Source organism: uncultured Ralstonia sp. (assembly GCA_913056305.1).
GTDB lineage: Bacteria > Pseudomonadota > Gammaproteobacteria > Burkholderiales > Burkholderiaceae > Ralstonia.
The window spans coordinates 1-57,671 of record CAJXMR010000001.1 but is presented as its reverse complement, the minus strand read 5'-3'; the positions used below and the strand labels follow the sequence as shown (position 1 = coordinate 57,671).

The window sequence follows — 57,671 nt, the reverse complement described above, 5'->3', positions numbered from 1 at the left end:
ATCAGCAGGCCGAAGAAGAAAAGCGCACCGAACGCGACGCACGGCAGGCTGAAGCCGTTGCCACGAAAGCACGCAACAAGGCAGCAGACGCGTTGCGGGCCACGTTGCCGGCCCCTGTGTCGGAGCAGGAGTCCGCGGGGCAGGCTGTCCCGGTGGAAGATGCAGCTGCAGTGGCTCGCGTCGAGGCCGAATTCGTTGCGCCGCTGGCACCGCGGGGTGTCCCTGAGGATGTCGGTGCGATATTGCCGCGCCAGGGGCCTGCGGATGGATTGTTTCTCTCGCGGCCTTCGGCGCTCGGTCTGCTGTTGGCGCGCCCTGGCCCTCAGGAAGCGTCGCCCGAGGTGGTCGCAGCCTGGACACTGTGCGATGCCGAATACATGGGACAGGTCATGGAGCCTGGTGCAGCTTGGCACGATGGGGCGGGCCGGCAACTGGTCGCCGCGCTCGGAAAGCAACCCGTGGTCAGCGTGACCGACCTGGCCACCGGCGTGGAACTGGGCATGTACAGGATGCCGGGTGATCCGGATCAGGTGCGGTTCAGCACAGACGGCAAGCGGTTGCTGGTGGGGTCGCATGACAGCGATGGTCATCTCTACTTGAATATGGTGGACATCGCCCGCCGCATGCGTGAGGCGGATGCCCGGCGCTACATTCCGAATGCACTCATCTGCGGTTGGGAGGAGGGCAGCGGTGCGCGCCAGGCGGAGTAATCGTTCCCCATCCGCGAGCCTTTGAGAACCGACATGACCGTGACGCCCGAAACGACCGAGTCTGCCGAGCCGGCCGATCGCCCTCTCAGCGAAATCGGCTTCGTCGGCCTGGTGCTGACCTTGCTGATCATCTTCGCCGCGATGATTCTGATCGGGGTGGGCGTTGCCGACCCCTACCCGTTGGGCGGCGAGCAGAGCGCACGGTGGTGGTGGTTGCGTTATCCGCTGGTGTTCGCCGGCTTGATGGTGTGCGTGATCGTGCAGACCATCACTATCAAGAACATTGACGATCCGGACTTTGCGAAGGAGGTTGAGAAGACGGCAGACGCAATGAATGCGATGCTGTTTGCGGCAGCGCTTGTCATCGTGACGCTCTCCGGCGGCACCGTGAAGAACCTGTACAACGCCGCGTGCGGCGAGCGGTCGATCGTGAAGGCCAAGCGCGCGTACACGATCCTTTCTCCCAAAGGTCCTCGCCGCGTCGGCTCCACCACAATTAAGTATGAAATTCTGGAGGGCCCATTGGCGGGCAAATCCGTCTCGCTCCATTGGAGTGGCACAGGTGAGCACGGAACCGGCGCCGACGACGGCAAGCTCGCCTTGGTTTCACTGCGGACGAGCTGGATGGGGATCTCAGTGCTGGGGGCGTACGATCAGGCGCAGCGAGTGCCTGGAGACGGCTAACGGGCGCCGCCCAGATTTGCGCTGCGTGAAGCTGGGCTTTGCTAGGCGCGATATGAAGATTTAGAAACAATCCCCCCAAATGCACCCGCCCTGAGTAGCATCACCACCGTCCGATCCAATCGATCTTGGGCGCGGAGGACTCCACCTCACGCTCGCTTGCGCAATGCATCACGCCATGACCTCTCTCCCGTTCGACCAACTGCTGGCCCCACTGCCCGGCACACACCCCTGCGGCGAAGACATGCTCTTCTCCACCGAATTCGACAGCATCCAGGAAGCCCGCCGCTTCGACGACCCGTCGCTCGACCAGGGTGAGTGGGTGACCGAGATCAAGGAGGCCAACTGGCGCGCGGTGATCAGCGAGGGGTCGTCGCTGCTGCAGAACCGCACGAAGGATTTGCGCCTGGCCGCGTGGCTGGCGGAAGGCCTGTCGAAAGATCGCGGCTTCGCTGGCCTGCGCGAGGGCTACGAGCTGATCGCCGGCCTGTGCGAACAGTTCTGGGAGCACCTGTATCCGCTGCCCGAGGCGGATGACCCCGAGGCGCGGATGGGCAGCATGGCGTGGCTGGCCGCACGCTCGAGCCAGCTGATCCGCGAAGTGCCGCTGGTGGAGGCAGGCAAGGGCGGCTTTAACTACGTCGACTGGGAAGTCGCAACGGCGCTGGTTGAATCCATCCGCCGCGATCCGGATCAGGCCGATGAGTTGTCACGCGGCAAGATCACGCAGGAGCAATTCGAGGCGGCACGCCGGGCTACGCCGGCTGCGTTCTATACGGCGCTGTACGACGATGTGGTGGGTTGCGGGGCAGCGCTGCTGCGACTGGACAACGTACTGAATACACGCGCCGGCGACTATGCGCCAAGCTTCCGCGCGGCCCGAGAAGCGCTGCAAGCGGTCCGTGCGCTGGTGGAGCGCTTTGGCGGCAAGACCGAGCCCAAGCCTGCGGCGGTGGAAACCAATGCCGCCGCTACCCAGCAGCAAGCCGGAGCAGCTGCGGCAGAGCCCGTTGTCGCAACGGTGCTCGGCCCGATCCGCACACGCGCCCAGGCACTGAACCAGCTGCGTGAAGTCGCCGAATTCTTCCGCCAGACCGAGCCGCATAGCCCGGTTGCTTACCTCGCCGCGCGCGCCGCCAAGTGGGGCGACATGCCGCTACACGCCTGGCTGCGTACGGTGGTCAAGGACGATGCGACGCTCTCGCAGATCGAAGAGCTGCTCGGCCTGGGGGATCCGTCACCGGACAACGCCGGATGACGCGTGGCGCGACCGCCGCGTGAGCGGTCGCGCAGCCGTTTTACGCAGGCTTACTGACTCGCCCGAAACTCAATCCGCCGATTGCGCGAACGCCCCTCATCGGTGTTGTTGGCCGCCACCGGCTGATCCGGCCCCACCCCAATCGCCGTGAGCGTGCCTTGCTCCGCACCCTTCGCAATCAGGTAGTTCTTCACCGTCTCCGCCCGTGTCTGGCTCAGGTTGAGGTTCATCGCGCGGCTGCCCGAGTTGTCGGTGTGGCCGACGATCTCGATCTTGCGGCCGTTCAAGCGCGGCAGCACCGCAGACATCTCATCCAGAATGGCGCGGCCCTTGGGTGTGAGCGTGGCGCTGCCGGTCTCGAACTCGATGATGCGGTTGGCCAGCGTCTGGTCCAGCAGGCCTTGCTCCGACACCGCGGCCACGCGCAGGCCGTTCTTGATGGTGTAGCTCGAGCCGAGCGTGGTCGCCATGTCGCTGGTGAGCTGCTGGCGCTGCGCTTCGTTGCCCACGTCGCCGTGCAGTGCGACCTGTGTGCCGTCGACCGTGAGCTGGCCGCGGTTGACCTGCTTGATTTGCGGTGACAGGATCTTCTGCACATTGGCCGACCAGTTGGGCGGCGACACCACGTTGCCGACCTCGATCTGGTCGACCACGCTGGCGCTGCCGTACAGCTCGCGCAGCTTGGCGAGCACGCTGGCCTTGGTGGCCTCATCCGGGACCATGCCGCCGGCCACGACCTGGCCCGGTGTGGGGTTTGCCGCCGGAGCTGCATCGCCGGCCGCGCCGTAAGCGGGCAGGGTGGCGCCCAGGCAGGCCGCCATGGCAGCACCCGCCAGCAGCGTTGCAGGCCGGAAGCCGCGCTTGTTTGCATCCAGACCCATGTTCATTCTCCGATGAAGACTTCGCGGAAGGTATCGACCGCCACGCGCAGTGAGAGCTGCGGCTGATCCAGGTAACTCACGAATTTGGCCAAACCGTACTCTCCGCTGACGTGCTGGTCGACCCATTCCGGGTCGTCGATGTTGATGTTCTGCTCGGTATAGGCCAGCGGCGACATGATGCTGTGCAGGGTGCGTGAGGACGCACCGTTGAAACCGATCACCAACCGCTCGTGGCCGTTGATCTCGCCCAGGAAGAGCGAAAGCTCGAAATCGGCGCGCTGCAGGAAGCCCGACACCAGCTCCAGCCAGAAGCTCGCCACCAGGCTGCGGTACAGCGGGTCGGCCGGCAGCGGCAGCGTGAGCCCCTTCTCCAGCCGCGACGAGCCGTTGGCCATGACCGGCTGCAGCAGCGTGCCGAGCGCCAGCAGCGTGCGGCGCAGGCGGATGTTGTGGCCCTCCGCGCGCAGCATGTGCTCCAGGCCGGCAACGGTCTGGAAGTCGATGAAATCGGAGAAGCTGGCATCGTAGCCCTGCGTGCCGGCGGTCTCCACGCCGTGTTGGCCGTCGGCCAGCAGGCGCAGGCCTTCGGTCGCGTCTGCGGCCTGGCCGAGCGAGAGCATCTGCTGCCCCGCGCGCGTCCACAGCCGCGCCAGCGCGATCGGGCTGCGGGCGATGAAGTTCAGCGGGCGCTCGACCTCCATCGCCGTCGCCGTCAGGAACGGAAAGCGGCGCGACGACAGGTCGCTGCTGGCCATCAGCGTGCCGGCAATCGCCAGCTTGCTCTGCGAGCCCAGGAAGGCAAATTGCACCGGCTTCCAGGTGTCGTAGGTGGCCTTCCAGTCGGGCGCCTCGGCCAGCAGTTCCATGCCCTGGGCGAGCCACCGGTCCAGCGTGTCGAGCAGCTGCACGTTGTTGGCGCTCTTGACGAAGTCGCCGCGCGACGGAAGCTTGCCGAAGTAGGAAAGCTGCAACTGGGTCTGACTCATTGCGGCGTTCCCCCTTGCTCGTCCGTTACCGCCGGGCGGTTGGCGGCCTGCGTCGTCGAGGGTGTCTGCGCGGGCGCCGGTGTGCTGGGCGGCGACCCTGCCGGGGCGGGCGGGGTCGACGTGCTCGCAGGGGCGTTCACGTCGGCAATGGAGGTCGGCAGGCGCAGGCCGCGCAGGCCCTGGCCCTGTGGCGAATCCGACGCCGTGCTGCCGCCCGATTGCGGGCTGCTGATGATGCGCAGGCTGATGGACACCGAGATGCCGTCACGCGTCCACGTCAGGTCGAAGGCGCCATCCGGGCGACGTTTGCGGGTGGCGGTCGCGATCAGGCGCTCCAGGCCAAAGCGGCCCGGCTCGTTGAGCAGCTCCACCGAGCGGCCGTCGAACGTGGTGGCCGTGACTTTCGCACCCGGCGTGCCTTGCGGATTCGGCCACACGAAGTTGGTCCACTGCGGCGGCGTATTGCGATAGCGCAGTTGCTGCCCGTCGATCTCGATCGTGTACTCGGTCGCCCCCTGCGACGGCACCGGCAGGATCTGGAACACCGTCTGCGGCGCCGCTGCGGCCGCACCGCCGGCGCCACCCGCCGCTCCGCCCGTGAGCGGCGCGATCCAGCGCGTGAAGCCGGTGGTGAACTCGGGCACGAAGGCCAGGCCCAGGTCGCCCCAGGTGCGGGCGGCCAGCATGTCGCCGCGGCGCACCGACAGCGGGCCGATGGTCGTGCTGGCGAACTTGGCAACGGCGCCGTCCGGGCCGAACACCTGGCCGATCTCAGCCGCGCTGGCCTCGATCTTGGCGTTGGCGGTAAACGGATACTTGTCGGCCAGCGTCGTCGCAAACGGCTGGTAGACCTGCGCGTTCCACACCTTGTTGATTTCGACCGTGGCCGGGCGGATCACCACTGCATACGACTGCAGCAGCGGACGCACCAGCAGCGGGCGCAGCGTTGCGCGCTCACTGTCGGTCATGCCGGTCAGCATCTGCTCGTCCACATACTTGAGCGTGTCGGCCAGCTCCGAGCCGTTGCCGTCCAGCGTCTGCTGCATCAGCTGGCGCGCGCCGGGGCCGGGGTCGCCCTGGTTCTTGATCAGGTTGAAGCGCGTGCGCACCTTGGACAGCGCATCCATGTAGCCGCGCAGCAGCGACTTGTCGTCGTGCATCACCACCACGCGCGCCAGGCCGGAGAACTCCTTGCCCACCGGGCCCATCGGGATGGTGCCGGCATCGGCATTGCCGCCCACGTCCAGGTTGACGTTCACCTGCGACGGCGTCTGCCGCGCAAACAGCTGCTTGAACCAGCCCAGCACGCCGGTCTTGGCCTGCTTGAGGCCCGCGTTCAGCATCGACGGGTTGTCCCACGAGGTCTGGTCGTACGCGGTGTCGAGCACCTTGCGGATCGGCGAGTTGGTCGGGTCGCCCAGCAGGTTCATGCCGGTGACGGCCTGGTCGAAGCTGCTGAAGTCTTGGATGGCGACGCCCTGCATGAAGCGCTGCCACTCGCGCGCGTACTCGGTCTTGTACATCGTCACGAGCGCCTTCTGGATCTGCTCGGGGCTGCCTTCGAGCGTGAGGTCGTCACGCGCGGCCACGTTGAGCACCCAGTCCTTGGTCTGCAGCTCCTTGCTGGCGGCCTCGCGGATGGCGGGCTGCACGTAGCCGAGCCAGGCTTCCTTGGTGAAGGTGCCGGGCACGGCGTAGCTGCCGGCCACCACGCCGGCGCCGGTCTCGCCGACGATGCGGGCGACCGTCATCGGTGCGTAGCGGGTGGAGGCACGCGCCTTGATCTCGGCGTAGGCCCGCTCGCGGGCAGGCATGCCACGCACCACGCGACGCAGGTTCTCGCGGGTCTGGTCGACCAGCGAGAGGTTGCCTTCCACCAGCGGCCAGTTGTCGTCATTGACGCGTGCGAGGAAGAACGACAGGTTGCGCTCGGCCGAGCGGATCATCTGCTCGCGCGGCATGTTGCCCCGGTTGTCTTCCAGCCAGCCGCGCCAGAAGCGCGTGATCTGGTCGGTCAGGTGCGCGACTTCCACGTGGCGCTTGTCCGACAGCATCAGGTAGGTCTTGAGCGCGTTGTAGCCGTCTTCCACGTTGGTGGGCGAGGCGTCGGTATAGCGCTTGCCGCCTGCCGAGGCGGTGGCCGCGGGGGAGGTACCCTGCGTGCCGGCGGCCGCGCCCGAGGCGCCGACCGTGGCCGTCGCCGAGCTCACGGACGTGGTCATCACCGCGCCGGTCTCGGGCGGGCGCACCATCGGCGCGAGCTGGTCGGGGTGCGCGTTGACTTCGGCCAGGAAGGTTTCGAGCGCGCCGCCCACTGGCTTGAGCATGACCTGGCGCAGACCGTTGTAGTACTCGTCGAGCAGCTTGTGCTGCAGCGTGTCGCCCTGGTACAGGCCCAGCGACAGTGCCAGCGGGTGATCGTTGCGGAAGCGGTCGAGCTGCTCGATGCGGTCCTGCAGGATGTCGAGCGCTTCCAGGCGCGCCTGCAGATCCATGCGGTTCTGCTGCATCTTGACGATCTTGTCGAGGTCCGCCTGCACGTTGGCCGTGAGCGTGCGGTTGCCCATGTACGACCACGTCCAGCCGCCCAGCAGCACGCCCAGCGCCAGCACCAGCGCGAAGAAGGTGGCGATGCGCAGGCGCGTCTTGGCGGGGCTGGCAAACTGGCGCACCGTCTGCCGGTCGGCAAAGATCACCTTGGAGAACAGGTCGCGCAGGAAGAAGCCGTTCTTGGAGAACACCTCACGGCTGCGCGCAGCGCCATCGGTGGACAGGCCAAAACGGCGCGCGATGCGCTCGGCCGAGGCGCTGTTGGTGGCGCCTTCCTGCAGCGCGCTGGTGAAGTAGAAACCGCGGAAGACGGGCTTGTACTGGAACGGGTTCTCGTCGAACAACGTGACCAGGAACGAACGCAGGGTCGGCTTGATCGACGCGAACTCCAGCGGAAAGCTCAACAACCCCGGCGACAGCTTGTGGTTCCGGTGCCGCGAGATTTGCGCCACGCTGATCTCCTTCAAGCCGTCGCACAGCTCGTCAAAGCGCTGGTCGAACAGCGCCGCCACGTCCGGCTTGGCCTCCGGCTCGAAGGGCAGGGAGGCGCCCCACACGCGGTCGCGCTCCTGCTTCTCGCTGTCCCCAAAGAATTCCGTAAAGCCAGTGATCAGGTCGGCCTTGGTGAACATCACGTAGACCGGGGCAAACACCTCCAGCCGCTCGGTCAGCTCCTGCACGCGCTGGCGCAGGTTCTTGGCCAGGTTGATGGCGAACTCGGGGCGGTTCTGCGTCAGCTCCGACACGCTCACCGTCACCACGATGCCGTTGATCGGGGCCTTGGGGCGGTAGCGCTTGAGCAGGTCGAGGAAGCCGAGCCATTCGCGGCGGTCTTCGTCGTGCACCGAGTAGCGGCCGGCGGTGTCGAGCAGGATGCCTTCGGTGGTGAAGAACCAGTCGCAGTTACGCGTGCCGCCGATGCCCTGGATGACCGCGCCGCCCTTGTCGGCAAACGGAAACTGCAGGCCCGAGTTCAGCACCGCCGTGCTCTTGCCGGCAGCCGGGTTGCCGATCACGATGTACCACGGCAGCTCGTATAGCGCGGCGTCGCCGGACAGCTGCCCAAGCTTGGAGCGCTTGATGGTCTTGACCGCCTCGGCCAAGCGCACGCGCAGGGCTTCGACCTCTTCGCGCTTGTCGGGCGCGACGGTCTTGTCGGCGGCGGCCTGTTCAAGCACGCCTTCGAGCTTGTTGCTGGCCCGGCGCGCACGCCAGCGCTTCCAGATGTATGCCGCTAGCCACAGCGCCAGCAGCACGCCGAGCACGACCCCGGCCCAGACCAAGCCAATCTCGAAGGTCTGTGCCATCAGCAGCAGGAAGATGGTCAGCACGATCACGCCCAGGATCGACAGCGTGCGTGAGTTGGTCAGGAAGTTCAGGAAGCGTTGCATGTTGCCTTCGGCTCGTGAGCTCGGGTTCGGAGGATCGGGGTCAGGTCAGGCTCGGCACCACGGCGATGGCGCCGCGCTGCTGGATGTCGTTGGCGGTGACGGCCAGCACGGGCTTGCCGGTCTCCAGGCTCAACTGATGCGCCACCACCACGGGCAGCAGCGCGCCGGCGGCGCCCACGTAGCCGCAGGGCGTGCCCAGGGGCAGCAGGTCGGCGGCGACGTCCAGCGCCGGAAAACGTTCGGAGAACACGCGCGCGACTTCCACCGTGCGCACCGGGTGCATGCCGGTATCGGTGACTACGCTGGCGATGGCGGGCTCGGCTGAGGCGGGCGCGTCATCGGCGGGTTTGGCTTTGCTGTCCTTGGCGGCCGGTGTGGCGGCCAGCGTGTCCAGCACCTGGCGCACCACGCCGCCCAGGGTTTCCAGGCGCGGCTGGCCTTTGTTGGGCGTCGGCGCTTCCAACCGGGCCACGCTGGCGCGGGTGATCGTGGTCGGCGCCGCAGTCGGTTCGTCGTCGGTCGCTTCGGCTGGCTGGGCGGCCTGGGCCAGCGCGTCGGTCGGCGCGCACAGCAGTACGCCGGCGGCCGCCTCGCCCGGTATGCGGCCATGTTGGCGGTTGGCGTCGAACAGCTGCTCCTGCTGCATGAGCTGTTCCACCGCGTTGGGGCCGACCAGCGAATCGGCCACCACCAGCATGCGCAGCGCGCGCTCGTCGCTGGGGCGGTTGAGTGCTTGCGTGGCGCGATCGAGCAGGAGCAGCGCATCGGCATCGCCCCTGGCGGCGATGGGCTCCAGCGTCAGCCGTTCGGCCGGCCAGATCAGGCCGATGCGTTGGCGCAACCAGGTGTCGGCGGCGGCTTGCTGCGGCGGCGTCCACTCGCGCGGCAGCAGGGCGGTGACAACCATCCGTGCCGGCTCCACGCCGGTTTCCACGGGTTGCTGCGCGACCGCCTGTGCGGCGAGTTCTTCGGCCACCTGCCCGGCCAGCGTCAAGGCGCGCAGGTTTTCATCGGGCCAGTCGAGGTCGGGATGGCGTTCGGCCAGTTCAGTGCGCAGGTCTTCGATGTCGAGCCCCTCCACTGGCGCCGCGAAGATCGGCTGGCCGAAGCCTTGCACGTCCGCCAGGCCGGGCTGCGTGCTGGCCTGCACGGCGTCGACCAGCGCCATGGCGTCAGCCCCGGCCGGCGCGCGCAGGGCGCTGCCCAGCAGCACGGCGCGCCACTGGCGCGTGGCGTCTTGCGGGTCGGTGGGCATGGCATCGCCGGCTGCAACGGCGGCGGGTGTGGCGGCGGCCAATTCACGGCCCGCCACCACGTTGGAGCGGATGCCGTCCAGCGCGCGCTTCATCACCCAATAGCCGATCACCATGCCCATCGGCAGCAGGAACAGGTAGGTGACGATGTCGGCGGTGGTCGGCATGCGGTTGACGGCCTGCCACCACACGATGACGGCGATCCACACCACCACGAACACCGCCAGCAGCGTCAACCCGGAGCGGAACAGTCTTGCAACCATGTCGTCTTCTTCAGATGCTGCCGGTGTTGCCCTGGCTGGACAGGAGGGTGGCGCCGCAGGCGGTCTTGTCGCCATGGCGCGCAGCCTGGCGGCCGTCGATGATGACGTTCGGGTCTCCGGTGACGATGACGGTGGTGCCGCCATGGCCCTGCTGCGGGCAGGTCACCTTGTCGCCCACGCAGGCAACGCCCTTGCCGCCGGTGGACGTGTTGCCCGACGCGCTGATCACCACGCCGCCGTGGTCGGTCTTGTCACCCAGCAGGATGAAGGGACGTGTCATTGCGTGCACCCCAAGCGTTCTTGATCCATCGGTTCATCGATCCGTCATTGGCCCGGGCGTTTGCCGAGCACGCCCTTGCGGCGCAGCTCCACGTGGCCCAGGTCCATCATCTTCCAGCGGCCGCCCCACACCAGGCCGACCGATTCGGCCGCCTGGCCGTACAGCTCGTAGCCGCGCATCGCCCACGGGTCTTTCTCGCTGATCACCAGCTTGCCGTCGCGGAAGAACGCGCTGTCCGCCGCCAGGCCGTACTGGTGATAGCTCTGGAACGCGGTGGCCTGCGTGACGTTGCTGCCCATCGCCGCCAGCTTGGCCTGCCGATCGGGGCTGCGATAGCCTTCGAGCAGCGCCATGTCGTAGCCGTGTTCGTCGTGCATGATCTTGTAGACCAGCAGCAGGCGCTGGCGGAAATCGGCATCGAGCAGGTTCCAGTCGCGGCTTGCATCGCGGATGGCTGGCCGGACCTGTTCCACCTCCTGCGTGGTGAACACCTCGGGCGGCAGCGGCGGCGGCGGGATCAACCGCTCGCCGTTGAGCAACGCCGAGATGTGCGGGTCCGGCTCGCGCACGGTGTCATCGTCAAACTCGAACGTCTGCCGCTCGCGCAGGGCCAGCGCCAGCAGGGGCGGCACCGACAGCACGCCCAACGCGCCCAGCAGCAGCCCCCGCCGCCGCACCACGAACTGCTTGATCGCCGAGGCATTCGACGTGGCGCTATCCACCGACTCGCGCAGCGACCCCGCCGAACGCGTGCCAACCACCGCCGCACCCGCGCTCAGGCGGCGCCACTGCGCGCGCACGGCGGCGGCGGCGCGCTGCCGCACGGACGGCAGCAACAGCACGGCGGCCACCGCCACCATGGCGATGAAGTAGAGAACGAGAGCGGCAAAAACCATACTGACTTGCGAGGCGTAGGCGGTTACGTCAATTCACCCTGATTTATATCTGTATTGCGAAGCTGAAAATATTAAGAAACGGTAAAGATTCCGCTGAATTTGCGTCGCACGTTTATTAAGAAACGGTAAAGAAAAAACATTCCGGCGCCAACAATTTGTCTTTCGTGAAGCCCAGACTTAGAATCAGCAGCCACCAGCGGAATCGGCATGTTTTGTTGTACCTGATGCTCGGACGTCGTTTTGAACCACATACGCTCGCCGCGCATTCTATTTCAATTCTGGACCCGTGATGAGTAATAACGGCGATTTGAAAAAAGAAGGGCCTCCAACGCTCTTCAACTCCCAGTCCGAAGCCGACGAGGCTGCGCACACGCGCATCCTGGCGAGCCTCGAGGGCAAGGTCAGCGCGAACGGCAAGGCGCCGAGAAAGGCAGGCCCCCGCTACGCCATTGGTGCTGCCGTTGCGGTGCTGGCCGTGGGCATTGGGTCATGGATCATGCTCAACCCATCGGACGAGCCGGCGCCCGCACAGGTTGCGGAACACGCCGCTCCGGTCGTGCCAAAAGCCGCTCAGCCGGCTTCGGCAGCCGTGGTGGCACCGGTTGTGGCGGCTGCCCCTGCCAGCGCGCCTGCCGTGGCGCCGGCGGCCACCATCGTCAACGTCGAGCCCACGGACGAGCACGCGCTGGACAAACTCGGCAAGGCACCACCGCCCGAGAAGGCTGTCGCCAAGGCGCCCGCCGATGCGGTGCACAGCGAGACTTCCACCGAGCACGCAGCGACGGTCAAATCGACTAATACGGCGGCCAATACGGCGCAAGGCAAGGCGGAAACCGCCAAGCTGGTTGCAAAATCGACTGGGCTGCCGGTCAAGGATGCACAAAATACAAAAGCCAAGCCGCAGGCGGTCGCCAAATCGGCGCGACACCGTAAAGGCGGATTGACCGCGGATGATCCGGATGCCGATCTGCTGGCGGCATTGCTGTCACCGCATACTAACAATGCCAAAAAACCGGCTGACCAGCCCAATTACAAGGGGCAATAGCCGGCGGCATTCGCCGCCCGTGTGGGGGATTGCCGGGCGAGGATGAGGCCGTTGGCGCAGTTTTGTGAATGCGCCGTTAACACAGCGCATGCGCGCCGGCCTCACAATTCCGCCTTTGATGCGCCCGCAGTTGTCATATCGGACAGCGAATGGAAGTAACAACCCTTCTTCAGAATCTCTTCGCCCCCGCGCACCGGCTGTACGCCCTGGAGGGCGACGGGCCGTTGGCGGACCTGGCGGTGGAAGCGTGGCTTGGCCGCGAGGCGCTGTCCGAATTGTTCGAGTGGCGTGTGGTGGCGGTCAGCCCTAACGCGCGCAGTGCGCTCAAATCGCTGCTTGGTCAGCGCGTGACGCTGGTGACGACGCTTGCCAACGGCACGCAAACCAAGCGTACCGGGTTGATCCGCCTGGCAGAGAAGCTCGGCGCCGACGGCAGCCTCACGCGCTATCGCCTGACCGTGGTGCCATGGTTCTGGCTGACCACGCAGCAGCGCCACAGCCAGGTGTTCCAGAATCGGCCGCTGGCGGACATCATCGAGCAGGTGCTGACGCCGTACTCGCCGTACGCCTCGTGGCGCTACGCCGCCGGTGCCGAGGCGCGCATGGGCGAGTTCGGCATGCGCAGCCACATCGCACAGTTTCGCGAGACCGACTACCACTTCATCACGCGCCTGCTGGCCGAGGCCGGGCTGGGTTTCACCACCGTTGAAGACGACCAGGCGCACGGCGGCCACACGCTGGTGATCTTTGCCGACAGCGCGCAACTGGCCGAAGACACCGAATCCGCCGCCGAGGGTGGCATCCACTACCACCGCGCGCACAGCATGGAAGAGCGCGATGCGATCCAGCAACTGGTGTGTCATAGCCGCACGACGGTGGGCGGCGTGGCGGTGGCCGCGTGGGACCCGGAGGGCAAGCGCAGTGTGCGCGGCCACGCGCCGGCCCGCTTTGGCGGTGGCTCGGGTAGCCCGGATGCCTACCTGTCGATCAGCCCCTCGCTGGCGCCGGACGCCGGCAACGCCCAGCGCATCGCCGAGCAGGTCATGGAGAGCATCGAGGCCCGCGCGCTGCTGTTCACCGGGCGCGGCACCGTGCGCACGCTGCGCAGCGGTACGCGCCTGCAACTGCGCGATTGCCCGCACCTGCCCCATGACGCCAATGCCGACCCCAACGCCGACGCCAGCGCGCCCACTCCGCTGCTGATGGACGGCGTCGAGCATTGCGGCATCAACAACCTGACCGCCGACACGCATCTCGCGCTCGGGCACCGCCTGGGCGGGCTCGATGCCGCGCTGGTGTTCGACATGCCGCCGACGGCACCCGAATCCGGCCCCGGCGTCTTCGGCTTCCAGGAGGCCGACGAACCCGTCGAGCGGAACACGCCAACCGAAGACCTGCTGGCTGCCGCACGCGCCCACGGCTATGCGGGCCTGTTCCGCGCCAGCGACGCGCGCCGCCCGTGGCGCCCAGGCGTGACCGAGCCTGACACCGGTCGCCTCTATTCCGTGCCCACCGCGCAGGGCGTACACAGCGCCATCGTGGTCGGCCCCGACGGCCAGACCCAGGCCGGCGCGGGTGGACAACAAAGCGGCGAACACCACGCCACCCCCGCCGGCGAGATCCGCATCCGCTTCCCCTGGCAACAAGGCGAGCGCCCCGACGACCGCAGCAGCCGCTGGGTGCGCGTAGCACAACGGCAAGCCGGCGCCGGCATGGGCTGGCAGTGGCTGCCGCGCATCGGCCAGGAAGTGCTGGTGAAGTTCAGCGAAGATGACATCGACCAGCCGGTGGTGATCGGCGCGCTGTACAACGGCCAGGGCGAAGCTGGCGTCGCGCCCACGCCGGGCGGACAAGGCGCTGCCGGCGAAGGCGATGCGACCGCGCTCTACAAGCAAGGCAACGACAGCGCCGGCAGTGCGCAAGGCAACACCGCCGGCGGCCACGGCCCTGCGTGGCACGGTATGGGCACCGAAGCCGAAGGCCACCGCAACGCCGCCGCGCACAGCGGTTTCAAGAGCGCGGAGCACGGCGGCAGTGGCTACAACCAGCTCGTCTTCGACGACAGCGACGGCCAGTTGCGCACGCAGCTTGCCACCACGCAGCAGGCCACCCAGCTCAACCTCGGCCACCTCGTCCACCAGCAGGACAACCGGCGTGGCAGCTTCCGTGGTCAGGGCTTCGAGCTGCGCACAGACGGCCACGCGGCCGTGCGTGGCCAGGCCGGCCTGCTCCTCACGACCTACCGTGATGCGGGCAGCGGCAAAGCCGTGCCCACTGGCGACAACGCTGCCGGCATCGCATTGATCAAGCAGGCCAAGGAATTGACGTCATCGCTGGGGCAGGGCGCCGTTACGCACCAGACCGCAGCGTTGGCGACGGCCAAGGACGACAAGGCGCCGCTGGCCAAGCAGGCGAAGGCTGTCGCGGGCATGGTCGACGGCAAGGCGCTCGATGCGGCCAAGCAAGACGCCGGTGCGGGCAACACGTCGACGCAAGGCAAGGTGCCGCACCAGGGCGAAGCCATGGCACATCTCGCTGGCCGTGCGGGCTTGGTGATGGTGGCGGGTCAGGATCTGCAGATTGCCAACGGCGAGAGCATTGCGCTGGGCAGCGGGCAGGACACCAACCTCGCCGTGGGCAAGCAGGCGCGGGTGCATGCCGGGCTGGCGATCGGTATGGCGGCAGGGTTGTCCAAGGCTGGGGACAACAACGTTGGGCTGCAGCTCACCGCCGGTCAGGACAATATCGATGTGCAGGCCCAACACGATGTGCTCAAGCTGAAGGCCAAGCAGGACCTGAAGCTGGTGTCGGCCAATATGCATGTGGACTTTGCGGCGGCCAAGCGGATTCGGATTGCTACGGCGGGCGGGGCGTCGATCACGATCGAAGGCGGGAATATTACCGTGGAGTGCGCGGGGCCGATTACGTATAAGGCGGCGCAGCGGCAGTTTCAGGGGCCCACGCACGCATCCATTGAGATGAACTCGTGGCCGCATACGGCTTTTGACGACAGATACCTTTTGCGAGACCAGGTCACGCACGAACCGCTTCGCAACACGCACGTTGAGTTGCGGCGTGGTGATGGTGCTGTGCTCAAGCTCGTCACTGACGCAGAGGGCCGCCTGCCCATGCAGAAGGGGATCTCCATGGAGCAGATTCAATTGCGCGTGTTGGGAAAACTCGCCAGCAACACCTAAGAGAACGACGCACTGATGAGCAGCGAAGAACCTAACCAGTCCAACGAAGAAGTTGTCATCGGCAAGACGCGTGATCTGGACGGGAAGCCGATCTATGAGACGCAGCTGACGCCAACCGACGATACACGCTGCAAGGTGCTTGAGACCAAATTGCCGGCGGTGATTCCGATCGTCTTCATCCCGGGCATCATGGGGAGCAACCTTAAGAACAAGAAGACTAACGACCCTGTCTGGCGGCCGCCTAATAAGAGCCTGAACCTGGCAGACATTCTTGGTGTTGTTACCGCGCTGGTGAGCTGGGGTTTTAAGGGGCCGGCGGAACGACAGGAGATACTGAAAGCGAAAGACCTGACCGTGGATGATGGCGGCTCCATCGATACGGGCAAATCGGGCCTGCATAAGGAAACAGCTCGCAAGCGTGGGTGGGGCAGTGCAATGCGGACCTCGTATAACCCCGTGATGGCGCTTCTTCAAGCGCGTACGGACCACATTGTGGCCGGGTGCAAATTGCAGCCATGGTGGGCCGAAGAAGCCTTGCGCGCGCCAGCTGATTTTGGCGAGGAAACCGGCAAGCCAACAGCGCTGACCGAGACGGAACTGACCAAAGCGGCTCGCTACGACTACGAAGTCTGGTGTGCCGGCTACAACTGGCTGCAGTCGAACCTCCAATCTGCCGAAGACATCAAGCAGTACATCGAGAACACTGTGCTGCGGCACTATAAGGAGCAAAAGCCGCCGGTGCCAGCGGATAAGGTCATCTTGGTCACCCATTCCATGGGTGGGCTGGTCGCCCGCGCGCTGACTAAGCTCCTCAATTACGAGAATGTCTTGGGCGTGGTGCATGGCGTGCAGCCCGCAACAGGGGCGCCAGCTATCTACCACCACATGCGCTCAGGGTATGAAGGAGTCGAAAAGCTGGTGCTGGGAGCCAACGCCGGAGAGGTGACGGCGGTGGTTGCCAACTCGGCGGGAGCCTTGGAGCTTTGCCCGACGTTTGACCACCGTGGTGGGAAGCCATGGTTGTTTCTGCAGGACGAGGGCGGCAATGTCGTGAGGGATGAGGCTGGTCAGGATTGTGCTTATCCGCGCAATGGCAATCCTTATGAGGAAATCTATAAGAACCCAGCATGGTATGGGTTGGTGCCGGAACAGAATACAGGGTTGTTGGATTTGTCTGGTGACAAAACCAAGGGAATGGGTGACTCGCGGAGCGAATTTTACGAGCGAATCGGAAAGGTCGAGGATTTTCATCGTGATGTTTCGGGTAAGTATCATTTGAACACCTACGCGCACTATGGGGCCGATGGTTCAAAGAGCATGCATAGTTGGCAAGATATTGTCTGGCGAGGGGATATTTCAAAATTTTCTCAATCAGCTTCGCCGGCAAAAGACGACGGAAGGGGTAGTTACCGCAATCGAGCGATGCGCAATGGTCCCGCACTAACACCAGTTACTGGCAGGGGGGATGGAACAGTATCCGTCTTCTCAGGTGAAGCTCCTCGCGACGCTGGGGTCAAGGCAAGTTTTCGGCAGGGGGCGGATGGCAAGGGGGAGGCAAACATGGGCCACAAGGGCTACGATCACCAAGGCAGCTACAACGACGCGCGCGCGCAGTGGGCAACGCTGTATGGCATCATGAAAGTTGCCCAATTGGCCGACTGGCACCCCAACGACCAATCATGAATCACCGCTCATTTCTTCTTGCTCTCACAATTTTCTCAGTTTCGCTGTTTGCCGCTAGCGGCACTGCACAGACAACGTCCAGGAAAAATTCGATGGATAAGACTGGTTGGAAAACCTATTGCTTTGGACGCTATCTGGTCGATCTGCCTCAGGAGGCCAAGGTTCGTTCCGCATACAAGATCTGGGGTATAGAGATCGAGAATATGCCGGCCGAAAATGCGACAACGCTTAAGGCGCTAGTTGATAAGCGTGAGGCAGATCTGAAGGTGGGCAAGCATGAATCCGGTGAGAGTATGTTTGTTCGTCGTGTTGATCATAAAAATGGCTCTGTGATCTTGTTTTCATGGAATAGTCCTCGTCGAAAGTACATGATGAACGAGGAGTCTTATCTGGTAACAAATAATCCATGGCGTGCTTATAAGTATATCGGCGAAATTTCAGCTAACAAACAAGATCATGCAGTCTCACTCATTAGTGCGCTAGCAGCCAATATTCGAGCGCGAGATGACAGTGAGATCCCCGCGGGTCCCGGATTCTGCATTGATGAGGGATTAATCACAGGTAGCGAATATCAATCGGAGCGATTCGAAGTTGGCATCACGTTGCCGCAGCATCCCAACGCCTTGATTACTATTCGAGCGAATACAGGAGCGGAGCATGACCGGCTGTTGGAGCGCGTCGATAAGTTCTTTGCGACGGCCGTCGTTGGCTCTCTTGCGGGTCTGAAGGTGCTTCGCAAGCAGGAGCGCGATGTCGGTCCTATTCAGGCGGAGGAGTACGCCACCGCTGCAAGTGGAAACGGGCAGCGCGTGTATGCGTTCGCATGGGAATCTCAAGGAAAGGACACGTCCCTTTCCGAGCAGAATGTTGCCGCCGCGCTGAAAGTGTTGGAGCAGCCCGTGGTCACAGAGCACACGCCCTATCGCCCCGCATTCAAATCAGACGATGAGGCGTTGCAACTATGGGATGCGATCATCGATTCGATTCGGCTGCGTCCGGGGGCTGTGTAGTTTTCGCGCCTAAGTGACTTATCTTTGATAGATAAGCGAGGAGCACCTTTCGGAGAGAAGTAGTCGTGCTTCATCACACCAGCAGGGCCATTTGACTAGGATGATTCGACGACGTTTGCTACTCGCGCTCACCGCCTGCCTAGCAGCTGCGGGCTGCGCGCTTACCACGCCGAAGATAGAGCCGATGGACAAGACAGGATGGACGACGTATTGCTTTGGACGTTATCTTGTGGATTTGCCGCCGCAGGCCAAGATCAATGGATCCTACAAGATGTGGGGTCGTGGTATTGAGTACGTTCCTGGGGCGGATCTAAGTACACTCAATACGGAAGTCAATAAACGACAGGCAGAGTTGACTGCGAGTCGGCATGAGAAGCTAGGCAGCAGTATGTTTGTGCGTCGTCAGGAGCTTAAAGGTGGTTCGGTCAGCATCGTTTCATGGAAAGCTCCATACAGTAAGGAAATGATGTGGATGGACTCCTATTTTGTAACCAAGGGTCCGATGCGTGTTTTTCGCTACTCCATTGACGTTGATCCGGAGAAACTGGACCTAGCCTTATCCCTTTCAGGGTCTCTCGCCGCCAACATCCGCTCGCGAGACGATAGTGAGATTCCGACCGGTCCAGGATTCTGCATCGACAAGGCATTTGTCGCTGGTAGCGAGTACCGTTCGGAGGGATTCAAGGTTGGCATCACGTTGCCACAGCATCCCAATGCTTTGATCACACTTGCCGCGAGCACTGGAGCGGAGCAAGACCGGCTGTTGGAGCGTGTGGACAAGTTCTTCGCGACCGCTGTTGTTGGATCTGTGACAGGTCTGAAAGTCCTTCGCAAGCGAGAGCGAAATGTCGGCCCCATTCCGGCAGAGGAATACGCCACGGCCGCTAGCGGCAAGGGGCAACGCGTGTACGCGTTCGCATGGGAGTCACAGGGCAAGGACGAATCTCTGTCCGAGCAGAATATTGCCGCCGCGCTGAAGGTGTTGGAGCAGCCCGTGGTCACAAAGCACACCCCGTACCGTCCTGCGTTTCAGTCTGATGATGAAGCGCTGCGATTGTGGGACGCGATTATCGACTCGATCCGGCTGCGGCCGGGGGCGGTGTAGTTTTCGTGCATGAGTGATTTTATTGGATAGACAGGCGAGCAACCTTTGGCGATAGGTAGTCGTGTTTCATGACATCAGCAGGACCATTTGACTAGGATGACTCGACTACGTTTGTTACCTCTGTTTTCCGTCTGCGCGGTGGCAGCGGGCTGCGCGCTTATCACGCCAAAAATCGAGCCGATGGACAAGACAGGCTGGAAGACGTATTGCTTTGGAAGATATCTCGTAGACCTCCCGCCGCAAGCAAAGGTAAATGCAATGTACAAGGTCCGAGGGAATAAGATTCAGCCCATGCCCGGTGAAGTGCCTTCAACGTTGAAATCGAGGGTTGACAGGCGCGAAGCAGAACTAAGGGGGGCGAAGCATGAGACGCAGGGCTCTATGTTTGTTCGCCGAGTTCCTTTAGTCAACGGATCAGAAATATTATTTTCATGGTCTTTACCTTATAGTGAAGTCATGCTGCAAAGTGATGTCTATTTGGTTGCGGATAAATCAGACGACGTGTTCCAGTATGGTGGTGATGTCTCTCCAGATAGAGTAGAGATCGCGCTTCGACACGCCACTGGTCTTGCCGATAACATTCGTTCGCGCAGCGACGACGAGATTCCGAGCGGCCCCGGATTCTGCATCGACAAGGGATTCATCGCAGGTAGCGAATACCGTTCCGAAAGGTTCGAGGTTGGCGTTACATTGCCCGAGCATCCCAATGCCTTTATCAACATCGACGCAAGCACCGGGGCGGAGCAAGACCGGCTGCTGGAGCGCGTGGACAGGTTTCTTCTACTGGCCGTAGGTCAACGCCTGACGGGGCTGGATGTGCTTCGGAAGAGGGAGCGCGATGTCGGCCCTATCCAAGCGGAAGAGTACGCAACGGCCGCCAGCGGCAACGGGCAGCGCGTGTACGCGTTTGCGTGGGAGTCGCAGGGCAAGAACAAGTCGTTGTCGGAGCAGAACATTTCTGCTGACCTGCACGTGCTGGAACAGTCCGTGGTCACCGAGCGCACCCCCTACCTCCCAGCGTTTCAGTCGGATGAGGAGGCGCTGCAACTGTGGGATGCGATTATCGAGTCGATCCGGCTGCGGCCGGGGGCCGTGTAGCGGCCGATGAGACGAGCAGGACGATCTAGCTCAATCTCGCCCATACCTTGATCAGCAACGTGCGCCTTGACCCTGCTGGCCATCGCGGAACTGTGCTTTCTCCTGTTTGGTCGAGGCTTCTAAATCAATCAATCTCTCTCGGGTGAACTGATGCAATACAAACTCGCTGTAACGCTGTTGGCTACGGTTTGGGCAACGACGGGCCTGTGCGCGGAACGCGGTCTGCCGTCTCAAACCGCAGCGAACACCACTCATCTGTCCGCCAAGAACACACATTCTGGCAAGGCTAAGGGCAAACGCAAGTCGACGGCCAGGGCTTCCCGGTTGAGCAGGGAGGGCATGGTTGCCCGCGATCCCGATGCGGACGTGTTGGCGCAGGTGCTCGCCTCTGACAAGAGGAACCCGCTCTGGAGCGGTCGCCCGAGTCAGTAATCGTTGATAGGTTGATATAGGCACGGTGCTTCATCCAGCAGAAAGTTCAGGCATCGTGAGCATTCACAGGGGTAAGGACATGGCGCTTAGGGGGTGGGTGCGAAACACACTGGCGGCGGCCGTGTTCGGTCTGGCGACAACCGCATGGGCAACCGCCGCCACCCCAACCCCCGCCCCTGGCCAATACACCTACACCGAAGGCGGCAACGGCCACGGCACCCTGACCATCAAGGGCACCAGCTTCACCCTCACCACCATCGGCGGAAACTGCCACACCTGCGCCCTGGAGGGCACGATCGAGGGCGGCGTCGGCGTGGCGAAAGACAGCAACGGGGCGTGCCGCATCACCATGTCCGGCACCGGCAGTATGCTCACACTGGATTCAACCGGCACAGTCGATGCTTGCCGCGACTTCTGCGGCGCACGTGCCGGATTCGACGGCGAATACCTCCGCCCGCCCGCCGCCTGCACGGACCGCCAACGCGCGGCACGCATCGAGCAATCGCACAAGCAATACGCCGCCAAGGACTACGACGTCGCCCGCACGACGCTCACGTCGTTGCTCTCCGAATGCGGCACCTTCATGGATTGGATCGAGCGCGACAAGGCCAAGAGCGATCTCGCGTTGACGGAATACCACCGAGGCGACAGCGCGCAATGCCTGGCCGTGCTGTCCGACACGGTTGCCGTGCGCGCGCAGAAGTCCAATTTCAACTTCATGCCGCCGTGCGATGCAGAAAACTATGCGCCGACGGGCAAGGCCATTCTGCACAACCAGGCGTTATGCCAGGCGCCGGCCAAGCGTTGAGCACGTAGGCCGGCGATAGCCGGCGCGCTACGCGATAGTGGAGCCACGCGACAGGAACGCGCGCAGCCGCTCCACGCCCGCATCCAGCCGCGCCGTGTCGCACGCATAGCACCACCGCACAAAGCCTTCGCCCTCATCGCCAAACGCGCTGCCGGGCGCAAGCCCGAGCCTCGCCTCGCGCACGAGTTGCTTGCACAGCGCCAGGCTGTCTTCCGCCCCCGGCACGCGAAAGAACACATACATCGCCCCTTCCGGCGTATGCACGTCCACGCCGGGCACCGCAGACAGCGCCCCGACCAGATGATCGCGCGCCGCACGCAGCCGTGCGGTCTCGCTGCGGATGAAGCCCTCCCCATCGCGCACCGCCACCACGCCGGCTTCCTGCACGAAGGACGGCGCGCACGACGTGTTGTATTCGATCAGCTTGCTCAGGTCATCGGTGAGGGTGGTGGGCAGCACCATCCAGCCCAGCCGCCATCCTGTTATCAGCCACGACTTGGAGAACGAGTTGACGCAGATGACGCGCTCGTCGCGCTCGGCGATATCGAGGAATGAGGGGGCGGTGGGGCGGTCGCCGTAGTACAGGCGCTCGTAGACCTCATCGGCGAGGAGCCAGATGCCGTGCCGTCGGCAGTGGGCGAGCACGGCTTGTTGTGCCTCGCGCGGCATCACCCAGCCGGTCGGGTTGCTGGGGGAATTGATGGTCAGCAGCCGCGTGCCGGGCGTGAGGGCGGCGAGCAGTTTGTCGACGTCGAGCGTCCAGCCATGCGCACCGTAGTCGAGCGAGACGGTTTCGACGTGGGCACCGAGGATCTTCGGAATCTCCACCACGTTCGGCCACAGCGGCGTGACGGCGACGGCGCGATCACCGGGGCCCACCACCAGCTGCGCGGCCAGCATCAGCGCGTTGACGCCGGCGCTGGTGACGGCCACGTGGTCCATCGACGCGGCGCCGTGCAGCCGGCTCACATAGTCGGCCAGCGCGCTGCGCAGCGGCGCAATGCCCAGGTTGTGCGTATAGAACGTCGCGCCGCGCGACAGCGCTTGTGCCGCAGCTTCGCGGATGAAGTCGGGCGTGACGCGGTCCGATTCGCCAAACCAGAATGGCAGCACGTCGGGCAGGCCGAAGCCGGCGTTGGCCACCTCGCGGATGCGGGAGGCGCGCAGCCCGCGGATGGCGTCACGGGCGGCAATGGGGCGGTTCGATTCGGGCGGAAGGCTGGCGTTCATGCGGCGTTCAATCCTTCTAGATCGGCGGGGAGGGCGGATACGTTCATGCGCAGCGGCATTGAGATCCCATCATAAGGCAGGGATTCAGCCGCCGCTGACGGACGACGCGCCATCGCTAGCCTTGCTTGAGAGCCCACAGCGCATCCAGCACGTGCTGCGTGGCGGGCTCGGGCGTGCCGGTGCGATGCGCGATTCCAAGCGGGCGCCACAGCGCCGGCCGCAGCGGCAGCATGGCGATGCGTGGGTCGGGTGGCGGCGCCATGCCGCCCTCGTGCGGCAGCAGCGTGGCGCCATAGCCCGCGGCCACCAGGCTCTTGATCGCATCGTTGTAGTTGAGGTGGATGCGTGCGCGCGGCTGCTTGCCCGCCGCCGCAAACCACTCCGCGCTCAGCCGTGACAACCGCGTGCTCGCGTCGTTGAGGATCAGCGGTTGCGCGGCCAGCCACTCCGGTGTCACGCGTTTGGGCGCGGGCCAGTGCGCAGGTACGAAGGCCATCACCGGGTCGCGCCGCCACGCGCGTATGACCAGGCCTTCCGCTGCCGTTTGCGGCAGGGCTACCAGGCCGACATCCAGCGTGCCGCCCACCAGGCGCGCCAGCGTCTCCTGTGAAGTCAGCACCGCCACCTGCACATCGATGCCGGGGTGCGTTCGCCCAAGAGTCTCGAGCGCCTGCGGCAGCAGGTGCGCGATCGCCCCGGTGGAGGCGCCCAGCCTGACGCGCCCCTCCAGCCCCTGCACCTGCCGCTGCACGTCGTCGAGCGCCTGTTCGGCATCGGTCAGCAGGCGGCGCGCGCGGGCCACCAGCGTCTCGCCCACGCCGGATGGGCGTACCTGCCCGCGTCGGCGTAGCAGCAATGGCGCACCAATACGCTGCTCCAGCTCGGCGATATGCAGGCTCACCGTGGGCGGCGCCAGGTGCAGCGCTTGCGCGGCGGCAGCAAAGGAGCCGAGGTCGGCGATGGTGACCAGGGTACGCAGGCGGTCCAGGCTCAGTTCACGCATGGCGGCATACAGTCCGGTGGTGGAGACTCAGTTCAGGAAAACTGAATCCTAGGTTTGCGAAAACAAACTTTTCTAATTCCAACGCTGCAGCGATCATGGGCCATCGCGCCACCGGTGTCTACGTGGATCGGCGCCCACAACGAGGCAGGAGCCCGCCCCATGCACACGACCCCCTTGATCTTCATCGACGGTGACCAAGGCACGACCGGCCTGCAGATCCACGAACGCCTGCACGGCCGCACCGACCTGCGCCTGCTCACGCTGCCAGAAGCCGAGCGCAAGGACGCCCGTCGCCGCGCGGAAGCCATCAACGCCTGCGACGTCGCGCTGCTGTGCCTGCCCGATGCTGCGGCGCGCGAAGCCGTGGCCGCCATCGTCAACCCGGCGGTGCGGGTGATCGACGCCAGCTCCGCGCATCGGACCGATGCGCAGTGGGTCTACGGGCTTCCCGAGATGGACGCTGCGCAGGCACGGCGCATCGCCGGGGCGCGGCGCGTGACCAATCCGGGGTGCTATCCGACCGGGGCGATTGCGCTGCTGCGGCCGTTGGTGATGGCGGGGCTGGTGCCAGCGGACTACCCGCTGGCCATCCACGCCATCTCCGGCTATTCCGGCGGCGGTCGCGCCAAGGTGCAGGAATACGAGGGCGAAGAGGCAGATGCTCCGGCACTCCAGGTCTACGGCCTGCGCCTGATGCACAAGCACACGCCGGAGATCGCGTTGCATGCCGGATTGGCCGCACGCCCTGTCTTTGTCCCCGCCTACGGGGCCTTCCGCCAGGGCATCGTGCTGACGATTGCGCTGCAGTTGCAGCACCTGCCTGCGGGCGCCACCGCTGCCGGGCTGCACGCCTGTCTGCAGCAGCACTATGCGCAGGCCCGCCATGTGCGTGTGATGTCGATGGCTGAAGCCGAATCACTTGAGGTGCTGGACCCTCAGGCGCTCAACGGCACCAACGATCTGTGCCTGGGGGTGTTCGCCAACGCCTCGCACGGCCAGGTGCTGTTGAGTGCTGTGTTCGACAACCTCGGCAAGGGGGCATCGGGCGCGGCTGTGCAGAATCTGGATCTGATGTTGGGAAGCAATGCGGTCTGACGCGGCAGGCGCCGCGCTTTGCCCGGCTTGGCACGCTGCTGCCATCGCCCGCCCGTCCACCATGCTCTGGGTCTATACATAAGGGAAGTACAAAGACGCGCGGCGAGAGTACAGCAGGGCACGCGCAAAGCGGGCGGAGCCAGGTATCCACAACTGCACTCTGGTGGTGTCCACATGACGTCCCATGACGGTCCGCCAAAATGGCGCCGCTTCTACATCCTGGATGAGAAGAACCGGCCGGTACAAGTCTCCGACAGCGATGCGTGGTCGCGCTGGATGGAGGAGAACGACCCGGTATTCCGCCGCACGCTGCTGGAGCAGTCCGGCGGTGTGGTGACGACCCGTTTCCGGGGCGTGTCGGAAGCCGCGCCGACGGACACACCCTTGTTCATCACACGCGTGACGGGGCTGGCCGCTCGGGACAATGCAAGCTATGGCGCGCAGACACTCGAAGCGGCGTTGGAGCAGCATGAGCAGATCGTGCAGAAGCTGCTCGGCAAGCTTTCTGGACGGTAACGACTACAAGCAATGCTTCGATCATGTGGCCGATCGAGCGCGATTGTGGCCGCCCGATCGGTGTGCTGCTCGACCTGCAAGGTATGGCGTTGCCGTCCTGCGCTAGTGTCTTGTTCCGTACGCGTTGTCAGATGGATTCCAAAGGGTTTCGTCCAGCGTTGTCTCCAGAAACGGATGCAGCAGGGCGAGTACCTGGTCGCGTGCGCCTTGAAAGGAGCGGGTCATGATGTCCCGCTCGTTGAACTGCCTGGCATTGTGCAGGAACTGGAATGACAGCCAGTACGTCGCCACGATGACTGCGCAGCGACAGGCACTGTCCAATTGAGCCAGCCGTTGCTCGCTTTGATGCTCGGGCTGGTCTGCGCAGATGGCAGCTTTCAGGGATTGCGCACTCAGGTTGATCAGCTCCCGGAACCCGTGCTCGAGCAAACGGCTGGATGCAATCAAGCCGTTCATGTCCCGATAGAGAAACCGATATTCCCAGGCGCAATCAAGAAACTTGAGTATGCGTTCGGACAATCGCTCCCCAGACAGCGGGCGCTCTGGGCGTGTGCTCAGCTGCGCCTGCATCTCGCGTTTGAAGCGAGCGAAGAGGTGCGCCACGATCGCTTCCTTGCCACGAAAGTAATAGTAGAGATGGCCCGGACTCATCTCGAGTCCGGCGCACAGGCTGGTTGTTGTGACGTGCGCCACGCCGACCTCGTTGAACGCCTTCAAGGCGTAGGCCACGATCCGCTCGCGTGCCTGGCTGGCTTGGTCTGCGGAAATCAGTCCGCCGCGCCGAGGTTTCAGGGTGATGTGCCCCATGCGCGTTCATCCGAGCGGCGGCACGCTGGCACGTCCCACGCTCGCCCCGCTGGCTACACGCTCGCGGGCAAACTCCGCGAGTGTGCGCAGCGCCTCCACCGCCGAGCGGAGATAGAACGACTGCAGGTGAAACACATGCCAGCGTGCGGCGTGGATTTCAATGCGGCATGGCACGCCGCAGTCAGCCGCGTGGTCGGCCAGCCGGGTGGCATCGGACCGCAGCACTTCGTGTTCACCCACCTGGATCAGCATGGGCGGAAGGCCGCGCAGATCCGCCTCGAGCGGTGCATGCTCTGCTTCGGTCGGCGCCTGGTACCAGCGCAACCCTTGTTCGAGCCAACCCCGACGGATCATCGGATCCTGGGTGCGCTGAGACACCAGCGTGTCACCGCGCAGCGTGGCATCGGTCACGGGCGAGATCAGCAGCAGGCCGGCCGGCGCCGTATCGCCACGCTCGCGCAGCGCAAGTGCCAGTGCCAAGGCCAGTGCGCCACCGGCCGAATCGCCTGCGACGACGATCTTCTCTGCCGCGTAGCCTTGGCCGCGCAGCGCGTCGTAGCACGCCAGTGCATCGTGGAGCGCGGCAGGGTACGGGTGCTCTGGCGCCAGCCGATAGTCGGGCGCGCTGACTGACATGCCGGACTCCACCGCCAGGCGGGTCGTGATGCTGCGGTGTGTGCCGGAGCTGCCCAGGCAAAAGGCACCGCCGTGCAGGTAGAGCATGGCGCCGCCCGTCTCGCCGTGCTTGGGTGCCACCACTTCAACGCGTACGTTGTTGACTGAGGTGCGATAGCGGATCACCCCGCCGACGCCCGGCATGAGCGGGGAGAGCAGGCGCACGATGCCCCGCTGGATGGCGATGCCGAACGGCGGACCGATGAGCGAGCGAAAACCTGCTCGCAGGAAGTTGCGCAGGAACCATGCATTGGCCGCTTCCCACCACCCATGGGGTTCTGCCACCGCCACGCCACCGGCCAGACCCACCGGCCCCGGCAGCGTGCGCGTCAGGCGGTATGCCTGCAGGCTCGAGAACCGCGTCAGCCAGCGGTAGGTCAACGTGAAGCCCGGCCAGTTGGTGCTGTTGTGCCCGCTCGCATCCACGTACCAGCTCTTGCAACCGCTCCAGACCGATTGGGCCAGACGCTGCTGGATATGCGCGTTGAAGCGCCGGTAGCGGCGTGCATCCGTTTCGATGCGGGTCGCATGCGCCGCTGTCATCGCCTTGCAGCAGCGGATGACATGGGCGATCTGGCTCTCCAGCATGTAGACGATGGAGTTGTGGCCAAGATTCGTGTTGGGGCCGTAGAGCATGAAGAAGTTGGGGAAGCCCGGCACGGTCAGGCCGAGGTAGGCCTGCGCCCCGCGCCGCCACGCATCGTTCAGGTCCAGCCCCGCGCGTCCGGTGATGCGCATGGGCGTGAGGAATTCGGTGGCGGCAAAGCCCGTGCCGTAGATGATCGCGTCGACCGGATGATGCGTGCCGTCCACCGTCTCGATGCCGCCCGGGGTCACGCGGTGGATGCCCTCGGTCACCAGGCGGACATTGGGCTTGCTCATGGCCGCAAGGTACTCGCTTGAGAGCAGGATGCGCTTGCAGCCGATCGGGTAATCGGGCGTGAGCTTGGCGCGCAGCGCGGCATCCGGCACCTGTTTCGAGAGCAGCCGCCGGAAGGGCACGCCCACCGCCAACTGCATGAGCCCCTTGAAGCGCGTGAACGCCAACGCGCGGGACTCGTAGCGTGTGTAGATCATGGCGCGATGCAGCTTCATCGTCCATGGCAGCCACCGGAACAAGGCCTTCTCCCAAGGCCGATAAGCGCGGTCCGGGCGGGGCATGAGGTAGGCGGGCGAGCGCTGGAATACCGTGAGTTGCCCAACGGCATCGGCAATGGCCGGCACGAACTGGATGGCCGAAGCCCCCGTGCCCACCACCGCCACGCGCTTGCCGGATAGCGCATAGCCGTGGTCCCAGTGCGCGGAGTGGAAGGTGTGGCCCTTGAAGGTCTCCATGCCGGGCAAGTTCGGGAAAGCGGGGCGGCTCAACTGTCCGGTGCCGCTGATGAGCAGCGCGGCGCTGAGCGTTGTCCCATCCGCGAGCGTGACGCGCCAGACCGAATGCGGTTCGTCGTACTGTGCGTGCGCGACTTCGGCGCCAAATCGGATGTGCGGCGCCAGGGCGTATTTGCGCGCGCAATGCCGCAGATAGGCGTGGATCTCCGCTTGGGGCGCGAAGGTGCGCGACCAGTTCGGGTTGGGTTCGAAGGAAAAGGAATACAGATGCGAAGGCACGTCGCAGGCCGCGCCCGGATAGCTGTTGTCGCGCCAGACGCCGCCAACGTCCTGTGCCCGCTCGAGGATGACGAAGTCATGCAGCCCGGCTTGCTTGAAGGCCACGGCCATGCCGATGCCAGCAAAGCCCGAGCCGATGATGATGGCCGCGTGCGGTGTTACCGCGTCCGTGCGGCGGTCGGGGTTAGCTGAATGCATGGCTGGCTTCCTCAGAGGCGTCGGCGTGAACGTGTGTGGGCATCGAGACCGCTTCGCGTGGCGCCGGCTGAACCCGGCTGCGGCCTCGCATCAGATCGACGGCCTTCTCGGCAATCATGATCGTCGGCGCGTTGGTGTTGCCGCCGATGAGCGTTGGCATGACGGAAGCGTCGACGATGCGCAGTCCCTCCACACCCCGCACGCGCAATTGCGGGTCCACCACGGCGTGCGGGTCGGTTCCCATCCGGCAGGTGCCGACCGGGTGGTAGACGGTGTCGGTGCGCTGCCGCAGGACCGCGCGAATCTCGTCGTCGGTCCGCACGTTGGCGGTGAACACATCCTTCGTGATCCATTCGGCCAGCGCCGGCGCTTGCATCAGCCTGCGTGTCAGCGTGAAGCCGGCCACCATGTCTTCGAGATCCTGCGGGTCCTGGAAGAACGCGGGGTCGATCAGCGGCGCATCGTGGGGGTGCTTGCTCTGCAGGGTCACGGACCCGCGGCTGCGTGGGCGCAACAGGCAGACGTGACACGACAGCCCATGCCCCAGATGAAAGCGCCGCGCATGGTCGTCCACCAGCGCGACGACAAAATGGAGCTGGATATCGGGCATCGCGAGATCAGCGCGCGTCTTGAGAAAGCCGCCGCCTTCCGCAAAATTGGACGTGAGCGCACCGCGCCTTTCCTGCCGGAAACGTCGGATGGCTTGCAACATGCGCGCCCCGCCCCCGATCGACACGCCTATCGTGTCGAGGCTGCGTGCGCGATAGCCGAAGATGAAGTCGGGATGGTCTTGCAGGTTCTTGCCCACCCCGGGCAGGTGCACGCGTGTCTGAATGCCGAGGCGCTCCAGATCTTGGGCGGGGCCGACGCCGGAGAGCATCAGCAGCTGGGGCGTCTGGAATGCGCCGGCCGCCAGCACCACTTCACGGCGTGCCCGGATGGTGCGCAGGCGGCCGCCTTGCAGCACTTCAACGCCCACGGCCCGTGTGCCCTCGAACAGGATGCGCTGCACCTGGGCATGCGTCTCGACGCTCAGGTTGTCGCGCCGTCCGAGGTGCGGCAGCAGGTATGCACGTGCCGCGCTCCACCGCTCGCCGTGTTTTTGCGTCACCTGGTAGATGCCGACGCCTTCCTGTTCCGCCCCGTTGAAGTCATCCGTCACCGGCAGCCCGGCCTGATGTGCGGCCGCCAGGTAGCGCGCCTGGAAAGGGTTGTCGGAGCGCAGGTCGCTGACCCAAAGCGGGCCGCCCTGGCCATGCCATGCGTTGTCGAGCCGCTCGTTGTGCTCGCTGAGCCGGAAATACGGCAACACGTCCTCGTAAGACCAGCCGATGTTGCCGCGCGCGGCCCAGTCGTCGTAGTCATTGCGATGCCCGCGGATGTAGACCATCGCGTTGATCGCCGATGAGCCTCCCAAGGCCTTGCCGCGCGGCTGGTATCCCTTGCGCCCGCCCAGTCCCGGCTGGGGCACCGTCTCGAATGCCCAGTTGTTGAGCCGGGTCGGCAGCATCGCGACGGCGCCGGTCGGGATACGGATGACGGCGTCAGTCCCTTTGCCGCCTGCCTCCAGCACGCAGACCGTCACCGCCGGGTCTTCGGTGAGTCGACCCGCCACGACGCAGCCGGCGGAGCCGCCGCCCACAACGACGTAGTCGAAGATGTTGCCCATGTTGTTGTCTCCGATATGGTTTTTTAGGCCGAGCGCTGCGAGCCGACAGTCACTGGGCGATCCGACGCGCGTGGCGGGCGCGGCAGGCTCGCGAAGCACTGTGTCTTCGCTTGAGCCTGCATTGCAACGCCGCCGGGGCGGCGCTTCGGACGGGGTCGATGTTGCTGCCGGCGTGGGAAAACACCAATGGCGCGACGGGACAGTTGTTTTAGTATTTGGGCCAAATGGATGCTTCCAAGGGTTTCTCCGTATGCGTTTCTGGGAGTTCACTCGGAGTCCGGCCAGCGCGCGTTTGCTGGTCGATTTTGGCCAGGAGCGCGGGCTTGCTCCGGCCAAGCTGCTGGCCGGCACGCAGCTGTCACTCGCCCAGCTGTCCGACCCGAATGTGGAGTTGACGGCCGCACAGGAGCTGCGCGTTACCGGCAACCTGCTGCGTCTGTTGAAGCATCCGGCGGGGCTTGGGTTGGAGCTGGGGGTGCGCTACCACTTTTCGGCATATGGGGTGTGGGGCTATGGCCTGATCAGCAGCGCCACGGCAGGCGATGCCATGGCATTGGCCTTACGGTTCCTGCCGCTCACCTACGCCTTTACCGTCATCACGTATCACGAAGAAGAGCATCTCGGCGTGCTGAGCTTCGGCGAGCCGGAGCTGGCCGATGACGTGAAGCGGTTTGTCGTGGAGCGCGACATGGCCGCCGCTGCGGTCCTGCTGCATGAAATCGGGGGGGATGACTTCGCGCTGTCCCGTTTCACGCTCAGGGCCAGCCGCCCGCCATCGGCGCATGGGCTTGCCCAGGTGGGCTGGAAGCTCTTCGGTGTGGAGCCGGAATGTTCGGCGCGTCTGAACAGTCTCGCCTTTGACCGATCGTTTCTGCGCCGGCCACTGCCGCAGGCCAATCCCATCACGGCGTCGATGTGCGAGCAGATGTGCAGCCGGCTCATCGAGGAGCGGCGCGTCCGCCTGGGCACGGCGGCGATGATCCGCCATTACTTGAGCGCCGCACCGGGCACCACGCTCCCCACGCTGGGCAACATGGCACGCCTGATGAACACCAGTGAACGCACCCTGAAGCGCCGGCTGCACGATGAAGGCACCACCTTCCGAGCGTTGTTGGCCGAATCACGTAGTGCGATGGCCGAGACGCTGCTCAGGGAAAGCGGGCTGGCGCTCGGAGAGATCGCAGAGCGGCTTGGCTTTGCTGATTTGTCCACCTTCTCACAGGCTTTCAAGCGCTGGTACGGGGTGGCGCCCAGCGCGTTCCGCAGCCGGGCCTTGCATACGGAAGAGACGGAGTGAGTTGGTGGTGAAAGCGCAACCGGTCTTGTCGAGCAGCGCTATCAGGATGGCAGGCGCCAATACGTGCGATTCGATCTGGCTGGCGAGCACGTCGTAGCCACGCTTCCCTGTTGGTCGCCTTTGCGCCCCGATTGATTGGGCCCAGCTGTCAGTCATTCGGCTCCCGATCCGTTGCCTGGTTTGGCGACGACTGCCAGAGGCTGGGGTACTGGAAGTCCGCCCACGAGCCGCATGGCCGCTCGTCACAAGCAACTCAGAACGCCGGCAACGCGGCGGGCTCGATTGACGCGTGCAACAGCACTGGAATCGACTTGGAGGTCGGCGTGTTGCAGACATCGCCCACGCTTGACAATGGCACGAGCGGATTCGTCTCCGGGTAATACGCACCGATGCAGCCGCGGGGGATGTCGTACTCGACCAGGCGGAAATAATTCGCACGACGCTCGATTCCGTCGCCCCATACGGTGGTCATGTCCACCCAGTCGCCATTCTTGAACCCGAGCATCGCGATATCCGCCGGGTTGATGAAGATGACGCGGCGCATCCCGAACACGCCTCGATAGCGGTCATCGAGCGCATACACCGTCGTGTTGTACTGGTCGTGCGACCGGGTCGTCATCAGCGTCATGAGGCGCTCACCGTGGATCTTCCTGGCGCGGACGATGGGCGTGTCGCCCTGGACCGCGTGCACAATGAAGTTCGCGCGGCCGGTGGGCGTCTGCCAATCGCGCTCGCGCGATGCGACGCGCAGATGAAAGCCACCCGGATGCCGGATCCGCTCGTTGTAGCGCTCGAAGCCATCGAGTACCTGCTCGATCGCGTCGCGGATCTTGGCATAGTCGCGTGCGTAGCCGAGCCAGTCGACTTTCGCATTGCCCAGCGTGGTATCCGCGATGTTGGCGATGATCGCCGTCTCCGACATCAGGTTGGGTGAGGCGGGCTGGTTCATCCCGTATGAGATGTGCACCATGCTCATGGAGTCTTCCACAGTCACGCCTTGCGCGACACCGTTCTGCTCGTCGATCTCGGTGCGGCCGAGCGTGGGCAGGATCAGCGCATCGGCGCCGTGGACGAGGTGGCTGCGGTTGAGCTTGGTGGCGATGTGGACGGTCAGCGCGCACGAGCGCAGCGCGTCGAAGGTGCGGTGCGTATCGGGCGTCGCCATCGCGAAATTGCCACCCAGGCCCATCAAGACTGTCACGCGGCCTTCGATCATCTGTTCGATGGTTTCGACAACGTCGAGGCCGTGTTCGCGCGGCGGGTTGAAGTGGAACACGGTCCCCAGGCGATCGAGGAAGGCGGGCGTCGGTTGCTCCTCGATGCCCACGGTGCGGTTGCCTTGTACGTTCGAGTGGCCGCGCACCGGACAGAGGCCTGCGCCTTCACGGCCGATGTTCCCGCGCATCATCAGCAGGTTCGTCAGCATGTGGACAGTCTGCACCGAGTGCTTGTGCTGCGTGATGCCCATGCCCCAGGTTGCGATGACCCGCTTGCCGTTGGTGTAGATCCGGGCGAGTCCTTCGATGTCTTCACGCGCAACGCCGGATTCCGACTCCAGCAGCGGCCAGCTCTCGTTACGCAGGTCTTCCGAAAACGCCTCGAAGCCGAGCGTATTTTCGCGAATGAATTCCAGGTCGAGCAGCCGCTCGGTGCCCTTGGCGACCGCTTGATCGTCCAGTTCGATCAGGTGCTTGGCCACACCCTTGATCAGGGCGAAGTCACCGCCCAGCTTCGGCTGGATGAACGTCGATGCGATCTTGGTGCTGCCCATCGTCAGCATCTCGATCGGATGCTGCGGGCTGGCGAAGCGTTCGAGCCCGCGCTCGCGCAGCGGGTTGACCGAAACGATGGTGGCGCCGCGGCGCGAGGCCTCGCGCAACTCGCCGAGCATACGCGGGTGGTTGGTCGCGGGGTTCTGGCCGAAGATGATGATGGTGTCGGCGGCCTCGAAATCGTCGAGCGTGACCGTCCCCTTGCCGATGCCGACCACGGTCGGCAGGCCACGGCTGGTTGCCTCGTGGCACATGTTCGAGCAGTCAGGGAAGTTGTTGGTGCCGAACATTCGGACGAACAGCTGATACAGGAACGCGGCCTCATTGCTGGCCCGCCCCGACGTATAGAACGCCGCCTGGTTGGGCGATTCCAGCTGGTTCAGGTGCCTTGCGATCAGCGCAAAGGCGTCTTTCCAGGCAATCGGCTGGTAGCGGTCGGTTTGCGCGTCGTACACCATCGGGTCGGTCAGTCGGCCGTGCTGTTCGAGTTCGTAGTCGGTTTGCTTCATCAGATCTTCGACGGTATGCGCCGCGAAGAATGCCGGGGTGACGCGCTTGGTGGTGGCCTCGGCCGCGACGGCCTTCACGCCGTTCTCGCAGAACTCGAAGGTCGAGGCATGCTGTCGGTCGGGCCAGGCGCAGCCGGGGCAGTCGAAGCCGTCCGGCTGGTTCTGCCGGAACAGCATGCGGTAGTTGCCGCCGTTGACCCGTTCCTTGATCAGGTTGATCGCCACGTACTTGAGGGCGCCCCAGCCTGCGGCCGGGTGGTGATAGGGCTCGATCTTTCCCTTCGGTTCCTTGCTGCTATCCATGACCTGGACTCCACTTTCACTACGCGTCGCGCGGTCCCGGGCGTTGGGGCCCGTCTCGCGACTGGTTCGTTGGTGGAGAGAGTAAAAGCACAGCGCGCACGTAAGGCATACACATCCCATGGTGTTGCGGGAGCACAGTTGGGGTGGCGTCTCCCATACGGGTGCAGTACAGCGGAGCGCCTGGCGTTGCAGTACAGCGCGCGGCTGCATGACGAGGGCGCTCAGAGCAACGCAGCGGCACTAGAATCGTTGCGGAAAGCGTAGCCGCGGAGGAATGGCGAAAATGAACGAAGCACCGTCAGTCATGACCGATGACGACACGGTCGATCCGGCCATCACGGCGGTTCTCGAACAGCTGTGGGTGGCCTGCCAGGAGCGCCCTGGCAAGCCCTGGTCATTGGCCAAGCTGGCCAAGCGTGCGCGGCTGCCGATGAGCGCGCTACTGCGGTCGCTCACCCTCCTGAAAGCGGCGCGCCTGGTTGACTGCGACGTCGATGACGAAGGGCGTGGGGATGCCCGCCTGACTGAACAGGGGCGGGCGCTCTGCGCAGCCGTGACGGCGCCGATGTACGGGGCGGACCAAGGATAGCCGGATCAGCCGCCCGTCACCGGTGGGAAGAATGCGATTTCACAGTCCTCGTGCACAACGAATGCACCGTCTACCGTCTCAAGGTTGACGGCGGCCCGCACCGGCCGGCCCACGCGCAACGCTTCGGCCGTTTGTACGTTTCTGGCGGCGAGCTGTGCACGCAGCGCATTCACGGTCAGTTCGGGTGCGTCGATGTCCACGAGTTCCTGCGCAGTGCCCAGGTGTTCACGAAGACTGGCGAAGTACTTGATGGTGAGTTTCATAGAGGCTTCCGTTGGCGGTAATGACGCGGGCGGGCAGAGCATCATCCCCATCGCTGCATCGCATGCAGGTCGCCAGTTTTGGCATTCACCCATTCGGACGCACCGTCGCGGCGGATTTCCTTTTTCCAGAAGGGGGCATGGGTCTTCAGGAAGTCCATCAGGAATTCGCACGCGTCGAACGCTGCCACCCGATGCGGTGCTGCCACCGCAACCAGAACCACCGGATTGCCGAGCGCGACGCGGCCGATCCGATGGACGATCTTCACGGCTTCGAGTTGCCAGCGCGCGGCCGCCTCTTCGATGAGGCTCCAGAGCGATTGTTCGGTCATGCCCGGGTAGTGCTCGATCTCGAGTGCGATGACGTCGTCAATGTCGCCGCTATGGCGCACGACACCCAGGAAGTTCACCACCGCACCGACCTTCGGGTTGCGCATGATGGGTTCGACCTCGGACTGGACGTCGATCGGATCTGATTGCACACGCACCTCGAAGCCGGCGGCAATCGTCAGTTGGTGACCGGTCGGTCGGATGGCGCTGTCGGCGGTGAGCCCGGCCCCGGTATCGGCTGCGTCGTCGAGCGGGGTTACGGGTGGAGCGGGAGGCAAAGGCATCGCTGTTCTCCAGAGAGCGGTTCGCTTCGCACGGGCCTGGCGGGCATCAGCCACCGACCAGCGACATGCGGACCGTGGGGTAGGTTCTTCCTGCCTTCTGCTTGTGATGCAGGGCGCGAAGCTCTGAGTAGCGGTCATCCCGGCGGGTCCAGCGGGTGCGCACCGCCTCGGCCAGTTGCTCGATGGAGGCGTTCTCGGCCAGCCAGGGCCGCAGGTCCGTGCCCTGCGTGGCGAACAGGCAGGTGTAGAGCTGTCCATCGGCGGAGACGCGCGCACGCGAGCAGGTGCCGCAGAACGGCTGCGACACGCTTGCGATGAACCCGACCTCGCCGCCAGCGTCCAGATGGCGGTAGTTGACCGCCGTGCCGGCGGGTTCCTCACCTGCGACGGGAAGCAGCGGGAAGACCGACTCAACGATCTCCCGCACCTGGCGCGCCGTGAGCACCTTATCGCTGGACCAGGCGCTGGCGCCGCCGACATCCATGTATTCGATGAACCGGACCGCCACGCCGGTGCCTTTGAACCGGCGGACAAGCGGCAGGATCTGGCTCTCATTGACGCCCCGCTCGACGACCGTATTGATTTTGACGGGGGCGAGCCCCACCGCGCAGGCGGCTTCGATCCCGTCTAGCACGCGCGATACGGGGACGTCTGCGTCGCTCATGCGCCGGAATACCGCATCGTCCACTGCATCCAGGCTCACCGTCACGCGGTCGAGTCCCGCATCGCGCAGCGAACGCGCCTTGGCGGCGAGCAGCGAGCCGTTTGTCGTGAGCGCGATCTCCATGGGTTGGCCGCGATGGGTCGTCAGCTTGGCGAGTTGTTCGATCAGCGATTCGAGCCCGCGCCTTAGGAGCGGCTCGCCGCCGGTGATGCGGATCTTCTCGACGCCAAGCAACGCGAATGCCTTGGCGAGTTTGACCATCTGGTCGAACGACAGTCGCTGTGCCGACGGCATGAACGCATAGCGGCTATCGAAGATCTCGCGCGGCATGCAGTACGTACAGCGGAAATTGCACCGGTCGATGACCGACAGCCGCAGATCGCGCAGCGGACGATTGCGCCGGTCCAGCGTGTTTGCGTCAGCACCGGCCGAAACGCGGCGGTGCGTCACTAGGTCTGAGGAGATGGCACGGTCAACGGCGTTCACGATCGGTCCGAGGGTCTGCGAAAGAGAAGACGGGGGCGGGCCGTTGGCAGTCCGCTTTCATGGCGAGGGGGCGCACACAGGTGGCCTGCCGAACGGCCCATGGGCAGCATAGGGTGCTGGCGCCACCTGCAGGAACACAGTCGGTGCCGGATCGGAGGGGTACAGTTGGCTGATTGCCTCGGTGAATCGAATTCGGCATCACTGCGAACCTGCGACGCCCATTGCCGGCGCGCTCGGCGATCCGTACTCGACGAAGCCGCTACCGCGACAGAAGCCGAGCAGCCGTATCCCGGCCTGGCACGCGATGTCGATGGCCAGGGATGTGGGTGCGGAGATGGTGGCAATCATCTGGATCTGCACGCGCGCCGCCTTGCGGACCAGCTCGTAACTGGCGCGGCTGGACAGGAACACGAAGCCCCTGCGGGTATCCGCCTTCTGGCGGGCGAGCTGCCCGATCAGCTTGTCGAGCGCGTTGTGCCGCCCCACGTCTTCGAACACCTCTGCGATCTCGCCCTCGCGGGTACACCATGCCGCGGCATGGATGCCGCCGGTTTCGCGCATCAGCACCTGGTGTGCGGGCAGCTCGCGGGCCGCGCGCTCCACGGCTTCGGCGCTGATGTCGTCCGCCGCGCCGGCGTATTGGATACGCGCGGGATGCAGGTCGAGCAGCTCGATGCTCTCGACGCCACACACCCCGCAGCCGCTGCGCCCGGCCAGCGCGCGACGCTTTCCCTTGAGCGCCATGAATGCCTGTTGGGAAACGGTCAACTGCACCTCGGCGCTTCCGGCTGCGTAGACCGTTTCGATATCGAACACGTCCGATGCGCAATCGACAATGCCCTCGCTCAGCGCGAAGCCCAGCGCAAACACATCGAGGTCGATCGGGGTGGCCATCATCACCGCATGCGAGATGCCGTTGAAGACCAGTGCAACCGGCAGCTCCTCGACAACGCGATCGGCTGTCTGGCTGGTATCGCCATGCCGGCGGCGCAGGACATTGCAGGTGACGCTGCCGGAATGATCGGCGGGGGCGGGGCATTGCAGCATGCGTTCTCTCTCGGCGGTCCAATGGTGCAGCAGCACCGAAGGCAGCGGCACCACGACCGGCCCGCTCAGGTGCGTGACCTGAAGGCTAGGCGATTCTCGGCGAGCTCTGTGTGTACACATCGTCGTGCATATGTAGAGCACAGTCCTGGGCGAAAGCGCGGGCCAAGCGCGCTTCATCTCTGGGCGTACAGAGCACAGTTGTGACGGCACCAGATACGCGTCCGCGCTTTTGATGCACACATCAGGAACGTCAGGCAGAGCACAGTTCGCGCACGTCGACATTCCATTGCAAGCCGCATCTCGATCGCGCTACCGTGCCTGCACGTTCCAGCGATCGCACCAACGCGGTCATCGAGTGATTTACCTGCTCAAGGAGCGTTCCCACTTTGCTTGATCAGGCACGCAATCATCACGCTGGTGTACGAGGCGCGCGCTTGATGCCGAAGTCGTTTGTCAACACGAGCCAGTGAAATCATGGAAATCTTCGACGCACTCCATCTTGCAAGGTTGCAGTTTGCGTTCACGGTGTCTTTCCACATCGTCTTTCCCGCCATCAGCATCGGCATGGCCAGCTTCCTGGCCGTGCTCGAATGGCGCTGGTTGCTGACAGGAGATCAGGCCTACAAGGACATGTTCCTGTTCTGGTCGAAGATCTTCGCGATCGGCTTCGGCATGGGCGTGGTGTCGGGCGTGGTGATGGCCTATGAGTTTGGTACCAACTGGAGCGGCTTCTCCCAGGTGGCCGGCAACATCACCGGGCCGCTGCTGCACTACGAGGTGCTGACGGCGTTCTTCCTGGAAGCCGGCTTTCTCGGCATCGTGCTGTTCGGCTGGCAGCGCGTCAGCCCGCGCGCGCACTTCTTCGCCACGCTGATGGTGGCGCTGGGCACGTTGATCTCTACATTCTGGATCCTGGCGTCGAACAGCTTCATGCAGACGCCGCAGGGGTTCGCCATCGAGAACGGCCGCATCGTTCCGGTCGACTGGCTGAAGATTGTCTTCAACCCGTCGTTTCCGTACCGCCTCGCGCATATGACGATCGCCGCTTTTATCGTGGCGGGCTTCATGGTGGCCGCATGCGGTGCGTGGCACCTGTTGCGCGGCCGGCGTGACGAGCCCGTCAAGCGCAGTTTCTCCATGGCGCTGTGGCTGTTGCTGCTGCTCGCGCCGGTCCAGATCTTCATTGGCGACGCGCACGGCCTGAACACGCGCGAGTACCAGCCGGCCAAGATCGCGGCGATCGAAGGCCTGTGGGAAAGCGAGAAGGGCGGCACGTCGCTCAACCTGTTCGGCCTGCCCGACATGGAAGCCGAAGTGACGCGCTACGCAGTGCAGGTGCCGCACCTGGGCAGCCTGATCCTGACGCACAGCTGGGATGGGGAAATTCGAGGCCTGAAGGAGTTCCCTGCCAAAGACCGGCCGTACTCGCCGATCGTGTTCTGGTCGTTCCGGATCATGGCGGGCCTCGGCATGCTGATGCTGTTGACAGCGCTGCTGGGTGTGCTGCTGAGAAAGGGCGGCCGCCTCTACGAGACCCGCTGGTATCAGTGGTTCGTGCTGTGCATGGGGCCGTCCGGGCTGGTGGCCTTGCTGGCCGGATGGGTCACCACCGAAGTTGGCCGCCAGCCCTGGACGGTCTACGGCGTGCTGCGTACCGAAGATTCCGTCTCGCCGGTCAGCGCGCAGCTCGCCGGGGTCTCGCTGCTGATCTTCGTCATCGTGTACTTCGTGGTGTTCGGGATGGGGGTCTATTACATGATGAAGCTGATGCGGCGAGGGCCGGTTGCCCATGCCGGCAATCACGTTGAGTCGTTCAAACACCCCGAATTGCACAATCGCGCCCTGGATGCGCTGGAACGGGAGTAAGGCCATGCACATCGATCTTCCTGTCATCTGGGCCGCGATCATCGGGCTCGGCGTGTTTCTCTACGTGATGCTCGATGGCTTCGATCTCGGCATCGGCCTGTTGTTTCCGTTCTTCGAGTCCAAGGGCGACCGGCAGGTGATGATGAATACGGTGGCGCCGGTCTGGGACGGCAACGAGACCTTTCTCGTGCTGGGCGGCGCCGGGTTGTACGGGGCATTTCCGGTGGTCTACTCGACACTGCTGCCGGCCAACTACCTGCCGCTGATCCTGATGGTGGTTGGGCTGATCTTCCGTGGTGCCGCATTCGAGTTGCGGGCCAAGGCCGTGCGGACGCAGAACCTCTGGGATCTCGCTTTCATCTGCGGCTCCGCCCTGGCGGCGTTCTGCCAGGGCATCGTGCTGGGGTCGCTGCTGCAAGGCATCAAGATTGCCGACGGCCGGTTCGTCGGCGGCGCATTCGACTGGCTATCACCGTTCAGCGTGTTCTGCGGTCTCGGGGTGATGTTCACCTATGCCACGCTCGGCTGCGGCTGGCTCATCATGAAGACGGACGGCGACCTGCAGCGCGAGATGCGCCTGCTGATGAAGCCGCTGGTGGGCGTTCTGCTCGGCATCATCGCCGTCGTCAGCCTCTGGACGGTGATCGGCCTGCCTGCCGTGGCGCATCGCTGGTTCGGCAGCGGCAACCTCGGCTGGTTCCTGCCGGTGCCGATCCTGGTGGTGGCCTGTGTCTGGGGCATCTTCCGCACGGTCCGGATGGAGCACCACGCCACACCGTTCCTCCTCACGCTTGCGCTGTGCTTCCTGGGCTTCAGCGGGCTGGTCATCAGCATCTGGCCGAACATCGTCCCGCCTTCGCTGACGATCTGGCAGGCATCGTCAAGCCATTCGAGCCAGCTCTTTGCGTTGGTCGGCACCGTCATCATTCTGCCGATCATCCTGGTCTACAACGCCATGCAGTACCGCGTATTCCGCGGCAAGGTGCGCGAAGGCGACCCCGGCTATCACCATTGACAACCACGACCGAGGAGGATTGGGAAGCATCATGATCGTGCGGCCAAGGGAAAACTGGTTCCGGATGCTGTTCATCTGGAACGGCTCGGTTCTGCAGTCCATCATTCCGCAACTGCTGTTCATGGCGGTGTTCAGCAGCCTGGCCGTCCTGACGCATGGGCGTATCCTGGGCGAGAAGATTCCGCTCAACACCACGCCGTTCACGCTGTTTGGCCTGGCGCTCGCGATCTTTCTCGCGTTCCGGAACACTGCCAGCTATGCCCGGTTCGATGAGGCGCGGCACCTGTGGGGGAATCTGCTGATCGCATCGCGCGCACTGACATCGCAGGTCCTGTGCTACCTGCCCGAGCGCACCAGCCCCACCGATCGCACCCTGCTGGCCAACCGGCTGATCGCATTCGTCTATGCGCTGAAGCATCAACTGCGCAAGACCGACCCGGTGCCGGACCTCACGCGCCTGCTCGGCGCCGGACAGGCGGAGGCGCTGCGGCAGAAGTGCTACAGGCCGGCGGTCATCCTCAACGACATCCGGCACCAGCTTGCGCAGTTGCAGGGCCCGGCATCGGTCTCCGACACGACGCGCTGGATGCTGGACGCCCAGCTCAACGAACTCGGCAAGACAGTCGGCGGGTGCGAGCGGATCGCCTCCACCCCGATCCCGTTCGCCTACGGTGTGCTGTTGCATCGCACGGCGTATGCGTACTGCATGCTGCTCCCGTTCGGCCTGGTCGATTCGACCGAATTCTTCACGCCGCTGCTGTGTGTGTTCATCTCGTACACGCTGATCGCGCTGGAGGCGATCGCGAACGAGGTGGCGGAGCCCTTTGGCCTCGCGCCCAATGCGCTGGCGCTCGATGCCATTACGCGCACGATCGAGCGGTCGATTCTTGAACTGTGCGATCGCCCATTGCCGGAGGAAACCGTGCCGCAGCGGCCGTATCAGCTGACCTAGATGCCGCGATGCCGCGTCGTTCTGCTACGCTCGTGCACCGTACCGACTTCCATGGATTTCGATCCGATGCCTACGCAGAGCCCCGAACCGCAAGCCGTTGCCGGCCCGGTCACCCGCAGTGCGATCTTCATCGTCGCAACGTTGAACCCCGGCGCCGAGCATGCCGGCACCATCCGTGACTGGTGCGCAGACGTCGCGGCGCTCGTCCGCTCGGTCGGCAAGCGCGTGCCGTCCGGCAATCTGTCCTGTGTCTGCGGCTTCGGCTCCAGCGCATGGGATGCGCTGTTCGGGGCGCCACGTCCTGCGTTGCTGCATCCGTTTCGCACCGTCGGCGCCGGCGAGCGCGTGGCCGTCGCCACCCCGGGCGATCTGCTGCTGCACATCCGTGCGGATGCCATGGATCTGTGCTTCGAACTGGCCACGCAACTGATCGGCAGGCTGGGCGATGCGGTGAAGGTAGTCGACGAAGTCCACGGTTTCCGCTACTTCGACCAGCGCGCCATGGTCGGCTTTGTCGATGGCACCGAAAACCCGACGGGGCGCGAAGCGGTGGACTTTACCGTGATCGGCGACGAGGATGCGCCGTTCGCGGGCGGCAGCTACGTGATCGTGCAGAAGTACCTGCACGACATGGCCGGATGGAATGCGCTTTCCGTCGAGATGCAGGAGCGCATCATCGGCCGGACGAAACTGTCCGACATCGAACTCGACAATGAGGTCAAGCCATCCTGGTCGCACAGCTCGCTGACCACGCTGGTCGAGAACGGCGAGGAGGTGAAGATCCTACGCGACAACATGCCGTTCGGCCGCCCCGGCGCGGGCGAGTTCGGCACCTACTTCATCGGCTACGCCCGCTCGCCGGCGCCGATCGAGCAGATGCTCGAGAACATGTTTGTCGGGCGTCCGGCTGGCAATTACGACCGGTTGCTGGACTACAGCCGAGCAGTCACGGGCAGCCTGTTCTTCGTCCCCTCGGCTGACTTGCTGGAAGCCCTTGCCGAGCGCATGCCGGCAGGCGGCGCCTAGTCCATCGCGGCACGCATGCGCCAACCTGTCGAGGCTGGCGACGGGGCCTCAGCACACGAGATTCCGACCTTCCATACATGACAGGCGACACGTTCGATGCGTTGTCGCCTGTTGCTGCCTGCCCGTTCATTCTGTGCTGCATCGCAGGGCGCTGCACGTGCGGCAGCGGCGCGGAACTGTATCTTGGAGCGGCGAGGTCAATCGCCTAAGTTAGGCACACGGGCTCGCGCGACGCACGCAGCGTACCGTCGAATCCGAGGCTTGAGCACCAACCCCAGCCCCCGCCGCGATGCGGCGCAATCAACGCATGCCCCGCGCCATCGGCTTCCGGGGCACGCATGGAGATCGACATGGCGACTCGACGCGAAGTGCCCGGCATCCGCCCTTACGACGGCCCCGCCGGTGGCTGGGGCGCACTGCGGGCGACGGCCCAGGCTATCCATGACCAGATGGACAAGTTCCAGGCACCGATCACGCTGATGCGGACCAACCAGCCCACCGGCTTCGATTGCCCCGGCTGCGCCTGGCCGGACAAAGAGCACCGCTCCACCTTCCAGTTCTGTGAGAACGGTGCCAAGGCCGTGACCTGGGAGGCGACCAACAAGCGGGTGCCGCCGGAGTTCTTCGCCACCACCACGGTGGCGGAATTGCTCAAGCGCTCCGACTATGAACTGGAAGACATGGGCCGGCTGACCCATCCGTTGGTCTACGACCGCGACAAGGACACCTTCCGGGCCGTTGAATGGGAAGGCGCTTTCAACCGGATCGGCGAGATCCTGCGCGGGCTGCCGCCCGACGCCGTCGAGTTCTACACGTCTGGCCGGGCCTCGAACGAGGCCGCCTACCTCTACCAGCTGTTCGCGCGGGAATACGGCACCAACAACTTCCCGGACTGCTCGAACATGTGCCACGAGCCCACCAGCGTCGGCTTGCCGCAATCGATCGGCATCGGCAAGGGAACCGTCTCACTGGACGATTTCGAGCACTGCGAACTCATCATCTCGATCGGCCACAACCCCGGCACGAATCACCCCCGCATGATGGGCACGCTGCACGAAGCGTCACGGCGCAACGTGCCGATCATCGTGTTCAACCCGCTGCGCGAACGCGCGCTCGAACGCTTTGCGGACCCGCAGAACTGGCTCGAGATGGCGACCTACGGCTCGACCCGGATCGCCTCGACCTACTTCCAGGTGGATGGTGGCGGCGACGCGGCCGCGCTGATCGGCATCATGAAGGCGCTGCTCGCCATGGAGGCCGCGCAGGGCGACGTGCTCGACCGCGACTTCATCGCCATGCACACGCAGGGTTTCGAGGCCTTTGCGGCAGAGCTGGAAGCCGCGACCTGGACCGACATCGAGAAGGCCAGCGGGCTGACCCGCGCCGAGCTGGAGCAGGTGGCGGCGGCCTATGCCAAGTCCAACGCGACCATCGTCACCTACGGCATGGGCGTCACCCAGCACAACAAGGGCACGGCCAATGTCCGCCTGATCGCCAACCTGCTGCTGATGCGCGGTAACTTTGGCAAGCCCGGCGCGGGCATCTGCCCGTTGCGCGGCCATTCCAACGTGCAGGGGAACCGCACGGTGGGCATTACCGAGAAGCCGTCGGCCAGCTTCCTGAAGAACATCGAGGCCGTGCTTGGCTTCAAGCCGCCCGCGCAGCACGGCCACGATGCCGTCAACGCGATGCAGGCCATGGTCGATGGCAAGGCAAAGGCCCTGATCTGCCTGGGCGGCAACTTTGCGGTCGCGCTGCCCGATCCGGAGCAGAGCTTTCCGGCCATGGGCAAACTCGATCTGAGCGTGCATGTCGGGACCAAACTCAACCGGTCGCATCTGCTGGTGGCGAAGGAGACGTACGTGTTCCCGTGTCTCGGGCGTACGGAGCTGGATGTGCAGGCGGGTGGCCCGCAATCGGTGACGGTTGAAGACTCGATGTCGATGGTCCACGCGTCGGCCGGGAGGCTCACACCCGCGTCGGAGCACCTGCGCTCCGAACCTGCAATCGTCGCGGGCATGGCCCAGGCGACGCTGCCGAACAGCAAGGTGCCGTGGGCGGAGCTGGTGGCCGACTACGACCGGATCCGCGACCTGATCGAAAAGACCGTGCCCGGATTTGAGCAGTTCAACACACGTATCCGCACGCCCGGCGGCTTCCGCCTGCCGCTGCCGCCGACCGAGCGCCAATGGCCGACGGCATCAGGCAAGGCGATGTTCTCGGTGTACGGCGGGGTGAAGGAAGACGCCGATGTGTTCGGCGGCGAACATGTGCTGCGGCTCATCACGCTGCGCAGCCACGACCAGTACAACACGACGATCTATGCGCTGGATGATCGCTATCGCGGTGTGTTCGGGCGGCGCGACATGCTGTTTATGAACGAAGCCGACATGACCGCGCGCGGGCTGGAGCACGGCGATCTGGTCGACATCGAGACGATCGTGTCGGGCAGGACGATGCGGCTGGAGAAGCTCACCGCCATCGCCTACAGCATTGCGCGCGGCTCAGTCGGGGCGTACTACCCGGAGGCGAACGTGCTGGTGCCGCTCGACTACATCGACAAGGAGAGCGGCACGCCGTCCTACAAATCCGTGCCGGTGCGCGTGCTGCGCTCGGAGCCGGCTTAGCCCCGAGGGGCGTGCATGCGGTCCGCTAGCGGTTGCACATCGCGACGAGCTTGCCGACGGTGATCACCGCCTGCTCGATCTCGCTCGACCACGCGCTGCTGTAGTTGAGCCGGATGCAATGCCGGTACGTGTCCGAGATCGAGAACATGTAGCCGGGCCCGATGGTGATGCCGCGCTCCAGTGCGAGCTGGTAGAGGCGCATTGCGTCCACCTTGGGCGGCAGCTCGACCCACAGCACGTAGCCGCCGGCCGGGCTGGACATGCGCGTGCCTTCGGGAAAGAACCGCGACACCATCGCCCGCATCAGGTTGGCCTGCTGCGCGTAGGCCTTGCGCACGCGCCGCAGGTGATGCTCGTAACCGTCGTGCTCCAGGAATTCCGCGATGGCGAGCTGCGGGATCGTCGGCGTTGTCAGTGTGTTCAGGAACTTGAGCTTCTCCACCTGATCCCGATAGCGGCCCGGCAGCGCCCAGCCGATGCGGTACGCCGCCGTCAGGCTTTTCGAGAACGACGAGCAGTGCAGCACCAGCCCCTTCTTGTCATAGGACTTCAGGCTGCTCGGGTGTGCGTTGCCGTAGTACAGCTCGTTGTAGACGCCGTTTTCGATGATGGGAATGTCCACCTTGGTCAGGAATTCGACCAGCTCGCGCTTGCGCTCATCGGGCATCTGGAAGCCCAGCGGGTTCTGGAAGTTGGGCATGACCATGCACGCGGCAATCCGCTGCGATTTCACGATGGCTTCCAGCGCCGCGATGTCGATGCCGTATTCCGGATGCGTCGACACCTCGATCGCCTTCATGCCCATGCGCTCGATTGCGTGCAGCATGGCGTAGAACGTCGGCGACTCGACGGCAATCACGTCGCCAGGCTTGGCGACCGCCTGCAGGCACAGGTTGATGGCCTCCGTTGCGCCCACGGTGACGATGATCTCGTTGGGGTCGACCGGCATGCCGTTCTCGAGGTAGCGGCGCGCAATCTGGCGCACGAGCCTCGGATTGCCGGGCGGCAGCGCGGCAGTCACGCCCCACAGCGCCTTTTCGCGGCCGGCCGTATAGGCGTAGCGATTGAGCTTCTCAAACGGGAACAGGCTGGGGTCGGGATACGGCGAGCCAAGCGGGATGGCATCGTCGGTGCCGATCGCGCGCAGCGTCGAGAGCACCAGCCGGCTCACGTCGACCGACGACGAGATGGCGACCGGCTTCGACGGCTGCAGATCGCGCAACTGCCGTTCGCCATTGCTGAGCTGCAGGTTCACGAAATAGCCCGACTGGGGGCGGCTCGCCAGCAAGCCACGGCTCTCAAGCAGCAGGTAGGCGTGGATCACCGTGGTGATGCTGATGCGGTGCTGCTGGCTGGCCTGGCGCACCGATGGGACGCGGTCGCCGTGGCGGTAGACCCCTTGCCGGATCAGCTTCTCGAGGTCGTCCGCGAACTTCTCATAGAGCTTCATCGGACGCTCCCGTGCGAGGGGCATCCGAGCGGTACAGCTTCACGTCTTCCGTTCGATGTTGCGCTTTGCACGACCTTGTCTCCCATCACTGTGCATCACCAGGTTCCTGCGCCAGGGCTTGCCCCATGCGCGTTCGATGGTGGGAAGAGTAGGAGCACAGTGCCGATCGCAATAAGCACAAACCCAACCGGCCCGGAAGAGTACAGTTTTGCTGTGTGCGCGAGTCTGCGCGAACTGTATTTCAGATTAAGGGTTAGTCGGTATCCCTCCCTGGGTGGCGGTCGTCGTCGGCCGGTTCGACATAGGCGCAGGCCATGAGCAAGTCACTCGGGGCTTCACGCCGGCCAGCCGATGCCCCGAGTGCTGGCGAACGTCGCCAATGTGTGCAGCGCGTTGGTGGCCGAGCCCAGGTAGGCACGCTGGAGGTGGAATACGTGCTGTCGGGCTGCATGCATTTCGAGCTGGCAGGGCACGCCGCAGGCGCGGGCGGTCTGCCAACCGGGGGGGGATTCAACGGCAATTTGCAGGGAGTTTTATCTCTGAGCACGACTGATGCGCCGTCAACTGGTGTAGCGGGCTTGCGCCGCCTGAAAAAACGGAACGACGAGGCAAAAGCTGTGATACTGTATATTCATACAGTATTCGAGCGCCCAGCCTTGCGGTTCCGCCATGTTTGCGCAGTCCCCGTCTCTTTCTTTCGCCGAAGATGTGGCGGAACGCCCCGTCGCCGCTGGCCCGGTCATCGGTCCGGCGGCCTGCGGGCCGCATCCGCATCCGCGCACGCGAACGGTGCCGTCGCCCGAGCAGCTGCATCCGGCCTTATGGCGCGCCGGCAGCCTGGCGCGCAGCGCCGGGCGGGTGCTGGCGACCGGCTATGACGCGCTGGATGCCGAACTGCCTGGCGGCGGCTGGCCGCTGGGCGGGCTGACCGAGCTGCTGTGCCCGCACCCCGGCATCGGGGAATGCCGGCTGCTGCGGCCGGCGCTGTCCACGCTGTGCGCCGATGCCGGACGCATTGCCCTGGTCGGGCCGCCGCATCTGCCCAATGCGGTGCGGCTGGTCGGCTGGGATTTCTCTCCTGATCAGATCGTCTGGGTGCGCGCCGCCAAGCCGGCCGACCTGCTGTGGGCCGCCGAGCAGATCGTGCGCAGCCAGGCCTTTGGCGGCGTGCTGATCTGGCTGGACCAGGCGCGCCCCGGCGTGCTGCGCCGGCTGCAGGTGCTGGCCCAGGCCGGGGAGAGCGCAATCTGGGTGTTCCGGCCGGCACAGGCGCTGCGCGAGTCGTCGCCGGCGGTGCTGCGGCTGGGGCTGGCGCCTGCCGTGGGCCATGCTGGCGATGTGCTGTCCATCCTCTTCCACAAGCGGCGCGGGCCGCTGCGCGATACACCGCTGGTGTTGCCACTGGCCGATCCGCTGCAAGCCGGCCGCGCCTCGGTCCGGCCGCTGCCGGTGCTGCCCGCCGAGCCGTTTGTCGTCGACCCGGCCACGGCGGCGCTGCTGGCGTCGCTGTCGTCTTCTTCTGCGTCCGGTGTTGTACCGGACACTTCCGACCATGCCGTTCTGGATCGCGGTGCATCTGCCTCGCCTGCCGCTCGACGCGCTTCGTCCCCAGTGGTCTGATCCGGCCGCGCTGCCCTTGCCGGTGATGGTGCTGGAGCAGGAGCGCGTGGTGTCGGCCAACCGCCTGGCGGCGCGCGAGGGCGTGCACGTAGGCTTGCGCCGGGCGGGCGCGCAAGCGCTGGTGCCGCATGCGTTGCAACTGGAGCGCGACCCGGCCGCCGAAGCGCGGCTGCTCCAGGCACTCGCGCTGACGCTGTTGGCCTTCACGCCGCACGTCACGCTGGACTTGGCCGACGAGGCCACCGTGCTGCTGGAGGTGGAGGCCAGTCTGCGCCTGTTTCGCGGTCATCGCGCGTTGTGTCGAGCCGTGCGGCGTTGCGCGCGCGGCTTGGGGCTGGCGTCGCAGATCGGCACGGGCACCACCGGGCGCGGTGCGGCATGGCTGGCCAGTGGCCGGCCGATGGGGGAGCGTCGCGCGCCGCCGATGCATATTCGGTGTGTGCGTCGCGCGGTGCGGCCCGAGCGCATGGCTGTGCTGCTCGACCGCTTGTCCATTGACGCCGTGGCGCGCCTGACGCGGCCGGATTGGCTCGAAGGCCTCGGCTGCCGCACGCTGGCCGATCTGCGTGGCCTGCCGCGTGCTGGCCTGCGCCGGCGTTGCGGCCCGCTGCTGGTCGACACGCTCGACGCCGCCTATGGCGAGGCGCACGAAAGCTACACCTGGTTTGCCGCGCCACTACGCTTTGACGTGCCGCTGGAGCTGCCCGGCCGCATCGACAGCGCAGAAGGCGTGCTGGCCGCGTCCGAACAGTTGCTGCTGCAGCTGGTCGGCTGGCTGGCCGCGCACCAGCTGGGCGCCAAGGGCTACCGGCTGACGCTGGAGCACGAGCGCCGGCGCGGCCGCGACACGCAGGACGCCGCTTCGTCCACCCCGGTCGATATCTTGCTCGCGCAGCCGGTGCGCACGCTGGCGCATCTGTCGCGCGTGCTGCGCGAGCGCGTGCATCGGGTCACGCTGATCGCCCCGGTGGTCGAACTGCGGCTGACGGTGACTGACGCCACACCGCTTGCACCGCCCACTGAATCTTTGTTTCCCGAGCCCGGTGGCCGCGCCGAGGATGCCGCACGCCTGATCGACACCCTCATTGCTCGCCTGGGCGCGGCCAACGTGCTGCACCCGCAGCCCTGCGCCGACCATCGCCCCGAACGTGCCAACCACTGGGTCGAGGTGAACGCCGCCACCACGGCGCACAGCCGCGCCGCCGCGCGCCAGGCGCTGGCACAGTGGCACGCCCAGCAGCCCGAGCGCCCGCTGTGGCTGCTGGAAAAACCGATCCCGCTGCTCACGCGCCAGCACTATCCGTACTATCGCGGGCCGCTGCGGCTGGTGTCGCTGCCCGAGCGCATTGAATCCGGCTGGTGGGACGACGCGCTCATCAAGCGCGACTACTTCATCGCTGAAGGCGCGGGTGCAGGTGAATCTGCGGTGCGCTACTGGGTCTACCGCGATCGCGTCTCGGCATCGGCCGGCGAAGACGACGCGCGCTGGTATCTGCACGGCTTGTTCGGCTAGGGTTGCCATGGCGACAACCGCGTCAATCTCCATCGGTCTGCCTGAATACGCCGAGCTGCATTGCATCAGCAACTTCACGTTTCTGACCGGCGCCTCGCATCCGCAGGAATTGGTGGAGCGCGCCAAGCAATACGGCTACCAGGCGCTCGCGCTCACCGACGAATGCTCTGTGGCCGGCACCGCGCGTGCCCTGGTGGCGGCCAAGGAGTGCGACCTGAAGCTGATCATCGGCAGCCACTTCACCGTGCGTGATGCGCGGGGCGAGCCGTGGCTGCGGCTGGTGCTGCTGGCGCAGAACATCGATGGCTACGGCAACCTGAGCGAGATCATCACGCAGGCGCGATTGGCGGCGCCCAAGGGCGAATACCGTTTGCTGGCCGACGACCTGGCCGCACCCACAGGGGGCCTCGCCCACCTGCGCGGCGCGCCCAATTGCCTGGCGATCCTGCTGCCCGACTACGACCCCGATCCGCAGCACCTGCTGGCGCAGGCAACGTGGTGCCAGCAGGTGTTCGGCGACCGGCTGTCGATCGCGCTGGAGCTGCCGCTGCGCCATGCTGATGACCGCCATCGCGGCACGGTGGCGGCCGTCTCCGAGCAGGCCGACGTGCCCATGGTCGCCACCGGTGGCGTGCAGATGCACTCGCGCCAGCGCAAGCCGCTGCACGACGTGCTGACCGCCATCCGCCTGTCGAAGTCGATGGCCGAATGCGGGCTGGAACTGGCGCCCAGCGCCGAGCAGGCGATGCGCACACGCATGCAGCTCGCGTTTTTCTATCAGGGGGAGCGCGGTGCCAAGGCCTTGCAGCGCACGGTAGAGCTGGCCGGCCTGTGCACGTTCTCGCTGGACGAGATCGAATACGAATATCCGAGCGAGGTGGTGCCTGAAGGCATGACGCCCGCCGACTACCTGCGCGCTGAGGTGATGGCCGGTGCCGTGCGGCGCTACCCGATGGGCACGCCGGCCAAGGTGTGCAAGCAGATCGAAGAAGAACTCGAGCTGATCGCCGAACTGCGCTATGAGCCATTCTTCCTGACCGTCTACGACGTGGTGAAGTTTGCCCGCAGCCAGGCCATCCTCTGCCAGGGGCGCGGCTCGGCGGCCAACTCGGCGGTGTGCTACTGCCTGGGCATCACCGAAGTGAATCCGGACAGCGGCAACACGCTGTTCGCACGCTTTCTCTCCCGCGCGCGCAATGAGCCGCCCGACATCGACGTCGACTTCGAGCACCAGCGCCGCGAAGAGGTCATCCAGTACATCTACAACAAGTACGGCGTGACACGCACCGCGCTGGCCGCCGCGCTCATCACCTACCGCACGCGCAGCGCGTTGCGCGACGTCGGCCGCGCACTCGGCATCGACCTTGGGATGATCGAGCAGGTGGCCAAGGGGCAGGCGTGGTGGGACAGCCGCAAGGAGTTTGCCGAGCGCGCCGGCCAGCAGGGGCTCGATCCGGCGTCGCCGCTGGTGCAGCGCTGGGCCGAACTGGTGGACGAACTGCGCGGCTTCCCGCGCCACCTGTCGCAGCACGTGGGCGGCTTCGTCATTGCGCAGGGCAAGCTCTCGCGGCTGGTGCCGATCGAGAACGCGGCTATGGAGAACCGTCGCGTCATCCAATGGGACAAGGACGATCTCGAATCGCTGCGCCTGCTGAAGGTGGATGTGCTGGCGCTGGGCATGCTCACCGCCATCCGCCGCACGCTCGACATGGTGGATGCACTGCCCGGCCGCCGTGCACACTATGGCGCGACCGGCCGGCTCGCCATGCAGGATCTGCCCGATGGGGACGAGGAAACCTACGACATGATCTGCCGCGCAGACACCGTCGGCGTGTTCCAGATCGAATCGCGCGCGCAGCAGTCGATGCTGCCGCGCCTGCGCCCGCGCCGGTATTACGACCTGGTGATCCAGGTGGCCATCGTGCGCCCGGGGCCGATCCAGGGCGGCATGGTGCATCCGTACCTGCAGCGGCGCGAAGCCGTGCGCAACGGCAACCCCGATTGCGTGACGTATCCCGGCCCGGAGGTGCGTGCGGTGCTTGAACGCACGCTGGGCGTGCCGATCTTCCAGGAGCAGGTGATGGAGATCGCCATGAAGGCCGGCGGATTCTCTGCCGACGACGCCGATCGCCTGCGCCGCGATATGGCAGCCTGGAAGCGCAAGGGCAATCTCACCCAGCATCAGGAGCGGCTGATGAAGGTGATGGTCGAGGAGCGGAATTACGACCCGATCTTCGTCGAGGCGCTGTGCAGGCAGATGGAGGGGTTTGCCGAATACGGCTTCCCCGAGAGCCACGCGGCGGGTTTCGCCAAGCTGGCCTACGTCAGCAGCTACCTGAAATGCCACGAGCCGGCAGCGTTCTTTGCGGCGCTGCTCAACAGCCAGCCGATGGGGTTCTATTCGCCATCGCAGCTGGTGCAGGAGGCGCGGCGCAGCCAGGTGCGCGTGCTGCCGGTGGACGTGACGGCCAGCGTGTGGGACTGCACGCTGCATGAACGCTTGGACGGGCAGGGCAGGCAGAGCGATGGGATGGCCCAACCCGACATCCGGCTCGGTTTCAACCGCATTCGCGGCATGCGCCAGCCGGCCGCCGAGCGCATCGAGGCCGCGCGTGTGCAGGCGCCGTTTGCCAGCGTGGAAGATCTGGCGCACCGCGCTGCGCTGGATCGTCACGACCTGAACGTGCTGGCCGCCGCCAATGCGCTGCAGCCGCTGGCCGGCCATCGCCGCCAAGCGCTCTGGCAAACGCTTGCGCTGCAGGAGCCCGGCCACGACCACGCCTTGTTGCGTCCGGCCCGGCCAGTGGAGGCGCCCCTTATCCTGCCCGCGCCGCCCATCGGCGAAGAGGTGGTCGCCGATTACGACAGCCTCGGGTTGTCTCTGCAGCGTCACCCCGTGAGCTTGCTGCGGCCCCGTCTTGAAGGCATGCGCTTTGCCACGGCCGCCATGCTGGCCGGCTACCGCAATGGGCAACTGGCGCGCGCTTGCGGCATCGTCACCGTGCGGCAGCGGCCGGGCACGGCCAAGGGCACTATTTTTGTGACCATCGAAGACGAAACCGGCCCCATCAACGTCATCCTCTGGCCGCGCCTGATCGAGCGCCAGCGCCGTGAGGTGCTGCATGCACGTCTATTGGGCGTGTATGGCAAATGGCAGTGCGAGCGCGAGACGCGGCATCTGGTCGCGCAACACCTGGTGGACCTGACCCCGCTCCTTGGGCGTCTGGCGGCCTCCAGCCGCGATTTCCACTGATCGCCCCTGTCGGCTGGCGGCCACGCCACGTCCCGGCACGCCATTTGCGTGACGTAAGGCGCGCGCCGTCCGCGGGTCGCCAATGGAATGCAGCTGGTTGCATTCTTGTTGGGGTCCCCCCTCCGATTGGCGGATAGGGCAAGCGCGGATCGACGAAACGATGACCGGGTGTGACGATTTGCGCAGCATCAATCACAGGCATGGTGGGCCAAGCGAAGATAACGGCATTTCCTTGGGGAACCGTCCCCCGCCTGGCTTGTCACGGTAAACAGGTATGACGGGATGCGCTTTCATCACGCGTCAACATTGGGTGCAGTCGAAATTACGTCTACTCTGTAAGAAACACATCAGGAGGCCGCCACCCGAAACGTGTGGAACGGCGTGTTACGTAACACCGGTCATGCCGCTGCCGTACGTGCGTGTTATCGCGGACCTGGAGGCGTTTGGCTCCACCGTCCGCATGTTTTCAGCCGCATCGAGCGGGTCTCGGCCCATCGATGTTTCCCATCTCAGGTGCAGGAGCGAACAGATGGAACAGCCCTTCAAGCAGTTGCACAGTCTGCGCAAGTCGCGCAAGCTCAAACAGGAAGACGTCGCCAAGATGGCCGGCATCTCCCGCGAGGCGTATCTGCGCGCGGAATCCGGCCGTGCCGATCCGCGCCTGTCGACGCTGATGGCGGTGGCCGGCGCGCTGGGGCTGGAAGTCGTGCTTGCCCCACGCGAAGCGGTGGCCGAAATCGAACGCGTGATCGCCAGCCATCCGACCCAGCCGCTGTCCGGCGCTGCGCCGGGCGCTGAGGCCAGCCAGCCCGGCTCGATGGGCGGCTCGACCGGCGGCCACGGTCTGTCGGGTCAGTATCGCGGGCCGGAGCGCACGCCGCAGTCGGCCTACCATCCTGGCAGTGCCGGCGGCGCTGGCACCGATGACCGTTCCCGCATGGGGGGCTCGGGCGATCGTCCGGCCGCCGGCGGTACGGGCTCGACCGGCGGTTCCGACCGTCCGGGCTCCGGTTCCGGCTCGCGCGAATCCTGAGCGACGCCACCACCGTGGTGGCTCGCCGGCGCAGTGATTCTTCCGGGCGCGTCTGCTGCCGCGCCCGGTAACGACTGCCCGGCCGTTACGTTGCGCGCTTACAATGCGCGCCAACGTTTGATTCCCCATTCTCTGCTGCATGCACGGCGATTCCCCTCAAACACGCGACGGTTCCGCTGTGCCGTCGCTTGGCTCCCCGCCAGCCACACCCGGCCCACACTTGCCGCATCACGCCATCCACCCGCCGTTCTGGCAGGGGCTGAAGCACGATCCGTTCTTCTGGCTGTTGCTCGCCGTCTGCGGCGTGTTTTCCGTCATGGCGCCGCAGCGCATTGCGCAGTATCCGCAGCTGGTCGATTGGCACACCATCGCCGCGCTGGCCGGGCTGCTGATCCTCACCAAGGCGGTGGAATCGAGCGGCATGCTCCAGTTGCTCGGCCAGCGGCTGATCGACGCCGTAGAGAGCGAACGCGTGCTCGCCCTCGCGCTGGTGGGGGCGTCGGCGGCCCTGTCGACGCTGCTGACCAACGATGTCGCGCTGTTCGTGATCGTGCCGCTCACGGTCGGGCTGCGGCATGTGGCCCGGCTGCCGGTGACGCGGCTGATCGTGTTCGAGGCGCTGGCCGTCAATGCGGGCTCGGCGCTCACGCCGATTGGCAATCCGCAGAACCTGTTCCTGTGGCATCAGTCGGGGCTGTCGTTCGGTGCCTTTGTCTGGCAGATGGCGCCGATGGTGGCGGTGCTGATGCTGCTGTTGCTGGTGTGCACGTGGTTTGCGTTTCCGTCACTGACCATTCACGTGCATGCCGAGGTCGAAGCGGTGGAGCTGCACAAGCGGCTGCTGCTGCCGGCGCTGGCCCTCTATGTCCCGTTCCTGTTGCTGACCGATCGTGGGTATCCGCTGGCTGCGCTGGCCGGTTTGGTGGTGCTGTACCTGGCGGGTGCGCGCTACGTGCTTGCGCGCACTGACTGGGGGCTGCTGCTTGTGTTCGTGCTGATGTTCATCGATCTGCGGCTGGTGGCGCAGCTCGGACCGGTGCGGCAGGCGCTCGATGCGCTATCGCTGTCTGAACCTAGTCACCTGTATTGGGCCGGCATCGGTCTGTCGCAGCTCATCAGCAATGTGCCGGCGGCAATCCTGCTGGCCGAGTATTCGCACGACTGGCCGCTGATGGCGTTTGCGGTGAGCGTGGGCGGATTCGGCTTTCTGGTTGGTTCACTGGCCAACCTGATTGCGTTGCGGATGGCGCGGGACAAGCGTGCATGGCTGGTGTTCCACGCGTATTCGCTGCCGTTCCTGGCCGTGGCCGCCGGAGTGGTGTACGCGTGGCTGACCTGCCTACGCTAAACAAAAACGGCCACCTGAAGGTGGCCGCAATCTTATGCGCAGGTTGTTGCCTCAGACCTTCTTGGCCGAGATGATCGCCTCCGACACATTGCGCGGCGCCTCGGCGTAGTGCTTGAACTCCATCGTGTACGTCGCGCGGCCTTGGCTGAGCGAGCGCAGGTTGGTGGAGTAGCCGAACATCTCGGCGAGCGGCACCTCAGCGTGCACGACCTTGCCGCCGCCACCCGGGATGTCTTCCGTGCCCTGTACCATGCCGCGCCGCGACGACAGGTCGCCGATCACGTTGCCCATGTAGTCTTCAGGCGTTTCCACTTCCACCGCCATCATCGGCTCCAGCAGCACAGGGCCGGCACGGCGCATCGCATCCTTGAAGGCCATCGAGCCGGCCATGCGGAACGCGTTTTCGTTCGAGTCTACGTCGTGGTACGAGCCGAAGGTCAGGTGCACCTTCACGTCCACCACCGGGTAACCGGCCAGCACGCCCGTGTTCAACGTATCGCGGATGCCCTTGTCCACCGCCGGGATGAACTCGCGCGGGATCACGCCGCCCTTGATCTCGTCAAGGAACTCGTAGCCCTTGCCCGGGTTCGGTTCCAGCGTAATGACGGCATGGCCGTACTGGCCGCGCCCGCCCGACTGCTTGACGAACTTGCCTTCGACGTCTTCGGCGGTCTTGTTGATGGTCTCGCGGTAGGCCACCTGCGGCTTGCCGACGGTGGCCTCCACACCGAACTCGCGCTTCATGCGGTCGACCAGGATTTCCAGGTGCAGCTCGCCCATGCCAGAGATGATGGTCTGGCCGGACTCCTCGTCGGTCTTCACGCGGAACGACGGGTCTTCCTGCGCCAGGCGGTTGAGCGCCAGGCCCATCTTCTCCTGGTCGGCCTTGGTCTTGGGCTCGACCGCCTGCGAGATCACCGGCTCCGGAAACTCCATGCGTTCCAGAATGATGATGTTGTTCGGGTCGCACAGCGTATCGCCGGTGGTCGCGTCCTTCAGGCCGACCGCGGCCGCAATGTCGCCGGCATGCACGTCCTTGATCTCGACGCGCTGATTGGCGTGCATCTGCAGAATGCGGCCCAGGCGCTCCTTCTTCTGCTTGATCGGGTTGTAGACCGTATCGCCCGAGTAGATGGAACCGGAATACACGCGGAAGAAGATTAGTTGGCCGACGAACGGGTCGGTCATGATCTTGAAGGCGAGCGCGGAGAAGGGCTCGTCGTCGTTGGGGTGGCGTTCCAGCGGCTCGTCTTTCTCACCATGGCCTTCGATGGCGGGAATGTCCACCGGTGAGGGCAGGTAGTCCACCACCGCGTCGAGCATGGCTTGCACGCCCTTGTTCTTGAATGCCGAGCCGCACAGCATCGGCACGATCGCGCCGGCGATGGTGCGCAGGCGCAGGCCGTGCTTGATCTCGGCCTCGGTCAATGCTTCGCCGCTGAGGTACTTGTTCAGCAGGGTTTCATCGGCTTCGGCGGCGGCCTCGACCATCTTGTCGTGCCATTCCTGCGCGGTGGCCTTGAGCTCTTCGGGGATGTCGACGTACTCGAACTTCACGCCTTGCGATGCGTCATCCCACACGATGGCCTTCATCTTGACGAGGTCGACCACGCCGCGGAAGTGATCCTCCGCGCCGACGGGAACCTGGATCGGCACCGGGTTGCCCTTGAGGCGGTCGCGCATTTGCCGCTCGACGCGGAAGAAATCCGCGCCCACGCGGTCCATTTTGTTGACGAACGCAATGCGCGGCACGCCGTACTTGTTGGCCTGGCGCCAGACGGTTTCCGACTGCGGCTGCACGCCGCCCACCGAGTCGTACACCATGCACGCGCCGTCGAGCACGCGCATGGAGCGCTCCACCTCGATGGTGAAGTCGACGTGGCCCGGGGTGTCGATGATGTTGATGCGGTGTTCCGGATAGTTGCCCGCCATGCCGCGCCACATGCAGTGCGTGGCCGCCGACGTAATGGTGATGCCGCGCTCCTGCTCCTGCTCCATCCAGTCCATGGTGGCCGCGCCGTCATGCACCTCGCCAATTTTGTGATTGACCCCGGTGTAGAACAGGATGCGCTCGGTCGTGGTGGTTTTGCCGG

General features: G+C 65.0%; 42 protein-coding genes and 2 pseudogenes (1 of these 44 running past the window's edge). 26 read left to right on the top strand and 18 right to left on the bottom strand.

What is annotated here, in order from left to right; all coding sequences use genetic code 11:
- The 3 genes from QZ609_RS00215 to tssA all read left to right on the top strand — a co-directional run.
- Positions 1-710 carry the end of a rhomboid family intramembrane serine protease gene (locus QZ609_RS00215; RefSeq protein WP_295489409.1) on the top strand. Its footprint begins 814 nt before the window's first position, so 710 of the gene's 1,524 nt are visible here — the last part of the coding sequence; its start codon lies off the left edge, out of view; the stop codon is at positions 708-710.
- A 33-nt stretch (positions 711-743) separates the two neighbouring features.
- Positions 744-1,394 carry a hypothetical protein gene (locus QZ609_RS00210; protein ID WP_295489406.1) on the top strand — a complete coding sequence of 217 codons (651 nt, stop codon included), beginning with the start codon at positions 744-746 and terminating at the stop codon, positions 1,392-1,394.
- A gap of 175 nt (positions 1,395-1,569) precedes the next feature.
- The gene (gene tssA, locus QZ609_RS00205) at positions 1,570-2,649 is read left to right on the top strand and encodes a type VI secretion system protein TssA (protein ID WP_295489403.1); all 1,080 of its coding nucleotides are present in this window, start codon (positions 1,570-1,572) and stop codon (positions 2,647-2,649) included.
- Between the two features lie 50 nt (positions 2,650-2,699).
- Here the strand turns inward: tssA and QZ609_RS00200 are convergent, their stop codons facing one another.
- From QZ609_RS00200 to QZ609_RS00175, 6 genes are read right to left on the bottom strand one after another with little or no spacing between them, the layout of a single operon-like run.
- Entirely contained in the window at positions 2,700-3,530 is an 831-nt protein-coding gene (locus tag QZ609_RS00200; RefSeq protein WP_295489401.1) for an OmpA family protein, read from the bottom strand.
- Between the two features lie 2 nt (positions 3,531-3,532).
- Positions 3,533-4,516, bottom strand: coding sequence for a type VI secretion system-associated protein TagF (gene tagF, locus QZ609_RS00195; RefSeq protein WP_295489398.1), 984 nt, complete (start codon positions 4,514-4,516; stop codon positions 3,533-3,535).
- Positions 4,513-8,457, bottom strand: a complete 3,945-nt coding sequence (gene tssM / locus QZ609_RS00190) for a type VI secretion system membrane subunit TssM (protein WP_295489395.1) — start codon at positions 8,455-8,457, stop codon at positions 4,513-4,515. The genes tagF and tssM overlap by 4 nt, the downstream gene beginning before the upstream one ends.
- Positions 8,458-8,497: 40 nt before the next feature.
- Positions 8,498-9,973: a hypothetical protein gene (locus QZ609_RS00185; protein ID WP_295489392.1), complete on the bottom strand. Its 1,476-nt coding sequence runs from the start codon at positions 9,971-9,973 to the stop codon at positions 8,498-8,500.
- A gap of 10 nt (positions 9,974-9,983) precedes the next feature.
- On the bottom strand, positions 9,984-10,253 hold the full coding sequence (locus QZ609_RS00180; RefSeq protein ID WP_295489390.1) for a PAAR domain-containing protein: 270 nt from the start codon (positions 10,251-10,253) through the stop codon (positions 9,984-9,986).
- Between the two features lie 44 nt (positions 10,254-10,297).
- On the bottom strand, positions 10,298-11,149 hold the full coding sequence (locus tag QZ609_RS00175) for a M15 family metallopeptidase (protein WP_295489387.1): 852 nt from the start codon (positions 11,147-11,149) through the stop codon (positions 10,298-10,300).
- Positions 11,150-11,438: 289 nt separating this feature from the next.
- Between QZ609_RS00175 and QZ609_RS00170 the strand changes: the two genes are divergently transcribed.
- The 9 genes and pseudogenes from QZ609_RS00170 to QZ609_RS00135 all read left to right on the top strand — a co-directional run bounded on the left by QZ609_RS00170 (position 11,439) and on the right by QZ609_RS00135 (position 21,527).
- Positions 11,439-12,194, top strand: coding sequence for a hypothetical protein (locus QZ609_RS00170; RefSeq protein WP_295489385.1), 756 nt, complete (start codon positions 11,439-11,441; stop codon positions 12,192-12,194).
- A 149-nt stretch (positions 12,195-12,343) separates the two neighbouring features.
- Positions 12,344-15,391 carry a type VI secretion system Vgr family protein gene (locus tag QZ609_RS00165; RefSeq protein ID WP_295489382.1) on the top strand — a complete coding sequence of 1,016 codons (3,048 nt, stop codon included), beginning with the start codon at positions 12,344-12,346 and terminating at the stop codon, positions 15,389-15,391.
- A 15-nt stretch (positions 15,392-15,406) separates the two neighbouring features.
- Positions 15,407-17,074, top strand: a complete 1,668-nt coding sequence (locus QZ609_RS00160; protein WP_295489380.1) for a hypothetical protein — start codon at positions 15,407-15,409, stop codon at positions 17,072-17,074.
- Positions 17,071-18,084, top strand: coding sequence for a T6SS immunity protein Tli4 family protein (locus QZ609_RS00155; RefSeq protein WP_295489378.1), 1,014 nt, complete (start codon positions 17,071-17,073; stop codon positions 18,082-18,084). Before QZ609_RS00160 ends, QZ609_RS00155 begins: the two co-directional genes overlap by 4 nt.
- A gap of 184 nt (positions 18,085-18,268) precedes the next feature.
- Entirely contained in the window at positions 18,269-19,189 is a 921-nt protein-coding gene (locus QZ609_RS00150; protein WP_295489376.1) for a T6SS immunity protein Tli4 family protein, read from the top strand.
- A 96-nt stretch (positions 19,190-19,285) separates the two neighbouring features.
- Positions 19,286-19,582: pseudogene (locus tag QZ609_RS26715) on the top strand (hypothetical protein); the annotation flags it as partial.
- A 63-nt stretch (positions 19,583-19,645) separates the two neighbouring features.
- Positions 19,646-20,287: a T6SS immunity protein Tli4 family protein gene (locus QZ609_RS00145; RefSeq protein WP_365900648.1), complete on the top strand. Its 642-nt coding sequence runs from the start codon at positions 19,646-19,648 to the stop codon at positions 20,285-20,287.
- Positions 20,288-20,437: 150 nt separating this feature from the next.
- Positions 20,438-20,719, top strand: coding sequence for a hypothetical protein (locus QZ609_RS00140; protein WP_295489373.1), 282 nt, complete (start codon positions 20,438-20,440; stop codon positions 20,717-20,719).
- A 79-nt stretch (positions 20,720-20,798) separates the two neighbouring features.
- Positions 20,799-21,527 carry a hypothetical protein gene (locus QZ609_RS00135; protein ID WP_295489642.1) on the top strand — a complete coding sequence of 243 codons (729 nt, stop codon included), beginning with the start codon at positions 20,799-20,801 and terminating at the stop codon, positions 21,525-21,527.
- Between the two features lie 27 nt (positions 21,528-21,554).
- Here QZ609_RS00135 and QZ609_RS00130 read toward each other — a convergent pair whose 3' ends face one another.
- Together QZ609_RS00130 and QZ609_RS00125 are read right to left on the bottom strand one after the other, a co-directional pair.
- Positions 21,555-22,757, bottom strand: a complete 1,203-nt coding sequence (locus QZ609_RS00130; protein WP_295489369.1) for a pyridoxal phosphate-dependent aminotransferase — start codon at positions 22,755-22,757, stop codon at positions 21,555-21,557.
- Positions 22,758-22,872: 115 nt separating this feature from the next.
- Complete coding sequence (locus QZ609_RS00125) at positions 22,873-23,760, bottom strand: LysR family transcriptional regulator (RefSeq protein WP_295489367.1); 888 nt, start codon at positions 23,758-23,760, stop codon at positions 22,873-22,875.
- 159 nt (positions 23,761-23,919) lie between these two features.
- On the opposite strand from QZ609_RS00125, the gene argC reads away from it, so the two are divergent.
- Together argC and QZ609_RS00115 are read left to right on the top strand one after the other, a co-directional pair.
- On the top strand, positions 23,920-24,855 hold the full coding sequence (argC, locus tag QZ609_RS00120; RefSeq protein WP_295489365.1) for an N-acetyl-gamma-glutamyl-phosphate reductase: 936 nt from the start codon (positions 23,920-23,922) through the stop codon (positions 24,853-24,855).
- 174 nt (positions 24,856-25,029) lie between these two features.
- Positions 25,030-25,371 carry a hypothetical protein gene (locus QZ609_RS00115; protein WP_295489362.1) on the top strand — a complete coding sequence of 114 codons (342 nt, stop codon included), beginning with the start codon at positions 25,030-25,032 and terminating at the stop codon, positions 25,369-25,371.
- Positions 25,372-25,473: 102 nt separating this feature from the next.
- Here QZ609_RS00115 and QZ609_RS00110 read toward each other — a convergent pair whose 3' ends face one another.
- Genes QZ609_RS00110 through QZ609_RS00100 form a run of 3 tightly spaced genes read right to left on the bottom strand, consistent with a single transcriptional unit; the run spans position 25,474 to position 30,334 of the window.
- Positions 25,474-26,178 (bottom strand): TetR/AcrR family transcriptional regulator, encoded by a 705-nt coding sequence (locus QZ609_RS00110; protein ID WP_295489359.1) that lies wholly within the window; start codon positions 26,176-26,178, stop codon positions 25,474-25,476.
- Between the two features lie 6 nt (positions 26,179-26,184).
- Positions 26,185-28,665 carry an alpha/beta hydrolase fold domain-containing protein gene (locus tag QZ609_RS00105; protein ID WP_295489357.1) on the bottom strand — a complete coding sequence of 827 codons (2,481 nt, stop codon included), beginning with the start codon at positions 28,663-28,665 and terminating at the stop codon, positions 26,185-26,187.
- Positions 28,652-30,334, bottom strand: a complete 1,683-nt coding sequence (locus QZ609_RS00100) for a choline dehydrogenase (protein WP_295489354.1) — start codon at positions 30,332-30,334, stop codon at positions 28,652-28,654. The genes QZ609_RS00105 and QZ609_RS00100 overlap by 14 nt, the downstream gene beginning before the upstream one ends.
- 250 nt (positions 30,335-30,584) lie before the next feature.
- Between QZ609_RS00100 and QZ609_RS00095 the strand changes: the two genes are divergently transcribed.
- A complete protein-coding gene (locus QZ609_RS00095) occupies positions 30,585-31,631 on the top strand; it encodes an AraC family transcriptional regulator (RefSeq protein WP_295489351.1) in 1,047 nt (348 codons plus the stop codon).
- 253 nt (positions 31,632-31,884) lie between these two features.
- Here the strand turns inward: QZ609_RS00095 and QZ609_RS00090 are convergent, their stop codons facing one another.
- Entirely contained in the window at positions 31,885-34,215 is a 2,331-nt protein-coding gene (locus QZ609_RS00090; protein ID WP_295489349.1) for an FdhF/YdeP family oxidoreductase, read from the bottom strand.
- Between the two features lie 304 nt (positions 34,216-34,519).
- Here QZ609_RS00090 and QZ609_RS00085 point away from each other — a divergent pair, with 304 nt between their 5' ends.
- Entirely contained in the window at positions 34,520-34,804 is a 285-nt protein-coding gene (locus QZ609_RS00085) for an ArsR family transcriptional regulator (RefSeq protein ID WP_295489347.1), read from the top strand.
- Positions 34,805-34,809: 5 nt separating this feature from the next.
- Here QZ609_RS00085 and QZ609_RS00080 read toward each other — a convergent pair whose 3' ends face one another.
- The 4 genes from QZ609_RS00080 to fdhD all read right to left on the bottom strand — a co-directional run bounded on the left by QZ609_RS00080 (position 34,810) and on the right by fdhD (position 37,875).
- Positions 34,810-35,067, bottom strand: a complete 258-nt coding sequence (locus tag QZ609_RS00080) for a MoaD/ThiS family protein (RefSeq protein WP_295489344.1) — start codon at positions 35,065-35,067, stop codon at positions 34,810-34,812.
- 41 nt (positions 35,068-35,108) lie between these two features.
- Positions 35,109-35,678, bottom strand: coding sequence for a molybdenum cofactor biosynthesis protein MoaE (locus QZ609_RS00075; protein ID WP_295489341.1), 570 nt, complete (start codon positions 35,676-35,678; stop codon positions 35,109-35,111).
- Positions 35,679-35,724: 46 nt separating this feature from the next.
- Positions 35,725-36,792, bottom strand: a complete 1,068-nt coding sequence (gene moaA, locus QZ609_RS00070) for a GTP 3',8-cyclase MoaA (protein ID WP_295489640.1) — start codon at positions 36,790-36,792, stop codon at positions 35,725-35,727.
- Positions 36,793-37,026: 234 nt separating this feature from the next.
- Positions 37,027-37,875: a formate dehydrogenase accessory sulfurtransferase FdhD gene (fdhD, locus tag QZ609_RS00065; RefSeq protein WP_295489638.1), complete on the bottom strand. Its 849-nt coding sequence runs from the start codon at positions 37,873-37,875 to the stop codon at positions 37,027-37,029.
- A 474-nt stretch (positions 37,876-38,349) separates the two neighbouring features.
- Between fdhD and QZ609_RS00060 the strand changes: the two genes are divergently transcribed.
- The 5 genes and pseudogenes from QZ609_RS00060 (at position 38,350) to QZ609_RS00040 (ending at position 45,361) form a co-directional block, all read left to right on the top strand.
- Positions 38,350-39,741 carry a cytochrome ubiquinol oxidase subunit I gene (locus QZ609_RS00060; protein ID WP_295489338.1) on the top strand — a complete coding sequence of 464 codons (1,392 nt, stop codon included), beginning with the start codon at positions 38,350-38,352 and terminating at the stop codon, positions 39,739-39,741.
- Positions 39,742-39,745: 4 nt separating this feature from the next.
- A complete protein-coding gene (gene cydB, locus QZ609_RS00055; protein WP_295489333.1) occupies positions 39,746-40,756 on the top strand; it encodes a cytochrome d ubiquinol oxidase subunit II in 1,011 nt (336 codons plus the stop codon).
- Between the two features lie 31 nt (positions 40,757-40,787).
- Positions 40,788-41,708: a bestrophin family protein gene (locus QZ609_RS00050; protein ID WP_295489330.1), complete on the top strand. Its 921-nt coding sequence runs from the start codon at positions 40,788-40,790 to the stop codon at positions 41,706-41,708.
- A 66-nt stretch (positions 41,709-41,774) separates the two neighbouring features.
- Positions 41,775-42,713: pseudogene (locus QZ609_RS00045) on the top strand (Dyp-type peroxidase); the annotation flags it as partial.
- A 371-nt stretch (positions 42,714-43,084) separates the two neighbouring features.
- Positions 43,085-45,361, top strand: coding sequence for an FdhF/YdeP family oxidoreductase (locus QZ609_RS00040; RefSeq protein ID WP_295489323.1), 2,277 nt, complete (start codon positions 43,085-43,087; stop codon positions 45,359-45,361).
- A 25-nt stretch (positions 45,362-45,386) separates the two neighbouring features.
- Here the strand turns inward: QZ609_RS00040 and QZ609_RS00035 are convergent, their stop codons facing one another.
- Complete coding sequence (locus QZ609_RS00035) at positions 45,387-46,811, bottom strand: PLP-dependent aminotransferase family protein (protein WP_295489322.1); 1,425 nt, start codon at positions 46,809-46,811, stop codon at positions 45,387-45,389.
- A gap of 669 nt (positions 46,812-47,480) precedes the next feature.
- Between QZ609_RS00035 and imuA the strand changes: the two genes are divergently transcribed.
- From imuA to QZ609_RS00010, 5 genes are all read left to right on the top strand, one after another.
- On the top strand, positions 47,481-48,431 hold the full coding sequence (gene imuA, locus QZ609_RS00030; protein WP_295489321.1) for a translesion DNA synthesis-associated protein ImuA: 951 nt from the start codon (positions 47,481-47,483) through the stop codon (positions 48,429-48,431).
- A complete protein-coding gene (locus QZ609_RS00025) occupies positions 48,364-49,944 on the top strand; it encodes a DNA polymerase Y family protein (protein WP_295489320.1) in 1,581 nt (526 codons plus the stop codon). Before imuA ends, QZ609_RS00025 begins: the two co-directional genes overlap by 68 nt.
- 7 nt (positions 49,945-49,951) lie before the next feature.
- Positions 49,952-53,197, top strand: a complete 3,246-nt coding sequence (locus QZ609_RS00020; protein ID WP_295489318.1) for an error-prone DNA polymerase — start codon at positions 49,952-49,954, stop codon at positions 53,195-53,197.
- Between the two features lie 529 nt (positions 53,198-53,726).
- Positions 53,727-54,230: a helix-turn-helix transcriptional regulator gene (locus QZ609_RS00015; RefSeq protein ID WP_295489315.1), complete on the top strand. Its 504-nt coding sequence runs from the start codon at positions 53,727-53,729 to the stop codon at positions 54,228-54,230.
- 139 nt (positions 54,231-54,369) lie between these two features.
- Positions 54,370-55,578, top strand: a complete 1,209-nt coding sequence (locus QZ609_RS00010; RefSeq protein WP_295489312.1) for an anion transporter — start codon at positions 54,370-54,372, stop codon at positions 55,576-55,578.
- 51 nt (positions 55,579-55,629) lie between these two features.
- Here the strand turns inward: QZ609_RS00010 and fusA are convergent.
- Positions 55,630-57,671: elongation factor G (gene fusA / locus QZ609_RS00005; protein WP_295489309.1), on the bottom strand; the 2,042-nt coding region annotated here is incomplete at its 5' end.

Bases quoted from the DNA above. Each gene is read 5' to 3' on its own strand.
- argC (WP_295489365.1), top strand. From the start codon at position 23,920: ATGCACACGACCCCCTTGATCTTCATCGACGGTGACCAAGGCACGACC.
- QZ609_RS00115 (WP_295489362.1), top strand. From the start codon at position 25,030: ATGACGTCCCATGACGGTCCGCCAAAATGGCGCCGCTTCTACATCCTG.
- QZ609_RS00125 (WP_295489367.1), bottom strand. From the start codon at position 23,760: ATGCGTGAACTGAGCCTGGACCGCCTGCGTACCCTGGTCACCATCGCC.
- QZ609_RS00035 (WP_295489322.1), bottom strand. From the start codon at position 46,811: ATGAAGCTCTATGAGAAGTTCGCGGACGACCTCGAGAAGCTGATCCGG.
- QZ609_RS00060 (WP_295489338.1), top strand. From the start codon at position 38,350: ATGGAAATCTTCGACGCACTCCATCTTGCAAGGTTGCAGTTTGCGTTC.
- QZ609_RS00210 (WP_295489406.1), top strand. From the start codon at position 744: ATGACCGTGACGCCCGAAACGACCGAGTCTGCCGAGCCGGCCGATCGC.
- QZ609_RS00185 (WP_295489392.1), bottom strand. From the start codon at position 9,973: ATGGTTGCAAGACTGTTCCGCTCCGGGTTGACGCTGCTGGCGGTGTTC.
- QZ609_RS00080 (WP_295489344.1), bottom strand. From the start codon at position 35,067: ATGAAACTCACCATCAAGTACTTCGCCAGTCTTCGTGAACACCTGGGC.
- QZ609_RS00015 (WP_295489315.1), top strand. From the start codon at position 53,727: ATGGAACAGCCCTTCAAGCAGTTGCACAGTCTGCGCAAGTCGCGCAAG.
- QZ609_RS00155 (WP_295489378.1), top strand. From the start codon at position 17,071: ATGAATCACCGCTCATTTCTTCTTGCTCTCACAATTTTCTCAGTTTCG.
- QZ609_RS00165 (WP_295489382.1), top strand. From the start codon at position 12,344: ATGGAAGTAACAACCCTTCTTCAGAATCTCTTCGCCCCCGCGCACCGG.
- QZ609_RS00170 (WP_295489385.1), top strand. From the start codon at position 11,439: ATGAGTAATAACGGCGATTTGAAAAAAGAAGGGCCTCCAACGCTCTTC.
- QZ609_RS00040 (WP_295489323.1), top strand. From the start codon at position 43,085: ATGGCGACTCGACGCGAAGTGCCCGGCATCCGCCCTTACGACGGCCCC.
- QZ609_RS00175 (WP_295489387.1), bottom strand. From the start codon at position 11,149: ATGGTTTTTGCCGCTCTCGTTCTCTACTTCATCGCCATGGTGGCGGTG.
- QZ609_RS00135 (WP_295489642.1), top strand. From the start codon at position 20,799: ATGGCGCTTAGGGGGTGGGTGCGAAACACACTGGCGGCGGCCGTGTTC.
- QZ609_RS00160 (WP_295489380.1), top strand. From the start codon at position 15,407: ATGAGCAGCGAAGAACCTAACCAGTCCAACGAAGAAGTTGTCATCGGC.
- fdhD (WP_295489638.1), bottom strand. From the start codon at position 37,875: ATGCTGCAATGCCCCGCCCCCGCCGATCATTCCGGCAGCGTCACCTGC.
- imuA (WP_295489321.1), top strand. From the start codon at position 47,481: ATGTTTGCGCAGTCCCCGTCTCTTTCTTTCGCCGAAGATGTGGCGGAA.
- QZ609_RS00110 (WP_295489359.1), bottom strand. From the start codon at position 26,178: ATGGGGCACATCACCCTGAAACCTCGGCGCGGCGGACTGATTTCCGCA.
- QZ609_RS00145 (WP_365900648.1), top strand. From the start codon at position 19,646: ATGCTGCAAAGTGATGTCTATTTGGTTGCGGATAAATCAGACGACGTG.
- QZ609_RS00025 (WP_295489320.1), top strand. From the start codon at position 48,364: ATGCCGTTCTGGATCGCGGTGCATCTGCCTCGCCTGCCGCTCGACGCG.
- QZ609_RS00050 (WP_295489330.1), top strand. From the start codon at position 40,788: ATGATCGTGCGGCCAAGGGAAAACTGGTTCCGGATGCTGTTCATCTGG.
- QZ609_RS00075 (WP_295489341.1), bottom strand. From the start codon at position 35,678: ATGCCTTTGCCTCCCGCTCCACCCGTAACCCCGCTCGACGACGCAGCC.
- tssM (WP_295489395.1), bottom strand. From the start codon at position 8,457: ATGCAACGCTTCCTGAACTTCCTGACCAACTCACGCACGCTGTCGATC.
- tssA (WP_295489403.1), top strand. From the start codon at position 1,570: ATGACCTCTCTCCCGTTCGACCAACTGCTGGCCCCACTGCCCGGCACA.
- QZ609_RS00100 (WP_295489354.1), bottom strand. From the start codon at position 30,334: ATGGGCAACATCTTCGACTACGTCGTTGTGGGCGGCGGCTCCGCCGGC.
- QZ609_RS00090 (WP_295489349.1), bottom strand. From the start codon at position 34,215: ATGGATAGCAGCAAGGAACCGAAGGGAAAGATCGAGCCCTATCACCAC.
- cydB (WP_295489333.1), top strand. From the start codon at position 39,746: ATGCACATCGATCTTCCTGTCATCTGGGCCGCGATCATCGGGCTCGGC.
- QZ609_RS00180 (WP_295489390.1), bottom strand. From the start codon at position 10,253: ATGACACGTCCCTTCATCCTGCTGGGTGACAAGACCGACCACGGCGGC.
- tagF (WP_295489398.1), bottom strand. From the start codon at position 4,516: ATGAGTCAGACCCAGTTGCAGCTTTCCTACTTCGGCAAGCTTCCGTCG.
- QZ609_RS00105 (WP_295489357.1), bottom strand. From the start codon at position 28,665: ATGCATTCAGCTAACCCCGACCGCCGCACGGACGCGGTAACACCGCAC.
- QZ609_RS00150 (WP_295489376.1), top strand. From the start codon at position 18,269: ATGGACAAGACAGGATGGACGACGTATTGCTTTGGACGTTATCTTGTG.
- QZ609_RS00200 (WP_295489401.1), bottom strand. From the start codon at position 3,530: ATGGGTCTGGATGCAAACAAGCGCGGCTTCCGGCCTGCAACGCTGCTG.
- QZ609_RS00085 (WP_295489347.1), top strand. From the start codon at position 34,520: ATGACCGATGACGACACGGTCGATCCGGCCATCACGGCGGTTCTCGAA.
- QZ609_RS00130 (WP_295489369.1), bottom strand. From the start codon at position 22,757: ATGAACGCCAGCCTTCCGCCCGAATCGAACCGCCCCATTGCCGCCCGT.
- QZ609_RS00140 (WP_295489373.1), top strand. From the start codon at position 20,438: ATGCAATACAAACTCGCTGTAACGCTGTTGGCTACGGTTTGGGCAACG.
- QZ609_RS00010 (WP_295489312.1), top strand. From the start codon at position 54,370: ATGCACGGCGATTCCCCTCAAACACGCGACGGTTCCGCTGTGCCGTCG.
- QZ609_RS00095 (WP_295489351.1), top strand. From the start codon at position 30,585: ATGCGTTTCTGGGAGTTCACTCGGAGTCCGGCCAGCGCGCGTTTGCTG.
- QZ609_RS00020 (WP_295489318.1), top strand. From the start codon at position 49,952: ATGGCGACAACCGCGTCAATCTCCATCGGTCTGCCTGAATACGCCGAG.